This window comes from Streptomyces sp. NPDC029138, assembly GCF_055564375.1.
Genome location: NZ_JBVHWM010000051.1, coordinates 1 through 55192, shown reverse-complemented (window position 1 = coordinate 55192; position 55192 = coordinate 1). Strand labels below are relative to the sequence as shown.

Here is a 55192-nt window from a genome sequence, read left to right as displayed (position 1 = left end):
CGTGGACGCCGCGTGGACCGCCTTCCACGGCTGGTCACGCACGTCCTACACCGAGCGCCGGCGCGTTCTGCTGCGCGCCGCGGACCTGCTCGAAGCCCGGATGCCGGAGCACTGTGACGCGCTCGCCCTGGAGACCGGCGCGGTACGCCGGTGGGGCGAGATGAACATCATCGAGGCGGCGGCCAACCTGCGCGAGGCGGCCTCGCTGGCCAGCACGCCCACGGGCTCACTCCTGCCCTCCCACGACCCGGACACCACCAACGTCGACCTGCGCGGCCCCGCCGGACCCGTCCTGGCCATGGTGCCCTGGAACGCGCCCGTCGTGCTCGCCGCGCGTGCCACCGCCGTCGCACTCGCCGCGGGCAACACCGTCATCCTGCGCCCCAGCGAGGCGGCGCCCCACGCCGCCGGACACCTGCTGGCCGACACGCTCACCGAGGCCGGGCTGCCCGACGGGGTGGTCAACGTGCTCACCTGCGCCCCCGCCGACAGCCCGGCACTGGTGACCGCACTCGTCCAGCGGCCCGAACTGCGCCGGGTCGTGTTCATCGGATCCACACCCGTCGGCCGCTCCATCGCCCGGCTCGCGGGGTCCCACCTGACACCGGCGGTGATGGAACTGGGCGGCAAGAACGTCACCGTCGTCCTGGACGACGCGGACCCGGACCGGGCCGCCGACCTCATCGCCGTGTCGGCGTTCGCCAACGCCGGGCAGGTGTGCATGAGCACCGACCGGGTCCTGGTCGCCGAAAGCCTCCACGCGGACCTCGCCGAGCGGCTGGCCGCCCGTGCCGAGGCCCTGACGGCGGGCGACCCGCGGTCACCCGGGACCGACATCGGTCCCCTCATCGACCGGCGCGCCGCGGACCGGTTCCGGGACCTCGTCACCGACGCCCGCGCGCACGGCGCGCAGGTCCTCGCCGGAGGCGGCGACCCCGAAGGACTGCTGGCACGCCCCACGGTGCTCGGCACCGTGAACCCCGCTGCCCGGCTGCACCAGGAGGAGGCGTTCTCCCCCCTGGTGACCGTGCAGCCGTGCGCCTCCGAGGAGGAACTGGCCGACCAGGCGAACAACACACCCTACGGCCTCATCGCCTCGGTCCTCTCCGGCGACACCGCCCGTGCCGTCCGCCTCGCCCGCGGGCTGCGCGTCGGCGCCGTCCACGTCAACGGACCGTCGGTCGGGGACGAACCCCACGTGCCCTTCGGCGGGGTCGCCCTCTCCGGATTCGGCCGGCTCGGCGGCCGTGAGGCCTGGCACTTCTTCACCGAACAGAAGACGCTCTACGTGCACGGGGACACCTGACCGCGGCCGGTTCACCGCGCCCGGGCGCGACCGCACACCGACGCGACGCGGGGCCGGCCCCTCGCGGACTCGCGACCAGGTCGGCGGGGAGGCCTCCGCACTTCACCGCCGCCGCTCCCGACGTGGCGGTCACCGAGCTGATCCAGGAACGCGAGCGACAGCTCGACGCGGCCCGCTCGCTGGTGCGTTGACTGGCCGAGACCCACCGGGAAGCCCTCCGGATCGCCGATCCCAGCATCGCGGTGGAACTGCTCAGCGGGTACGAGGACATCAGCGCCGCCGTCCGCCGGCTCACCGCCGGTGCCCGCCGGCATATCCGCGCGTTCGACCGGCCGCCCTACGTGAACCGCCCCGGCAGCGACCTGGAGCACCAGCGCGGCCGACAGCGCACCGGCGTCACCCACCGCGTGGTCTACGACCGGGCCGCGGTGGACTGGCCGGGTCGCCTGCGCGACGACATCCTGCCCAGCATACGGTCCGTTGAACAGGCGCGTGTGCCGGCCCGGTTGCCGATGAAACTGGTGATCGCCGACGACGCGCCGGCGGTCATTCCCTTCAGCCTCGCGCCGGGCGGGCACCTGGCCGCCTGTCTGATCCACCGCTCCCCGATGCTCACCGCGCTGGAGGCACTCTTCGAGGCGGAGTGGCAGCGTGCCGCACCGCTGGAGGACACCGGGCCGCGAAGCGGCCCGCCCGAGGGCCCGGCCCCGGCACCCTCGCGCTCGTCAGGCTGTTGGCCTCGGGGTGCTCGGACACGGCGATCGCCCGCGCCCAGGGCTGGAGCCGGCGCACCACCCAGCGCCGCATCCACGGGCTGGTGACCGAACTGGGCGCGGCCACCCGCTTCCAGGCCGCGGCACAGGCCGCGCGCCGGGGATGGCTGCCGTAACCTTCGAGTCGGGACTCGGCCCCCCGGCGATGACCGATCATGGTCGGCATGTCACTCATAGCATCCGTCGTGGTGTGGGCCATCGCATGCCTGCATGCCTGCATCCTCGTCCTGGAGATGTTCCTGTGGACGAGCCCGAAAGCCCGGGCGGCCTTCGGGACCAGTGCCGAGTTCGCCGCCCGGACGAAGGCGCTCGCGGCCAATCAGGGCCTGTACAACGGCTTTCTCGCCGCCGGCCTGGTGTGGGGCGCGGTGGCCTCCGACCCGGTGGGTTTCCAGGCGAAGGTGTTCTTCCTGGTGTGCGTCGCGGTGGCGGGCCTGTACGGAGCCGCCACCTCCAGCCGGCGCATCCTGTACGTCCAGACGTTGCCGGCGGCCGTGGGCCTCGCGCTCGTGTTCCTGGCCCACTGACCGACTCCCCTTCCCGGAGCCGGCACGAAGTGCGGCGGGCGTCAGTTGACTCCCGTTTGGGGTTCCGTTCCCTGAGCGTTCAACCGGTGATCCCTGTCAGCGTCGTGTGTGCTTCCTAGGGTCCAGGAGGCTTTCCGAAAGAAGGGGCTCATGGACTCACAGCTCGCCATCCGGGCTCGCGGCATCACCAAGTGCTTCGGTGATGTCGTCGCGCTCGACGGCGTCGACCTGGATGTGACACAGGGACAGATCCACGGTCTGGTCGGTCCGAACGGCGCCGGCAAGACGACACTGCTCGGCCTCCTTCTCGGCCTGGCCGTGGCCGACAGCGGAAGTCTGGAGATCCTCGGTACGCCGGTGGGCCGGGCGTTCGAGGCGCCCGGCCGTGTCGCCGGGTTCGTGGACGGGCCGGGGCTGTACCCCTCGCTCACCGCCCGGCAGAACCTCGCCGCGCTCGCCGCTCTGCGGGGCGACGACACACGGTCGGCGGGGATCGACGACGCACTCGAACAGGTCGGGCTCAGGGACGTCGCCGACGACCGCACCCGCGGCTTCTCCCTGGGCATGCGCCAACGGCTCGGCCTCGCCGCGGCCCTGCTCACCAAGCCGCGGCTGCTCGTCCTGGACGAGCCCTCCAACGGGCTGGACCCGGCCGGAAAGAAGCACGTCCACGGTGTTCTCACCCGGCTCGCGCGGGAGGGAACGAGCGTCGTGCTCTCCAGCCACCGCATGGACGACCTGGAAGCCCTGTGTTCCGAGGTCACCATCCTCGCGACCGGGCGGATCGTCTTCTCCGGGCCGCTGGGCGAACTGGCCGCCGAGCACCGCGAACTCGACTACCGGCTGATCACGTCCGACCCGGAGCGCGCACACCGGCTGGCCGCCGACGCGCCGGGAATCCGCCTGGCCGAGGACACCGTGGGACGCCAGGGCGGCGAGGTGCTCGTGGTGCGGGCATTGGTGCCCGCCCTCGACGACCTGGTGGTGCGGCTCGTCCACGAGGGCATCGCACTGCGCGAACTCGCCCCCGTCGTCTCCTCGTTGGAGGCGGCGTTCCTGGCCCTGACCGAACAGCAGAAGACCGACGCCGGGCAGCACAAGACCGACGCCGGGCAGCACAAGACCGACGCCGAGCCGCAGGAGGTCGGTCGATGACCGCGACCGCAAGCCCCACCCCGACCGCAACCCCCACCCCCACCGCCGTACCCCCTGCGCACACCACCGCATCAGGCCGCGTCACAGTTGCCCGGAGCTACCGCTTCGAAGTCGTCAAGCTCCTCTCCCAGTGGCGTATCCGCCTGCTGCTCCTGGCCTGCTGGATCGCGCCCGCTCTTTTCGTGGCCGGGGTGAGCGCGCAGAGCACGCTGCCCACGGACACCCTCTTCGGCCGCTGGATGCACGCCACCGGGTGGGCCGGCCCGCTGGTGACGCTCGGTTTCGCCGGCACCTGGGCGCTCCCGCTGCTCACCTCCGTCGTCGCCGGCGATGTGTTCGCCTCCGAGGACCGGCTCGGCACCTGGCGCCACCTGCTCGTCGCCGTCCGCTCGCCCCGGCGGATCTTCGCGGCGAAGGCACTGGCCGGCCTCACCGTCATCGTGCTGCTCGTGGCCGGGCTGGCCGTCTCCAGCACGGCCGGCGGGCTGGTGGCCGTCGGCAACCAGCCGCTGGTCGGCCTCGACGGCCATCTGCTCGCGCCGGGGGACGCCGCCGGCACGGTCCTGCTCGCCTGGGCCTGTGTGCTCGCCCCGACACTGGCCCTCGCCGGAATCGGGCTCCTCGGTTCGGTCGTGCTGGGGCGCTCCCCGATGGGGCTGCTGCTGCCCGCGCTCGTCGCGCTGGCGATGCAGCTCGCCCAGATGCTGCCGCTCCCCGTCGCCGTACGCCTCGCTCTGCCCGGCGACGCCTTCCTCACCTGGAACGGCCTGTTCACCGGCCCGGCGCAGCTCACCCCGCTCCTCATCGGCATCGTTGTCAGTCTGCTGTGGGCCGTCGCGGCGACGGCGCTGGCCCACGCCCTCTTCCTGCGGCGCGACTTCACCAACCCCACCGACGACGGCTCGGCGCGCCGCGCGGTCACCACGGCCGCCCTGCCGCTCGCGGTGCTGCTCGGGGCGACGGTCGCGGTCGTCGCGGCGACGACCACGGCGACGGGCTCGGGCATCGAACAGGCCAAGGTGCAGCGCTCGCTCGCCACCGAGTTCGCCCACCTGTACCGCATGCAGACCGAGCAGCTCCACCGGCCCGCCGTCACCGAGGCGCAGTTGAAGACCTCTGCGGCGTGCACCAAGGCTGGTGTCCAGGACGGCGCCCAGGGTCCGGGCAACGACTGGCGGTGCGTCGTCTCCTGGCATCTGCCGGGCGTCGCGGCCACCGGGTCGGCCGTCTACCAGCTCGACATCACGGCGGACGGGCGGTTCGTCGCCGACGGCGACGGACCGAAGGAAGTGAACGGCTACTTCGTGGTGCGGACTCCGACCGGAGACGCACCGAACCCGCTGTGGCAGTTCGACGGCAACGTCGACCTGCTCGCCACGTCCCCGGACTCCCCGACCCCCTGAACTTCCTCTCCGGCCACCCCCCGAACTCTCCGGATTCCCTAAGGAATGACATGCAGATAGCACGCCGCCGCAGGCAGGCCGAGAAGAAGTACTACGACCTGCTGGGCAGACGTGTCAGCCGCCGGGCCACGCTGGTCACGGCATGCATCACCACGGCCGCCCTGGCCACCGGCACCGCCGTCGCCGAGACCCGCCAGTTCGGCACCGAACAGGTCGGCCAGGTCACCGACAAGGGCCAGGTCGTCTCCGCCGACCAGTACATCGCCCCGTACGGCGACCGCCTCGTCATCAACGACGGCAAGATCATGTCGTCGACGGTCAGCCCGGACGGCAGCCACCTCGCCGCCGCGGTCACCGACGGCGACGCCGCGCTGGTCGTCGTGGACCTCGCGAGCGGGCAGATCAAGCAGCGCGTCGGCACCAACGCCGCCGACGACCTGCGCATCAGCAGCGGCTCGGTCGGCCAGGAAGGCCCGACGTACTCACCCGACGGCAAGCAGCTGTGGCTGGGCCAGCTCGACGGCTACACCAAGTTCACGGTGAATGCGGACGGCACCCTCGCCAACCCGGTGACCGTCAAGATCCCCGCCGACGGCAGCAAGCAGGCCCTGGTCGCCGCGGCGGTGTTCTCCGCCGACGGTTCCACCGTGTACGGCGCGGTCAACGGCCAGAACCGGGTGGTCGCGATCGACGCGGCGACCGGGGCCGTCAAGCAGAGCTGGGCGGTGGGCAACGCCCCGCGCGGCATGGCCCGCGTCGGCGACAAGCTCTACGTGAGCAACGAGGGCGGCCGGCCCGCCAAGGCCGGCGACTCCACGCTCAACTCCTACGGCACCCAGGTGCCGGCCGACCCGAAGACCGGCGCCACCACCACCGGCACGGTCAGCGTCATCGACCTGGCCGACCCCTCCGCCGCCGTCGGCACCATCGACGTCGGCCTGCACCCGACCGCCGTGTACGCCCAGCGCGGCGCGGTGTTCGTCACCAACACCGCCGACAACAACGTGTCGGTCATCAACACCGCCAACGACAAGGTCGTACAGACCATCTCCACCCAGCCGTGGCCGGAGGCCTCGGTCGGCTACGAGCCCGACGCCGTCACCCTCACCGAGGACGGCCGCCTGCTGGTGACGCTCGGCCGCGCCAACGCCGTCGCCGTCTACCGCTACACCTCCCCGCAGGAGCCGGTCAGCTACGTCGGCCTCCTCCCGACGGACTACTTCCCCGCCGAGATCACCACCGTGGGCAAGAAGGTCGTCGTCTCCAACACCCGCGGCATCGACGCGCGCCGCCCCGACAGCGCCGGCCACGGCACCCACGACACGACCTCCAGCCTGACGCAGTTCACCCTGCCCAGCGACCGTGTCATCCGCTCCCAGACCGCCAAGGTCTTCCAGCAGAACGGCTGGAGCGCCGGCTCGGTCAAGCTGGCCAAGGACCACGGCCACGCCAAGCCGCAGCCGGTCCCGACGCGGATCGGCGACCCGTCGACGATCAAGCACGTCTTCCTGATCGTCAAGGAGAACCGCACCTACGACCAGGTCCTCGGCGACATCCCCAAGGGCAACGGCGACCCGGCGCTGACGCAGTTCGGTGAGAACGTCACACCCAACCAGCACGCGCTGGCCGAGCAGTTCGGGCTGTACGACAACACCTACGACATCGGCACCAACTCCGCCGAGGGCCACAACTGGCTCATGCAGGCCGACAACCCCGAGTACACCGAGTCCTCGGCCGGTGAGTACAAGCGCAGCTACGACACCGAGGACGACGCCCTCGGCCACCAGAAGACCGGCTTCCTGTGGACCGGCGCGCAATCGGCCGGCAAGTCGGTGCGGAACTTCGGCGAGTTCCAGCAGTTCCTGACCAAGCCGTCCGGCGCCAGCTGGCAGAACCTGTACTGCGACGCCAAGACCATGGACGCGACCGGCCAGAACACCGCCTACCCCCTGAACTCCTCCTCGCCGATCCCGTCGCTCAACAGCGTCTCGGTGCCCGGCTACCCGAAGTTCGACACCAGCGTCCCGGACCTGTACCGGTACGAGATCTGGAAGCAGGACTTCGAGAAGAACGGCCCGGCGAACCTGAACATGTTCTGGCTCTCCAGCGACCACACCGGTGGCCCGGCGAGCCCGGCCGCCCAGGTCGCCGACAACGACCTCGCCACCGGCAAGATCATCGACAAGATCTCGCACAGCAAGTACTGGAAGGACTCGGCGATCTTCGTCGTCGAGGACGACTCCCAGGCCGGCCTGGACCACGTCGACGGCCACCGCGCCCCGGTCCAGATCATCAGCCCCTGGGCCCAGCACGGCACCGTGGACAGCCGCTACTACTCGCAGATCACCATGGTCCGCACCATCGAGCAGATCCTCGGGATCCACCCGATGAACCAGAAGGACAGCGCGGCCACCCCCATGCGGGGCGTGTTCACCCGGCACCCCGACTACACGCCGTTCACCGCGCTGCCCAACCGCACCTCGCTGACCGACGGTGTGAAGACGCCGCCGTCCTGCGGCGTGGACACCCCCGCCGCCCAGGACCCCAAGGCCGCGGCCGTGCCGTCGGCGAAGGTGCCGGCGGACAAGAAGTCCCTCGCCGCCGAGTGGGACGCCTGGAAGTCCAAGCAGCACCTGACCGGCTCCCACGCCATCCCCGACTACGCCAACCCCGCCCAGATGAACCACCTCACCTGGTACCAGACCCACAACTGGACGCGTGCGTACCCCGGCGAGAAGAAGATCTACGCCCCGAACGACGTGCCCGGCGCGTACATCCCGTCGCCGGAGTCCGACGGCTGACAGTCCGGCGGCTGACACGCGCTGAACCGGCAAGGACCCCTGCCAGGCCGACCGCCTGGCAGGGGTCCTTCCCCTTACGGGGCCTTCCCTCAGAAGTCGTCCTGCGGGAGGTCCGGGAAGTCCTGGTCGAGACCGCTCGTGTCGAACTCGGCGTCACCCATCGGCGGCCCGCCGAGGAAGCCGTTCATGAGGTCGCCCAGGTCGAGCTTCGTGGCACCGGCCGGAGCGGTGGGCCTGGTGCCCTCGCCCACCCGCAGCGTCAGGCCCAGCTTCTTGACCTTGGCGCTGTCGGCCAGCTTGGCGAGGTCCACGTCCACCTGGGACAGCTCGCCGTTCTTGAGGGTGAAGTCCGCCGTCACCTTGGCGTTGGGCGCGTCCTTCAGGTCCTTGTCCGTCGGCAGCTCCATGCCCGGCGGCAGGTCCTTCGCCAGCGGCCGCAGCTCGCCGAACAGCTCGGTGACCAGCGTGCGGAAGGGGGCCGTCGCGGTGACGTGCTCGGTGCCGTCCCCGCCGCCGGCCGTCTTGAAGCGCACCTCACGGGCGACGACCTCGCGGAGCGCCTTCACCAGCTTCTTCTGCGTCTTGGCGTCGAGGGACGGCGCGGGCGCGGGACCGCCCTCGGCCTCCTGGCCCTCGGCGGCGGCCTTGTCCATCTCCTTGGTGCTGAACTTCACCCACTTGCCCTCCAGGACGTCCTTGAACGCCCCGGCCTCCGGGGGCAGGTCGTCAGCGGACGGCACGGGGCTGCCCGACATCCTGCCCATGGCGTCCATGTCGGCACGGATGTAGATGTAGTCGCCGATCATCCGGTACTCGGCGAGGTCGCCGTCCGGGGTGCTGACCTTCATGGCCGTCCCGACGAGGTCCTTCTCGCCGGACTCGGCGAGCGGCTTCTTCGACTCCACGGTCACAGTGATCTTCGCGTCGCTGATCAGCTCGGCGGCCTCGTCCGGGATCTCCTCGCCGGGCGCGGGGTCGGACTCGGCGTCCAGCGCCTTCAGGGACGCGGCGTCGGTGTCCACGTCGAGCTCGAAGGAGAGCCTGTTCTTCTCGCCGAGCTTCTCGAAGGCCCGGTCGAGCTTCTTGCCGGCGGACAGTTGCTCCACCGTTCCGCAGGCGGCGGAGCCCGCGAGGACGGCACCGACGACGGCGGTGGCGGTCAGGGTCTTACGTATGGCGTTGATGATGGTCTCCTCGTGGCTCCGATCACCATGTGATCGGTCAGTAGACTCACAACCCGCCCACAGGGTTGCCCTGGCCGTCTCAGAACCCGGCGACGGCCCGCACCCGAAGATCTGGTACAGGTGGGTGCTCACCGTCCGGGGCGAGACGAACAACCGCGCGGCGATCTCCTTGTTCGTCATGCCGGACGCCGCCGGCCGCGCGATCTCCAGTTCCAGGGGCGTCAGGGCCGCCGCGACGCCCCGGGCGTGGGGTGCGCGTGGCCTGTCCCGCCGCGTTCAGTTCCCGCTTCGCGCGGGCCGCCCACGGAGCGGCGCCCAGCTTCCGGAAGGCGGCGAGCGCCGGCTCGAGCCGGGCCCTCGCATCGGTCTTCGCACGGGAGCGGCGCAGCCGTTCGCCCCGCCCGTGTCCCGCAGGCCCTGGCGCAGGGGCCGGCCGTTGTGGCTCATGTCGGACCAGTGGTCGACGGCCCGGGCGGACACCGCGCTGGAGGGTGTCCTCGCCTGCGCGGACCCGACGACACCGACGCTTCGGCAGGCGGCCCGCGTAGGCTACACTCGATCTTGAGCTGGTCGCCCGAACACGCGGCGCCCGGTGATGCGTTGGTGGTCCAAGGAAAGACGTCCCGCTTCCTGCGGGGAGATGCAGGTGCTAGGCCTGCCCGGCGCTCGAACGGAAAGGTCCCCGGCCTCGAACAGGCCGGGGACCTTTCCCGTATCCGACGTCCCCCCGGTCCTGCGCCCGGCACCGGGCCTCCGGCCGCGTCGGCTTCCCCCACCTCCATGGCCCCGTGCGACACCACCAGAAGCCCTTTCACCGGGATTCGTCAGATCTCCGTCTCACCGGCGGTCTACTGTACGGACACGCCGCGTTGCCCACCGTGGTCACCCGAGGAGGATTCCTGTGTCGTCGCCCTGTGGCCCCGAGCACGCTCCCGCCGGCGATGTGGGCGTGGCGCTCATGATGATCGACTCCCGGCTCAAAGGCATCTACGACGGCAGAACCGGAACCGACCCCGAACAGCAGGCGCTGATCGACCACTTCACCGCCTCCCTCGGCCCCACCGGAGCCAATGACGTGCTGGACGGCGCGTGCACGCTCATCTTCATGTTCATGAAGTGGCTGCGGATGGCCTACGAGGAGCACGGCAAGGACGTCATCGCGTGCGTGGTGCCCAACCTCGTGGCCTCGATGCGCATGATGCCCAAGAGCGTCCGCCCCGAGACCATCCCGACCATGGCCGGCCTGCTCGTCGCCGCGGGCACGGACCTGAGCCCCAGCCTGTGGCGCAAACAGTACGGATACTGGACCAAGGCCGAGATGACTCCCCTGGAAGTCACCGCCTTCCTGCTCGCGGAACACATCAACCGCCTCACCGACGACCCCGACTTCGCCACCCGCCTGATCACCGAAGCCCTGTCCAGCGCGGACGAAGCCCGATGAGATCGTCCCCCTGCCACCGGCGACAACGGTGTGCCTGGGGAGGCAGCTTCCCGGGGGCCGGATCGGTGTGGCCTACCGCACGTCGACGTAGTCACCCGAGGAGCTGACGTCCGGGCTGATCCAGTTGCCCGGGTAGGTGAGGCGGTAGTAGCCGTCGTACGTCGCGGTGGTCGTCGTCTTGACGTGGCCGCCGTCGACCTGACTGGTGAACTTCAGCGTGGTGTAGGAGTTCGCCTTCTTCTCGCGGTATTGCAGCTTCGCGTGCGTGCCGGAGGAGAAGCCGTGGTACTTGCCGTCGTCCCAACTGGCGCGGGTGATCAGCCCGGTGACCGTGACGGTCCCGCCCTTCTTCACCGGCTCGGGCGCGGCGTCGGCGGTCAGCCTGGTGAAGCGCTGGAGCAGGAAGTCCTTGGCGCTGTCCCGCATCGCGAGCCCGATCTCGCTCGGGTCGTACGGGGCGTCAGGGTCCTGGCCGTTGAAGGCGATGGCGTGGATCCCGGTCTTCCACCCACCGGCCATCTCGTTGCGCAGTTCGGCCGGGTCGGCGGTGACGGTGGCCGTGCATGTCGCGAGGGTCGCGGGGGAGGTGGGGGAGTCCGTGCAGGTCGGTTCGGCGTCATCGAGGAGTGCGACCGCCTCGTCGGGCGTGCTTCAGCGTGAACGTGACGGTCGCCTTCTTCGCGGTGCTCGTGCCGACGACGATGTTCTTTCCGCCGTTGAGCCTGGTGTCGGAGAAGGTGACGTCCAGGGCGGAGGGAGTGCCCTTGGCGGCGCCGGTCGGGGCGGATGCCGTCGTGCCGAGCACGTCGACGAGATCGCCCGCTCCGCCGACCGGGGAACTGGTCGAAGCACCCTTGAAGTGGAAGCGGAAGTAGCCGTCGAGCGAGGCGAGGGTGGTGGCCTTCAGGTGGCCCTGGGAGTCCGCCCTGACGGACTTCAGCGCGGAGTAGGCGGTGGCGCCCTTCCTGCGGAACTGGAGTGTCACGTCCGGCGACTGGTAGCCGCCGTACTTCAGCGTTTCCCAGTCGGCGCGGGTGATGGTGCCCGTGACCGTGAGGGTCCTGCCCTTCTTCACCGGTTCCGGGGCGGCGTCGGTGGCGGTGAGCCTTGTGGCGCGCTGGAAGGAGAAGGAGCCGGCGTTGTCCTTCTGGATGTGGTTGCCGTCATGGGCGTCGACCCGCGCGTCCACGTACCAGATACCGGCGTTGGTGTTGGTGAGGTGGTCCGTCCTCGGGTCGATCGTCACCGAGGCGGTGCAGGTGGAGGTGGTGGCGTCGACCTGCGTGCAGGTGGGCTTGCCGGTCGACGCATGCCCGTTGCCGGGGCCGTGCAGGTCGAACGCGTCGGCACCCTTGATCCCCGAGTCGTCCGTGGCGGTCACGCTGACGTCGAAGGTGACCGCGGAGGTGCCGATGGCGACCATGTTGTCACCGTCCACGACCACCTTGCTGATCTGGGTGTCGCCCTCGCTGCCGGAGGCCTGTGCGGCCGGAACGGCGAGAGCGGACAGGGCCAGAGCGCCGCCCACGACGGCGCTTGAGGCACGGATGCGCATGTGTTGTCCCCACGTGTCGATCTGGGGAGTCGAACGACTCCGCAGAGGTGACACGAACAGGAAATGAAAAGTTGTACGACTGGTGAACTTCTCCCGCAGGAGTTGCTGACGATCGATCACAGGGCCGGGTGTGCACACCGCACGCGCCCAACTCACCGGAACCCGGCGGGACGCGGCCGTACGACGGCACGCCCGGCCGCTGCCGGCCGGCCATCACCATCGGGCACGTCATCAGCTCCGCCGAGCGCGTACGGGGCCGACTGACTAGAGTGGGCCGGGTGGGGCCCCGCGTCTGAGTACTGGTCACACGACTGGTGGCAGGTCGGAGAAGACGGCCCGGTCGTGCGGAACAGCGGTGATACACCGCTGTTCAACGGTTGAAGACAGCACTAACTCCGATACTCGAAGGAGGCGGAGTCATGGTGAGCGGTCTCAAGCGCCGCGGCGCCACAGCCGTCGCAGCGGCCCTGCTGGCAGCAGGAACCATCGTTGGACCGACCGCAGCGGAGGCGGCGCCTGCGCCGTCGTCCGGCACCGCGGCCCTCGCGCCCGGGAGTCCCGCCATCCTGCCGACGCAGGTCATCCTCGGCAAGAACGTGACCTTCGGCGGTGGTGTCCCGGTGGGCGGCTGGTACTCGCTGAGCGTCTACCCCAGCGGGTCCTACAGTTACTCCGGCCACATGCACGACTCCGGCGCGCCCAGCTACAACTTCGCGGGTGTGTGCGTCGTGCGCTTCTCCAACGGCACGGCCTTCGTGTTCGAAACGTCAGGCCGGATGCACGGGACTTTCGAGTCGGGGTCCCGTGACTACAACTGGAGCAGAAGCGCGTCACGGCAGTCCATCCGTGACGCCTGGCGGGCCTCGGGCGGCGGCTGGAGTGCGCGCTGCACCAACAGGGTGAACGCAGACATCGGCGCTCTGGTCGACTCGACGATCCAGGCGGTCGGACACGCCGCGAAGGTCATCGCGATCGTGGCCTGAGCCGAGTGAACGGTCACCACTGTCACTGATCAAACCCCGGGCCGGCCCGGCGATCCTCGCGGGACCGGCCCGGCCGACCGCCGCGCGGCCACCCCGGACGCGGCCCCGGTTCCCTGAGCAGATTCGCGACGATCAGCACAAGAGGGAGCAGCACCAACCCGTGGGTGGAGCGCCACTGCGGCCGTGTCAAGGCGAAGTTCCGCCCGAGGCGCATACGTCCACCGTGCCCCTTTCGCCCGCGAGGCACCGCAGGCGGAAGGAGTGTGGCCGGTCGGCCTCCTGTATCCACCCTGCGTAGCCCTCGAACGGTGAGTGACCGTGTCCGCCGCGGCCGAGGTCATGCCGAAAGGCTCCCCGCGAGGCGTCAGCGCAGGGCGACCTCGTCCGCATGGACGGCACGCATGGCACGCTCGACGGTCTCCCGATTCTCGCCGACCGGAGCCACGTAGTCGATGACGTCGCGTGCGGCCTCTTCACCGAGCGTCCGGGTGATCACCCAGGTGGCGAGGTACTGGGACGCCAGGCAACCACCCGCCGTGGCGATGTTGCCCTCGGCGTGGAACGGCGTGTCCAGCACGGTGACGCCGCAGGCTTCGACAAAGGGCCGGCTCTTCCTGTCCGTGCACGCCGGCATGCTCTCCAGCAACCCCAGTCGGGCGAGCACCAGCGCGCCGGAGCACTGCGCGCCGATCAGCTGTCGCGAAGGATCGAGCCGAAGCCGGGAGATCAGCTGATCGTCGGCGACCACGTCTCGCGTCTTCACACCACTGCCGATCAGTACGACGTCGGCCTCGGCCAGGAACTCCATGGGGCGCTGTCCTGTCACCTCGACGCCGTTCATCGACGTGACCACCGGCGTCGGCGTCGTGACGAAGGCTTCCAGGCCGTCCTTACGGCATCGGTTGATCAGCGCGGAAGCGATGAAACTGTCGAGCTCGTTGAACCCGTCGAAGGTGACCACGGCGACCTGCATCACAACCCCCTGAAGGAACGGCATCGACTCCGCAGTCTCCCCGGTGCGCCGGTCCGACACGAGAGCCAATCACCACCTGGTGGCATGCCCACCCCGCGAGGTCCCCGATGCGGAGTCCGGCCCCCGGTCGACGTTGGCCTGGTTGAAGGCCGTACCGGATCAGCCAGTCCGGGCAACTCCGGGCGGTCCTTGTACGGCAAGCCGCTGTCGAAGAACTTCCGGGCGCGGCGAGCGGTGACCCCCTTCGGCGTACGCCTACTCGTGTCGCGCGAGCACTTCCGTGTAGGCGCCCTCCGCCTTCCGGCCGGCGACCGTGCCGTCAGGGGCGAGAGCCAGGAAAGTGTCCGTGGTACCCGAGTGCAGAATCCGGCCACCGGCCAGGACCGTGACGTGATCCGCGTCCTCGGCCAGATCGGCGACGTCGTGCGTGGACATGAGCACGCTCACTTCACCGCTGAGGTCACGCAGGAGATCGCGGAAGATCCGGCGCTGCCGAGGGTCCATTCCGGCGGTCGGTTCGTCGAGCAGGAGGACGCGGGCACCGTGCACGAGGGCGGACGCCACACCGACTCGGCGCAGTTGTCCTCCGGACAGGGCGGTCGTCCTGACGTCGTTCTGCTCCGTCAGCTCCACGCGGGCCAGGACACGGCGTGCCGCCTTCCAGGCGTCACCGCGGCTCATGCCCTTCAACCAGCCCGCATAGGCAACGTATTCGCGCGCGGTCAGGCCGGACAGGGGAACGATGTCCTGCGGCATCCGGGCGACGTTCCGCCGGAACTCCTTCGACGTACTGGGAATGCCGCCGAACACGACCCTGCCGCTGTCGGGACGCACCACGGATGCGGCTACTTTGAGCAGGGTGGACTTTCCGGCGCCGTTGGGGCCCAGCAGGATCGTGAGCCCCGACGGCAACCGGTAGCCGAAGTCGCTGAGCACCGTTCTTTTGCGCCGTGTGATGCCGTGGCTGTAGCCGTAGGTGCAGGAGATCAGCTCAAGGGTCATGGGGAGTTCCTCGCGTATCGGATCTGAACGGTGACTCCGGCACCGAACATCAGTAGGGCCCCGGCCGCGGCGTGCGGCGCGCTGAGAGGTTCCGGAAGGACGGTCCAGGGATAGGCGTCGTTGCCGGGCCGGAAACCGCAGAGGCAGACCGTAAGGATCCAGGCAGTGGGCAGCAGTACACCGGGCCGGCCGAACAGCGCACGCGCGATCAGCATCAGCCCGATCAGGAACAGCGTGTTCCTTCCGACCGCCCCGGTCACCGGGTCTGCCCAGGCCGCGCCTGCCACCGCACTCGTGATCGTCGCGACGAGGGCTACGGCGACCACCAGAGCGCCGTCCAGGTACCGCACCGGGCGCACGGCCGTGCTCTCGGCGGCGGGCAGGCGTGTGTCCAGGCACAGCGCCAGGCCGGACACCAGAGGAACCGGAATGAAAAGCGCGAGCACCACCTGGGTCGCTCCGCCCGTGAGGGAGGGAAGTGCCACCGAATCGCCCTGGAACACTGCCAGGAGCAGCACGAAGAGAGCCAGAGAGGCCGGCAGAACAGTGTGGGCGCGGTGCGCCTTCACCCACCACATCATGCGTTCCGCCGGCAGCCGGCGAGGAGAGTCTGGCGGTACCACTTCCCCTGTTCGTGAGGCTCGGATGCCAGGACTCGGCGCACGGTCCGGCGAATCTCCTTCTCTGCCGCGAAGGTTGGCCCCTTTCTTCTCATGTGGGCGTTGTAGGCGGCCTCTTCGCCCGTCACGGTGGCCGCCCACAGCATGACCTCGTTGCCGTGCACGGAATCGACCCTCAGACAGGGGAACCGCACGGCGGCCTGGACGATCCGGTAGCGCAGCTCACCTTGCCGTACGCCGCTGGTGACGCCCACCCGCCAGGTGTCCGCCGTCGACGACAGCGGATACCGTCCGTCGCCGAGGCGGTCGACTATCAGATCCGGTGTTCCCCTGAACCCCGCGGCGTGCAGATCGGCCAGGACCGATGTCGCCTCTTTTCTGACAGCGGCGACGTGAGCCGGACTGGCTTTTGGCACGCAGACCCTCGGCGCCTCTCCGGCGCAGTCCATGGGTGCCTGGCCGGTCAACAGGGGCGGGTTCGCCTCCCATCCCCGTACCGCCTGGACAGCGAACACGGGGCAGGTGACGGCCACCGCAGCGGCGAGCACCCCGCGAACCGGCCAGGGCCGAAGCGGCAGCCACAGCAGGGCGACTCCCAACGCGATCCCCCCGGTGAGCAGCAGGTGCGGCAGCAGGGAACTGTAGGTGGCGGCTTCACCGAACATCAGAGTCGTGGGGTACTGACCCGACACGTGCCGCATCCAGAAGGCGTCGGTCGACCATGAGAAGGCGACGAGCACCCAGACCAGTACGGCCATCAACGGAGCGGCTATGACCGGTGGCGCGACGAGACCGACACCGAACCCGATCACCGCGTGCGCCACACACAGCAGCATCGCCATCACCAAGGGGCCGAGACTGGCCGGAGAGGGAACAACACCCGCGCTTCCCAGAGCGAGAGCGACCGGCAGAACCAGCATGATCCATGCCGATGTCAGGGCGGGAGCGATGCCGTCCCACGCCACCCGGTAACGAGAGCGGACCGGGCCCATCGCCCAGATTCCGGCCCTCCTCAGGTGGGCGCTTTCCCATACCCCCAGAGCGGAAGCGAAGGCGTACGCCGCCGCGTACATAGTGCCCAGAGCGGACGAGACCAGCGTCGGCGAATATCCGAACGCCTCCCGTGACACCCCGCTCCCGTAATAGTAGAAAATCGACAGCAGTACGGCGATGGGGGCCGCCCATTTCGCGCTGCTGCCGAACAGTATGGTTCGTATGCGCACAAGATTCTTTCTGGGGGATGACGAGGGGTGCGTCGACGCGAAGCACCCCTCACTTCATGTATGTGCTACCTGTGGCTAATCGGCCTGGGTGGTGTCGATCGCGACCACTCTCACGTTCAGAAGGCCACCGTCGGTGTCCTGTAGGCGGAAGTAGTAGCCGTCGAGAGGAAGCCCTGTCCACTCTCCGGCGCTGACGGCCTCGTCACCGTTGAAGCAATTCGTGAAGGTCTTGGTGCCGTGATTAGTGTCGGGTGAAAGAGCGTTATCCTCCCAGAGGGCGACCTTTACCCACTTCCCCGTGGCATTCTGCTGCGTGCAGTCCTTGAAGCGAACCTCGCTGTAGCTCTCATCTTCCCAGCGGCTCGACTCGAATCCGGCACCAGCACTTGTGATATAGCTCTGCCAGTTCGCAGACGCGCTGGGTGCCAGGGCGAGAAGAAGTGCGGAAGCCATGCCGGCGGTGGTGGCTATTCGATGTACATTGAACATGAGGTCCCCTCCTGATGCAGCACAAAGCGTGCACACCATGGCCGGGGTGCACGGCATACTTTGGCAACGATCAAGTAAACGGTATGGGGTTGATGATCATACGTCAATCACAAGTTGTTTACCGTTTGCAGGAACGCGAAAACGGACTTTCAGGACTTCCTGATTCGCATACGCCCGTAATGCCCTGGACGAGTCGCTTGTGCAGGCAGGCTACTCCAGCGAGTCCGAGAATGGCCAGGCATTTACCGGGCGTACGCCTTGTCGGCTTGCCAGTGGCCCGTAGGCACCGCCGACGACGGACAGCTGGCACTGGTCGCGATCGCCGCAGCGCCCCGGACGCGGTCCTGATGGACCCGAGGATGCCCCGGAGGGACGGTATCGAGGCCACCCGCGTCATCACCGCCCAATACCCGGACACGCACGTCGTCGTGCTCACCGTCTACAGCAACGACGAGTCCGGCGATGTCGCCGAGCGCACCGGAGCCGGGGCCGCCCTTGGACCGGCACCGGTAGCGGCCGCTGAACAGGTCAGTCACCCCAGTTCCCCACGGACGACCTGGTCGCGGATCGCGGCCACAACTCCGCCATGACGCGGGCGCCTTCGAGTGATCCGGCGAGCGGGTCCTCGCGCCTTTCCAGAGGCCGGTGACGGGGTGCCCCGAGCGGGTCGGTCGGGCGACAGGTGCTCACGCCTGCTTCGCGTCGAGGACGGTTGGCCGGACGTCCCAGGGCGGAGTCACGACGTGACCCTTGGAGCTGTCCGGGACATGTCCGGGACAGGCCGGGCCCGGGTCGAACGTGGCGTTCCGCCCTACGGTCCTTGGCCATGGACACCACACGGAGAACAATCCTGCGCGGAATGGCGGCGGCCCCGGTGGCAGCGGCGGTGGGCGGCCTGGCCGTCCCCGGCGAGGCCGCGGCGGCGGAACGGTACAGGCTCACGGGACGCGCCGCTCCCACGTGGGGGTCGGCGTACAGCTACCGGAGAGCCGTCAACGGCCTCAGCTCCTTACTCGGCGGGCCGGTCTCCCTCGGCGAGGTCCTGACGAGGACCCCGGCCCTGAAGGCGGACCGAGTCACCCGGTGGCCGGAGGACCAGGACGACGGGACCAAGCCCCGGCCCGACAAGGAACCGGAAGAACTGCTGTACGCGTTCCGCTGGGCGAATGCCGACTTCGTCGACAAGAACTGGCGGCCCCAGGGCATCACCACCAACTACGACGCGAACGGCTCGGCGCCCGCGACGCTGCTGGTGTCCTGGTACGGCAGGCTCGCCGCCAAGAGACAGGGCGCGCGGATCAGCGTCGTCAACTGGAACGCCGCGGGCGACCCGACGTGCCAGCACGTGCTGCTCGTGGAGCCGTACGGGCTCCGCGACGACGGGGGAGAGCGGTACGACTTCCGCGAGTCGGACCTGCACGCGGGCGGCATCGCCTGGTACGGCAACAAGCTGTACGTCGCGGACAGCACGGTCGGGACGACCGGCTTACGGGTCTAAGACCTCGACCGGATCTTCAAGGTGACCAAGGGCCCCGGGCTCGGCCGCCAGGCGGACGGTACGTTTCACGCGCACGAGTACGACTACGTCCTGCCTCAGTGCTACCCCTACGACGCCACCGGCAGCGCGACGCGAGGGTTCACGTTCTCGCAGGTCTCGCTGGACCGCACGAGGCGTCGGCCCGCGCTGCTGGTGAGCGAGTACCGGGCGGGCGGGAGCTGCCGGCTGGCGCGATGGGAACTCAGGAGCGAGAACAGTGGCTACCTGAACAGCACCCGATCCTCCTGGCAAGCCGCCGCGAACCGAGAAGTCCGGGTGCAGGGCGCGGTCAGGGCGGCCAACGGCAGGTACTACTTCTCGTCGAGCCGCGGTACGAAGCAGCCGGGACAGCTCAGGTCGTGGCGAGAGGGGGCGGCCAGGGGAAGGCGCGAGTCGTACCTCAACATCGGCTGCGAAGACCTGAGTTACAGCCGGATCAACGGCCGGGCTGCACTGTGGACCCTTGGCGAATACGCGAACGACCACGAGAGCGACAGCCCTGTTGACCTCGACCGCAGGGCTCCGTTCAGCCGCTATGTGTACGTCGTGAAGCCGTAGGAGGTGCCGGCTCGTCCTCTTCTCTCCTCCCATCGACCTTGGACACGACCGACTTCCTGCGCGCCGCGTCCCCTGGTGGTCAGCGCGCGGCCGTGGAAGTCAGGGCGCGCGGCCGCAGCGTCGGCTGGGAGGAGTCCGGTCGCGCCAGACGGCCAGGGCACGGGGCGAGCCGGACACACTGTGCCGCGACCGTCCCCGCCGCCGCTGAATGCACAGCGGTGAGATCCGGTGTTGTGCCGCGCGGCGCCAGCCGCGGCGTCGAGGTGATGTCCACGCTCGTGGGCCTGTACGCCGAGCGGCGCGATCTCCACGCGGCGGAGCGCCTTGCTCAGCAGGCCATTGACACGGCCGGCCGGTTGAACGACCGCCGAGCCGTCGGCGCGGCGTACTGGAACGCGGGCCTTGTCGCCCACCGCAACGGCCACTACGAGGAGGCCGCGCCGCTGGTGGAGCGCGCGTTGGCCATGTACGCGGAAGGCGACAACGAACGCGCCGTCGCACGTCTTCAGACCGCTTACGCGGCCGTACGTCCTCAAGGACCGAGCCAACGCGGACCTGAACCTTGGGGACTTGAAGGGCGTCGAGGTCTGTGGGCGTATCGGCAAAACCTGATGAAATCGGGGCACAGGCATCTTCCCGTTGCGGAGACAATGCCGGATCGACCACGGCATTGACATTTCCGTATCGCGGTCAGCGGCAGGCAGGGAACTCCGGCGTTATTTGGAAGATGGTCAAAGCATTTCGTCTTGACTGGCTCTTGTCAATGCGCTGAGTCATGGACGGGTTCGCGGGGCGGTCCGGGATGGCGGCGCCGCCGGAAAACCCTGCGGTTCCGGTGGGCCGCGGCCCGTAAGATGCCCGCATGGCTAAGGCACCTGTTCTCACTCCCCAGGCGGAGGATTTCCCGCGCTGGTACCAGGATCTGCTCAACAAGGCAGAGCTGGCCGACAACGGTCCTGTGCGCGGCACCATGGTCATCAGGCCCTATGGCTTCAGCCTCTGGGAGCACATGCAGCAGGAGATGGACGCCCGGATCAAGCGAGCCGGCGCCCAGAACGCCTACTTCCCCATGTTCATCCCGCAGTCGTACCTGACGCGGGAGGCGGAACACGTCGAGGGCTTCGCTCCCGAGCTGGCGGTGGTCACACACGGCGGCGGCAAGCAGTTGGAGGAGCCGGTCGTCGTCCGGCCCACGTCCGAGACCATCGTCAACGAGTACTTCTCCAAGTGGATCCAGAGCTACCGGGACCTCCCGTTGCTCATCAACCAGTGGGCGAACGTGGTCCGCTGGGAGAAGCGGCCGAGGGCCTTCCTGCGTACCACCGAGTTCCTCTGGCAGGAAGGGCACACCGCCCACGCCACCTACGAGGAGGCGCGCGACTACGCTGCGATGATCCAGCGCGACGTCTACCAGAGCTTCCTGGAAGACGTGCTCGCCATCTCCGCACTGCCCGGGCGGAAGACTCCGAGCGAGCGGTTCGCCGGAGCCGTCAACACCCTGACGCTCGAAGGCATGATGGGTGACGGCAAGGCGCTTCAGCTCACCACCAGCCATGAGCTGGGTCAGAACTTCGCCAAGGCGTTCAACACCGATTATCTGACGGACGCCGGCGGTCGTGAGCACGTCTGGCAGACGTCATGGGGCAGCACCACCAGGCTGGTCGGTGGCCTCATCATGGTGCACGGAGACGACAACGGCATGCGGGTGCCCCCACGCCTCGCCCCCCTCCAGATCGTCGTCATGGCGGTCAAGGACGACGAGACCACTGTGGCCAGGGTGCGGGAGATCGGCAGGGAGCTGGAGGCCGCCGGAGTGCGCGTCCAGACGGACGACCGCGTCGACGTGGCCTTCGGGCGCCGTGCCGTGGACTGGGAGCTCAAGGGCGTGCCGCTGCGCCTGGAGATCGGACCTCGCGATCTCGCGGCCGGCACCGGCATGCTGGTCCGCCGGATCGCCGGCGGCAAGTCCCCGATCGCGTTGAACACGCTGGTCTCCGAGGTGCCGAAGCTTCTCGAAGAGGACCAGGCGCTGTTGCTGCGTCAGTCCCAGGAGCGCCGCGAGTCCCGCACCGTGGACGTCAACTCCCTCGACGAAGCGGTGGAGGTGGCGGCTGACGGATGGGCCCGGATGCCGTGGGTCAAGCTCGGCCCCGAAGGCGAGACCGCTCTCGGCGAGCGGGGCGTCACCGTCAGGTGCCTCATCGCGGAGGATGGTTCGGTCCCGGCCTCGGACGACGCTCCCGGCACCCTCGCCGTCATGGCCCGCGCCTACTGACCGCCCGGTTCCGGTACACGCCGCAGCGGCTGCCACGGACGGAAGTCCCCTGCACCACCTGCACGGAGGTGTCCGCTCGCCACCGTGGTGATCACCCGCCTGGAACCCGCGTCGCGCCGTCCTGTGCTCCTTACCGACGGAGGGCTTCTCGCATGACCACTTCGTTCGTCCGCCCGGAACCGCCGTACTACGCAGTGATCATCACCACCCGGCCGACTGCGGATCTCGAAGGCTACGCGGCGATGAGCGAGCGCATGGCCGAACTCGGTGAAGCGCAGCCCGGCTATCTCGGCCGCGAGTCGCTGACGGACGAGGACGGCCGGGACCTCGTCGTCATCTACTACGCGGACGAGGCATCGATAGCGGCATGGAAGGCCCAGCCCGAACACCTGGAAGCGCAGCGGCTCGGACGTGAACGCTGGTACTCCTCGTACAGCGTGGAAGTCGCGCGGGTGGAACGCGCCTACACCTTCAGCCGCGACTGAGGGAGGGAATCCCGGGGAGGGATCCCCTCCCTCGCCTCCGCTGTCAATCGGGGTGATTTCTAGTTGGCTTCCGGTTCGGCGTACGTGAAGTCGTACGGGGCCCAGTCGGTGACCCGGCGGTACCCGAGGCGCTGGTAGAGGGCGTTGCTGGTGGGATTGGCCGCGTTCGTGTACAGCACGACCTCCGTGGCGCCCGCGGCGAGCGCGGCCCGGCTCACCTCGGCGGTCACGGCAGCCGCGTAGCCGCGGCCGCGGAGAGGGGCCGGGGTGTAGACGGGGTCCACCCGGACCATCCCGGCGACCAGTGGGTTCACGCCCGCCATGGAGACGGGGGTGCCGTCCGGGGTCTCCCAGAAGGTGTAGCGCTTCTCGGCGAAGCGGGTGCCGGCCCAGGAGTCGGCGTCGATGGTGACGGTCTCCCCGAGGTCCACGGCGAGTTCACGGCACCAGCGCATGAGGTGCTCGTGGTCCTGCTCGCCCACGATCCGGCCGTGGCCCTCCGGGTACGGCTCGGGCGGGGTGAGCGTGTCGAGGCGGTACAGGTGCATCCGCACGCGGAGTGCGGGCGTCGCGCCGGTGTGCCGCTGCCAGGCCTCGGCGAACGCGGTGGCGGTGTCGTGGTCCGCGGTGACGCCGGAGAGCGTGTGGCCGAGACCGGTCAGACGGGCGGCGAGGGCGTCGGCCCGCTCGGGGGAGAGCGGGGTGAGGGTCAGTCGGCGGGTCGGAGGGCGGTAGAAGATCGCCTGGGTCTCGCCCTCCGACTCCAGCCGGCCGAAGAGGACGCTTCCGGGGTCGTACGTACCCGGACGGGTTCGCCACTTCTCCATCACGGTGAGCGGCGTGTTGTGCAGCACGGGCCGCGAGCGGAGGAAGTCTCCGGCCTGGGTGAGAAAGTCATCGATGTCTTCGGTGAGGTGCCAGGCATCCGAGCGCATGCTTCATGATCCCGCATGCACGCCAAGCCTGGGAGCCGATTCCCGAAGAGCGCAGGCGATGCCGGTGAAGGTGAGGAAGTGTTCCCTCGCGGGCGACCCGGTGCCGAACGCCGCGTGCCGATAACGATCGCCGCAGGTGGGCGCGGGACCGGCGCTAGGCTCGACTTCCCGGACTCTCACGAAACCAGTGGGCGCGGCCGTGCCCCGGAGCAGATCTGATAGCCGAGGGAGGAACCTCGGCCGAGGAGACCCTCGGCGCGAGAGCGCCGAACTGGAGCGCCTCGATCGGACCGCAAGTGAACGGGAGCGCCTCGATCGGACCGCAAGTGAACTGGAGACGGCCGGGCCGACCGAGGTGGAGCGGTTGCGCATTCGTCAGGAGGCGTGGTGGCAGGCCTCGTATCGAGGCTGTGGGAGGCCGCTCTCCTCCTCCGGGAACTCCTCGGCAACGGGCTGGGACCTCATCGCTTCCCGTGCGCCGTTCTGACCCGCTCAACCGCCGAGGCCAGGCCAGTCGCCACGATGGAGGCGAGGTGACGCGCTTCCTTCCTGGAGCCGACCGAGTTGTACAGGCCGCCGGCGTCAACGGTTCCGCCGGCCTTCGCCGACTGAGTGTCCCGGAAATCGGGGAACACGCTGCACGGCCGCGGACATTCGGGAATCCTAGGTGGCCGTGACCGAAAATTTGAGCGAAACAACTCCGGACAGTGAGGTCAGGGCACTTCTCCGGGTCCTGGACGGACAGCGGCGCCACGTCCTAGGCATCCTCGACGGGCTGGACGCGAAGGATCTGCGCCGGCCCGTGCTGCCATCCGGATGGCACTGCCTGGGACTGGTTCAGCACCTCGCGCTGGATGTGGAGCGGTTCTGGTTTCGCGCCGTCGTCGCCGGGGACGAGGAGGTCATCCGCGGTCTGACGAGCGGTGACGAAGCGTGGAGGGTGGCCCCGGAGGTGTCGGCCATCGACGTGCTCGACCGATACCGGCAGGAGACAGAACTCGCCGATGCCGTGATCACCGGTACACCTGCCGACGCCGCGTTGGCCTGGTGGCCCCACGACCTGTTCGGTGAACCACACCTGCACACCCTGCGCGACGTCCTGCTGCACGTCATCACCGAGACCGCCTGCCACGCCGGCCACCTCGACGCAGCCCGAGAGCTCATCGACGGCCGCCGCTGGCTGGTCCTGACCTAGCACTGCGGCCGACTTCGCGATCCTCGCGCCGATTCCGCCTGCGAAACAACAATGGCCGCCGCGTGACTCATCAAGGGTTGTGTGGACTCATGCAGATCGCTCGGCGGCCGCGAGCTGTGGCAGGGGCCCCGGCCGCCGGCACGTGCTGTTCGACCAAGCCACGGCCCGGATCGCCGGCCGCTTCCGCAGGGTGGAGTCCCGAGCCATACAGCGACTGCTGCGAAGTGCCCGCTGGGGCACACCCAGGTCGGCGTTCTTCTCGCCTACGGCTCCAGCAAGGTGCGGGCACTGATCGACCGCCGGTCCGGCGCCCACGGCCCGCTGCCGCTCCGCTGCCCGGACCCTCCCTCGGCGTGGCGTCGCCCGTGCCAGGCCGGACCCACCCCGGAGACGAGTTCAGCGATCACCCCGGCCGGCGTAGCGGTGAGGTCCGGCCTTTCACGGACGTCCAGTCGACAGAATTCGAGTTGGCTGCTGAGCGTCAACCGATCCCGGTGCGGCTCAGTTGGCCACGTCCATGCGTTGTGTGCCGATGACCGACAGCAGCCGCAGCGCCTGCTCGGAGGGCGATCCCGGTGCCGCGGTGTAGATCACGACCTGCTGGTCCCGGTCGGTGACGTCGAGGACGTCACAGTTGACGGTGACCGGACCGACCAGTGGGTGCTGAAAGGTCTTGCAGAGGGTGGGCTCGGCGCACACGTCGTGGGAGGTCCAGAGCCGGGTGAACTCCTCGCTGCCGGCGAGAAGGTCACCCACCAGCTCGTTCATCTCGGGATCGTCGGGATAACGGGCGGCGGCGGCGCGCAGGCGCTGCGCCGAGTTGCGGGCGAAGGCGTCCGCGTCCGACACCCCGTACAACCGCCTCCCTTGCGGGTGCGGCCCGAGGAACACACGGCGCACCAGGTTGCGGTCACGCCGCGGCAGGGCTGAGAAGTCCTCCATCAGGGCGGCCGCCAGATCGTTCCAGGCGAGCACCTCGAACATCGCGGACGTCACCATCGCGGCGGCCTGGGGCAGTCGGCGCAGCAGATCGACAATGCTCGTGCGCACCTCGCGCGAGGGGCCACGCGGCGGGCCCAGCGGTGCGCCGGCGAGGTGGTGGAGATGGGTGCGCTCGGCGTCCGACAGGCGCAGGGCCCGTGCCAGCTGGGCCAGCACCTCACGTGACGGGCGCGGGCCGCGGGACTGTTCCAGCCGCGTGTAGTACTCGGTCGAGATGAACGCCAGCTGCGCCACCTCCTCGCGGCGCAACCCCGGGGTGCGGCGGCGCGGCCCGGTGGGCAGGCCCACGTCGGCCGGGGCGATCCGCTCACGCCGGCTGCGCAGGAAGGCCGCCAGTTCTCGTCTGTCCACACCCACAGTGTGCGCCGGGGCCGCGACACCGATCCAGGTACCGACGGTGCCTGGATCGGCGTCGCGAACGGTCGCAGGCTCGCTGCCATGGACAACACACCCATCACCGACCCCTCCGCTCCCACCGCCGGGGGCCTGCTGGCCGGCAAGGTCGCCTTCATCACCGGTGCCGGACGCGGTATCGGCGCCGCCGCGGCGCGACTGTTCGCCCGGGAGGGCGCCCGTGTTCTGCTCGCAGCCCGGACAGAGGCACAGTTGAAGGCGGTGACCGAGGAAGTCCGGGCGGCGGGCGGCGCGGCGGACTACGTGGTTTGCGATCTGGCCGACGCGGTCAGCGTGCGCGCCGCCGTCGACCGGACCGTGGACCTGTACGGCCGGCTCGACGTCGCGTTCAACAACGGCGCGACGATCCAGACCCCGGGCCCTATGGATCAGCTGTCGGACACTGACTTCGACCACCTCTACACCGTGAACCTCAAGAGCGTCTGGCTGGCCATGGTCGCCCAGATCGCCGCCATCCGCGCCACCGCCGGGACGGGCGCCATCGTCAACAACTCGTCCGTCGGCAGCCTGAGGGGCAACCCCGAACTCCCCGCGTACGGCGCCATGAAGCGAGCCGTCAACAGCCTCACCGAATCAGCCGCGGTCACCTACGGCCCCGAAGGCATCCGCGTCAACGCCATCGCCCCTGGCCACACAGCTACCGAGATGATCCGCACCTGGGAGGCGGACTCGCCCGGTCTCGTCGAGCGGCTCAAGGCACTCACCCCACTGCGCCGCGCGGCCGACCCCGAGGAAATCGCCCAGGCCGCCGCCTGGCTGCTCAGCGACCGCTCCTCCTACGTGACCGGCACGATCCTGCGAGTCGACGGCGGCGCCCGAGCCTGAGCCGACGACGCCACCGCACCCTCGTCAGCCCTGACTCCGACGCTCGAAGGCGTTCTTCTACGGCTAACAAGATGACCGCGTCCTGGCCGTCCGTCCCGGCGCACCGCGCGCCGCCCGCTTGCCCCGCGGGTGGGCGGCCACGCCCAGCGAACCGGTCGACCACGCCCGCATCGGTCGCCGCGTCGTGCGCCGCCGCGCGAAGGGCATGGCTACGCCGGCGCCCTACGCGCAAGCCCAGAAAGTCGCGGAAGCGCACCCGGGAGATCCGAGAGCAGAGCCGGGCCACCGGCACGCGGTACACCGAGGCGATGCGGACGAACGACCGCACCCGAGCCGGCGGCCAGCAGTTGCCGCCGCGACTCACCCCACCCGTACGCTGCTGTTGCCCCTGTTCCAGGAAGCCTTGGTCGGCTGTACGAACTGGACGGGCTGCTGCTGAGCCTCCGAAGGGACATGGTCCTGGACCATGAGGGGGTGCTGATGGGTTACCGGGGCAGCGGGGCTGTGCCGATCCCCGGCGCGCCGATCGAGGACGTCGAAGAGGCGTACTGGCGGGTGCGCGACGCGATGCCCGAGGGGACGGAGGAGTTCGCGGACGGGATGGTGGAGGAGCACCCGCCCCACGCCCAACGTGCTGCTGCTAATCGGGCCCGACGGTGGGAAGGTGGTGTACCTGACCACCATTGAGGTGGCCGTAGCGGACCTCGCGCTGCTCGCCGAATTCGCCGACGCACTCGACCGCGCGGCCGGCCCCCGTCCCGGCGCGGAGTTCGAGGCCGCTCACGGACGAGCCACCGTCGCCCGCTGGGTGCGGCAGGCGCTTTCGCCGGTACTGCAGTCTCCCTTCGAGGGCCCGCGCGGTGCCGCCGACCACGAGACGCTGTCCAACGTGCTCCGGTACGCCGAGGGCTGGGAGAGCTTCGAGGTGGACCAGGACGAGGAGCAGGCGGCCGACCGCGTGTTGGTGAGCATGATGCGCGCGGCAGGGTGGGTCTGACGGGTCGCCCATGCCGGGGCAGTCGTGAAGTCCTCCCCGCCGGGCCCGGCGGGGAGGACTGCCGTCCGTTCGTCGGCGCCGCGCCGAGCTGGACTTCGGGCTCGCCGGCATCGCGGGCGGCTCCGGCCCCTGCCGCGCCGTCTCCGATTCGGCTGCCGGGCTGTCTGGTTCCGGGCCGGGCACCCGCCCGGGAGTTCTACGGTGCTCCGATGAGCAACGAGGTGCCCCCCGAACGAATTTCAGTGACCGGGACCGCGACCCGCGATCAGTGTGCAGAACGTACCCGGCCAAGGGTCTCACGCTTGGCAACGGCGCTGTGTGAACGTGACGGCACCCGCCGATGCCGCGGTGATGAGGCCGATGGCCAGCCACTGGAGCGTTGAGAGCTGTTCGTGGAGAAGCAGGAGGCCGGCAAGGCCAGCCGCGACGGGCTCCAGACTTTGCAACACGCCTACCACTCGAACCGGCAACCGGCGAAGTGCGGTCAGCTCCAGGGAGTAGGGCAGGGCCGCTGACAAGAGGGCCACCAGGAGCCCGACCTTCAGGGCGTGGGGTTGCACCAGTCGGTCGCCGCTCTGGCCCACCGCGAAGGGCAGCGTCAGAAGCGCCGCCCAGAGCACAGCCAGCGCCAACGGTTGGCCTCCGGACATGCGGGCGCCGGCTCCCTGACTCAGTAATAGATATCCGCCCATAGACACCGCCGATGCCAGGGCGAAGGCCAGACCTGTCATGGATAGGGGGTCCGAGGAGGATGATCCGGGGAGCATGAAGCATGCGATCCCCGTCGCCGCAAGCAGGCCCCAGACGGCGTCACGCGCACGGTGAGAGGTCACCAGGGACACTGCCAGCGGACCTGTCAGCTGAATCGTCATGGCTACGCCCAGTGGCATGCGCTCCAGTGCCAGGTAGACGAGGTTCATACCGGCGATCGCCGTGCCGAAGGCGAGGATCAGCAGGCGACTGTGTCGGTCAGCGGGCAGACGACGCGGGCGCCACAGCATCAGGAGGAGTCCAGCAGCGAGCAACAGCCGCAGTCCGACAGCTCCCATGGGACCCCCGACGGTGCCGATCAGTTGCTTGCCGAGCGCCTGGCCGGTTTGAACGCTGATGACGCTGCCCAGTACCAGGAACGGTGCCGGGAGGGGAGGACGGCGTCGGCGGCCTGCCGCGGTGATCTCCTGCTCAGCAGTCGGTTTCCCAGGCAGGGAACGTGTCCTGCTCACACCTGATGCCCCTTCGCGTCGGCGAACACGCCGCAATGCGTGCCTGAAGTCTGATCGGGTCCCGCGACGACCAGCCGTGGCATGGATGCCCGGATGGGCTTGTGCCATACCCGCAGCAGACCGCGGACGCAGCGCGTGTACAGATGGTTCCGTCGGAGACGGAATGGCGGCGGGAGATCACGTCTTCGGACGGCCCCACAGGCCAGCCGCACGCAGGGCACGCCGATTCTGGTGACAGCGGCAGCTCAGGCCCTGAATCTGTCGCCGTCCGCCGTCTCGCAACAGCTCAGGCAACTTGCGCGTCAGGCCGGCCAGAGCCTGGTCGCGGACGGATTGAGGGCGCTCAGGGCGCGGGCGGCGCAGGAAGCCCTGGCGCGCCCGCGTTGAGCAGGGGCTACTGGGCCGAGAGGTTGTCCATGCCCGCCATGTCGGCCGCTGAGGGGTACGCGCCGCTCGCGTCGTGTGTCTCCTGTCCTGTGAGGGCTGGTGTGAAGACGCATACGTTGCGTACTTCCGTGAGCGCCCGGAAGGTGTGCGGGTCGTGACGGTCGAGGACGTAGAGGGTCCCGGGGCCCAGCCGGTGGACTTCCTTCGTCTCCTCGTTGATCAACTCGGCTTGACCGGAGACGCAGTAGACGGCTTCGATGTGGTTCACGTAGTGCATGTAGGTCTCGGTGCCCGCCTCCATGACGGTGTCATGGAGGGAGTAGCCGACTCCGTCGGCGGCCAGGAGGAGGCGCCGGCTGCGCCATCCCGGCCCGCTGACGTCCCGGTCGGTTCCGTCGACGTTCTCGAGTGATGTCACTAGCAATGTTCCTCCTGATGCTGCTGAAGGCGGGGGCTGGTCACTGGGACGCTGCGTGCCGCGGCACGATGTGGAACTCCCGGTCGGCCAGATAGTGAGGCCGCTCTTTCGGTGCGTAATAGGGCGCCCTGAGTTTGTTCTCGATGCTGTTGTAGACGATGAATATGTTGGACCGCGGGAAAGGCGTTATGTTTCCGTTCGACCCGTGCAGTATGTTGCAGTCGAACAAAACGCCCGATCCGGCGAGGCCGGTCACCTGCCTTATACCTTTCTCTCGGGCCATGCTCGTCAGTATCTCGTGGTCGACCGTTCCGATGGTGAGGCGCGCGGTCTTCAGGGAGGTCCGGTGATTTTCTGCGGGTGTCTCGCCGATTGACGGAACGAACGTCTTGTGGGATCCGGGGATCACCATGAGGGGCCCGTTGAACTCGTAGTTCTCGGTGAGTGAGATGGAGATGCTGAAAGCCCGCGGCAGCGGCATCCCATCCTCTGCATGCCACGTCTCGAAGTCGGAATGCCAGTCAAACTCCGCTCCTCCGAATGCCGGCTTGTAATTGACTCGGCTCTGGTGGATGTAAACGTCCGATCCGAGGATTTGGCGCGCCATGTCGGCCAGGCGGGGTGAGCGGATGATATCCGCAAACACCTCACTGACTTGGTGCGCCCGAAATATGGACCGGATGTCCTGTGAATGCGGCTCCCGGATCATCAACTCCGAGGCGAGCAGGTCCTGGGCGTGCTTGAGGCGGTCCAGTTCTTCGTGGCAGCGTCGTACCTGGTCCGCGGTGAGGAGCGAGTCGACTTGGAGGAAGCCGTTCTGCTCGTAGAAGGCGAGGTTTTCGCTGCTGAGAGGCCCGTCCTGCGTGCCCCAGACGACTGGTTCCTCCCGCTGCCGTGAGGGAATCTTCTCCGGTACCCGAGTGAGATACCTGTCCACGGCAGGTGCCTGGATCGAGGTCATGGTGTCCTCCTGATGGGGATTCCGGTGTTTCGGTGTCGTCGGTGCGGTATCCGCCCCGGCGTCAAGCGGCCAGGCCTGAGCGTTCGAGGGTCGCGCCGACCGCTTCGTCGAGGATCGTCAACCCCCTCGCGAGTTCGTCGTCGGCGATCGTCAGCGGAGGAAGGAGTTTGACGGCCTCGTCGTGCAAGCCCGCGGTCTCCACCAACAGCCCGAGTTCGTAAGCGGTCGCGCCCACCTGGCGCGCCATCGCCGGCTCGTCGAAGGGCAGTGCCCATACCAGGCCCCTGCCCCGGGGCTCCCGCAGACCGTGCCTACGGGCGGTCTCCCGCAGACTCTGGCCGACCCACTGGGCCCTTTGTGCGGTCCGGGAGGCCTGGCTGTGATCTGACCAGAACAGTTCCAGCGTGCGGGCTGCCGTGACGAAGGCCGGGTTGCAGCCACGGAACGTCCCGTTGTGTTCGCCCGGCTTCCAGGCGTCCAATGTGGGCCTCATCAGAGTGAGCGCCATGGGAAGTCCGTAACCGCTGATCGACTTGGACAGGCAGATGATGTCCGGGAGGATGCCTGCCTCTTCGAAGGAGAAGAAGGGACCGGTGCGTCCGCAGCCCATCTGCACGTCGTCGACCACGAGCAGGACGTCGTGCTGTGCGGTCCACCGGGCCAGTTCGCGCAGCCATACGGGTCGGGCCACGTTCACCCCGCCCTCGCCCTGAACGGTTTCCACGACGACGGCCGCCGGAGGCTCGCCTTGGGCGTCCAGGGCCTGTTCGAGGCGGGCCACGGCGGAGGCGTCGTCGTCCCGTGGGTCGTCATAGGGCAGCGGCGCGGTATGGGGGAGCGGCACGCCCGCGCCGGCGCGCTTGGCCGGGTTCGCGGTGACGGCCAGCGAGCCGAGTGTCATCCCGTGGAAGGCCCGATCGAAGTAGGCCACGGTACGGCGGCCGGTGACCTTGCGGGCGAGTTTCAGCGCAGCCTCGACGGCGTTGGTGCCGCTGGGACCTGGAAACTGCACCCGGTGGTCGAGGCCGCGTGGATGCAGGATCAGTTCGCGAAACCGCTCAAGGAAGGCACCTTTGGCGGCGGTGTGCATATCCAGTCCGTGGGTGATGCCGTCTCGGCCCAGGTAGTCGAGCAGCGCCTTCTTCAGCTCAGGGTGGTTGTGGCCGTAGTTGAGGGCTCCGGCACCGGCGAAGAAGTCGAGCCAGGCGCGGCCGTTCTCGTCGTACAGGTGTGCGCCGCGCGCGGTGGTGAAGACAGCCGGCCAAGCCCGGCTGTAGCTGCGGACTTCTGATTCCATGGTCTCGAAAGTGAGCATGCTGCCCCCTGGAGGAGCCCGTGGATCGGCACGGGCGGGACGGGCGTGGACCGATCAGAGTGCGACGGCGTGCTGGCGGCGCTGGTAGAGCACCAGGGCCCGGGCGGTGGGGTCCTGCGCGGTCCACAGGACCCGGCCGATCAGCAGGGTGTGGTCGAGTGCGGTGGGCGCCTGGTCGAGCCGGCACACCACGGTGGCGGCCGTGCCCTCCAGGGCTGGGCAGCCCGCCTCGTCCCGGTAGGGAACGCCTTGGAAACGCTCCGCCGCCGGCAGCCGGGCGAAGCGGTGCATCAGGTCCCGCTGGTGCCAGCTGAGGATGTTGACCGCGAAGCCGCCGTGGGCAGAGACGTGCTGCACAGTGCGGCCGTTGCTGGCGAGCGAGACAAGCACCGAAGGCGGCTCGGTGGACAGTGAGAGCACCGCGTTGGCGGTGCAGCCGACCGGGCCGTCGGGACTGCCGGTGGTGACGACGGCGACGCCGGTGGCGAGCTGTGCCATGGCGGAGCAGAACTCCTCACGGTCGGGCAGCGCGGTGCGGGTAGGGGTGGCGGTCACGTCACCGGGTTCCTTCCGGTAGGGGCGCGGGGTGGGCGCCGGTGGCGGTCCGGTTCCCAGGGAGAGAGCAAGGCCCGGCGGGCGCGGCCGGGCGGGCCGTGTCCAGGGCGGCGAGTACAGCCGTGCGGTCCGTCTTGCCGTTGAGGTTGAGCGGCAGTTCCGGCAGGCGCAGCAGGGTGCGGGGCACCATGTAGGAGGGCAGCCGCCCGTGCAGGGCCTCGAACAGCGGCGCCGGCTCGGGAGCGTCCCCGGTGTAGACGGCCTCCAGGACGGGGGTGGACCGTTCGGTGCGGGCCACGACCACGGCGTCGGCGACACCGGGGCACGAGCGCAGGGCCTCCTCGACCTCCCCCAGTTCGACGCGGTAGCCACTGATCTTGACCTGGTTGTCAAGGCGGCCGAGGTGGACGAGGGCGCCGCCGCCGTCGCGGGCCACCCGGTCTCCGGTCCGGTACCAGTGGGAGCCGGTCAGCGGACCGCCCTCGTAGGGGCTGAGTCCCGTGTCCGGCTCGCCGGTGGCGAACCGCCCCGGGTCGTCCGCCGCGTCCAGGTAGCCGGGGAACCGCTGCGGGCCCCGTACGAGGAGTTCGCCCTGGTCGGCGGGGCGCATCCGCTCGTCGACGACGAGAGTCTCGGCGCCGGGATGGGCGGTGCCGATGGGCACGGTGCCGTTGGCGGTGTGCGGCCAGGCGGCCAGGTCGGCCGGCAGGCGGTAGCCGGTGCAGGTGACGGTCAGTTCGGTGGGGCCGTACAGATTCTCCAGACGGGCCGCGGGCGCGGCCTCGGCGAAGGCGCGGGCCTGCCGGAGGGTGAGGGGTTCGCCGGCGAAGGCCGCGTAGCGCAGCGTCGGCATGGAGTCCGGCCGCAGCCGGCGCAGCCGGGCCGCGAGCGAGACGACCGACGGCACGGAGAACCAGTGGGTCAGCCGGTGCCGCCGGACGAATCCGGCCGGGTCCATCAGGTCGTCCGCGCTGGGCACGACGAGGGCCGCGCCGGTGCTCCAGGCCACGAACATGTCGAACACGGAGGGGTCGAAGGTGAGGCCGAAGGTCTGCGAGAGACGGCTGTCCGGCCCGGCGCCGCTGCGTTCGACCGCGTGGTCGAGGTAGGCGTCGGTGTTGGCGTGCCGGATCACCACTCCCTTGGGCCGGCCGGTGGAGCCCGAGGTGAACAGGATGTAGGCGGTGTCGTGCGGGCCGGGGCCGGGCAGGCCGCGAAGGTCCGGTACTTCGTCCGGGTCCGTCGGGTCCGTCAGTGCGACCGGGAGGAGGGGCGCGGCCCGTCCCGCCGGTCCGGTGTCGCCGGTCGCGTCGGCCAGGACCAGTGCCGCGTCGGCCTGTCGTACGACGGTCTCGTTGCGGCCCGACGGAGCTGCCGGGTTGAGCGGCACCACCGCGGCACCGAGCCGTTGCACCGCCAGGTAGGCCGCGTAGGTGACGGGTGTCCGTGCCGTCAGCAGGGCGATGCGGCGGGGCGGGGGCGCGTCGGCGGTGAGCCGGGCGGCCAGGGATTCGGCGTGGGCACGCAGCCGCGCGTAGGTGAGTGTGGTGGTCCCGGCGACGAGCGCCGGGCGGTCCGGGTGGCGGGCGGCCGTGCGGGCGAAGCGGTCCCACAGGGTGAGCGTGGATGTCGGCACCGCGATCAGCTCCCCTGCCCGGCGTGTGACGAGAGGTTGGTGAGCGCCGTGGGCATGCCGTAGCCGTGGGCGGCGTGCAGCGGCGAGGCCGCCGCCTCGAGTTCCGCGAGGGCGGTGAACGCGCCGGTGACCAGGGACGGCCGGGGGCGGCCCCGGCGGGCCGAGTTGGCGGCGAAGCGGAGCAGGCGGGGCAGTTCGCGCCACTTCGCGGTGGTGGCGTCGACGGCCCGGCGTTCCTCGGGCGACAGCGCCCCGTCCGCCGCCAGCAGGTGCGCGTCGCGGAACACGTGGTGCTGCGCTGCCGCCCAGACGTCCTCCAGCACGCCCCGCTCGCCGTCGCCCCGCAGGTCGGCCAGCACCAGCCGGGCGGTCTCCTCCAGCGCGGCGGCCCCGGTCAGCCAGGGCCCGCCGGGCAGGTGCTCCGCGGTCGTCCCCTGTTCCTCGGCCAGCCACTGGTACGTCTCGTGCGCCGGCGTGGGGACGGGGAAGCCGAAGGCAAGAGCGTTGCGCGCGCGGTGCACCTCCGACAGGCCCCGGGGGAAGGCCAGCAGGGCCGTCAGCTCGGCCCCGGACAGCTCTCCGGCGAACGGCTCCTGGTGCCCGCCGCCGCTGAACAGGGCGGTGAAGCCGTCCACCACGTGCCATCCCCCGTCGGGCGTACGGCCGTCCACGAGGATCAGGTGGGGCGCGTGGGCGTCCGCCGCGCCGGACAGCCAGGGCAGCGCGCCGCTGTCGGCGACCGCCAGCACCCGGCCGTGCCCGGCCAGTTCGGCGGCGATGCCGGTGAGGGCCGCCTCGGCGTCGGAGGCGCCCCGGTACGCGAGCCTGCGCCCGCCGGGCAGGTCGTTCAGGGCGCGGTCGTGGTGCGAGAAGCGGCCGGTGGCCGGGTCGACCGCGAGCCGTACGGAGCGGGCGGTCAGATCGGCGCGGGCGGGGGCCCGCGCGGCCAGGTAGCCGGCGAGGTTCTCCGTGTAGCAGCTCAGCCCCCGGCTGGTGGGGCGGGTGACATCGGTACGCATCGGGTCCTCCGCAGGACGGGCGTGGTGGTCAGGACGTTCGCGGCGCCGGGTCCGGGCGGCCGCCGGAGACGTCCGCCGGGTGCGCGGGGTGTGCCTCGGGCGGCCCGAAGGCGCAGGCCAGGGCGACCGGTTCGGCGCCGGCCGCGTCCTGCCAGGGCGGTCGTCGCCAGTGCAGTGCCCCCCAGGTGCCGGTCCGGCCGCCCGGGCCGGCGCGCACCCGCCAGGGCGCGCCGGACAGGCCGGTGCCGCGCGCCTTCACGCACGCCTCCTGGACGGTCCAGATGCGGGCGAAGGCGAGAGCGGCCCGCTCGGGCGGCAGGTTCGCCAGACGTGCCGCCGTTCCGGGTGCGCAGCAGCGGCGCAGAAGGGCGGCCGAGGGCGGCCGGGGCACCTGGGCGTCGACGCCGACGTCCAGTCCGGTGGCCACGGCGGCGGCCGCGTACGGGCCGCTGTGCGAGATGCTCACATGGGTGTCCGGGCAACCGGACAGCCGGGGGCGGCCGGCCGGCTCGGGGACGACCGGGGCGCGGGCATCGCCCTCGCCGGCCACCCCGGCGAGCAGCAGCCGCAGCAGCGCCCGGCCGGCCAGGTGCTCGCGGGCCCGCCAGGCCGCCATGCCGGCGGCCGAGCGGTACTCCTCGGGGCGCAGCCGCCGTACGGCCGAGGGCGCCGCCAACACGGCGTCCGCGGGTGCCAGGGCGACGACGACGCCCGGAGCCGGTGCCCACAGGCGGGCCGCCGGGCCGGCCGGCCGGCACCGGGCGGAGGGCGCGGCGGCCGACGGGAGGGGGACGGTGTCAGGCAAGGGTGGTCTCCTGGTCCAGCAGGCTGAGCGAGCCGTTGGCCAGGTGCAGCCGGTCGTTGCCGTAGTTCAGCGAGGCGGACCGCAGATCGCGCAGGGCGCGCTCCAGGCCGAGCGGCTGGTGGCGCAGATAGCCGTGGCGCAGACCGACCAGCTCGATCAGTTCGTCCACGGCGGCCGGGCACTGCTCGGAGGCCGTCACCTTCAGGGCGTTGACGAGCAACTGCCAGGGGGCGCCGCCGCGTTCCCGCTCGGGCAGCGAGACGTACACGTCGGCGGCGTGGCTGAGCATGGCCTGCACGGTGTCGATGCGCTGGCGGGACCGGGACAGCCGGGTCAGCAGCAGCTCGCTCTTGAGGTCGCGGCGGCGGCGTTCCTCGGGGCTTCGCAGCAGCCGCAGGGTGCGGGAAAGGGCCCCGGCCGCGGTGCCCAGCCAGCAGGCGCTCCAGCCGAGGTGGGCCAGGGGCGCGAAGACGTCGACCATGACCCGGCGGAAGTCGCCGTGCCCGCCCACGACCTGGTCGTGCGGCACCGCTCCGGTGAAGCGCATCGGCACGCTGTGCGTTCCGCGCATGCCCAGCGGGTCCCAACCACCGAGGACCTGCGCATCCAGTTGTTCCCGCTCGGCGTAGACCAGGGACACCTGGCTGTCGGACGTGGCGCCGGGCGCGAGGACGGTGATCAGGTAGGCGTCGGCGTGGGCGCCGCCGGTGACGATCGGCGCCATCCGGTCCAGTTCGACGAGGTCGCCCGCGCGCCGGGTGTCCGTGCCGGAGCTGAGCAGGTGGCCGCCCTTGCCGGCCTCGGTGGTCACCGACCCCAGGTACAGGTCGCCCCGGGCGACGTCGGGCAGGACCCGCTCGCGCAGTTCCTCGGAGGCGTGGCGGACCAGCGCCGCGACCTGCTGGCCGTGCATGGCGAACACCATGGCGGCCGACATGTCGTGGCGGGCGATCAGCTGGGAGGCGCCCAGCAGGTCGGGCACCGTGCCGTCCAGGCCGCCGTAGCGGGCCGGGACCAGCAGCCCCAGGAATCCGGAGGTGCGCATCGCGGTCAGTGCGTCCAGCGGGAAGGCCGCCTTCTCGTCGCTCTCGGCGGCATGCCGCTCGACCGCGCGCAGCACGGGCGTCAGCCGCTCGGCGAGTGCCGCGCCGAGCGCTTTCACCGGGCGTCCTGGAGGGAGCCGGAGCGGGCGCTCTCCACGGCGGCCCACAGGCTGCCGGCGGTCTCGAAGTTGGCGTCCGTGAGCTGGTCGTCGGGGAGGGTCACCCCGCAGTTGTCCTCCAGGTCGAAGACGAGATCGATGGCCTGCATGGAGTTGAGCCCCAGGTCGCGCAGCCGGTCCTCGGGCCGCAGCTCCTGCTCGGGAGTGAGGTAGCGCAGGTGGGGGCGGAGGGTGTCGACGAAAGCCTGGTCCATGCTGGGTCTCCTGAGGGATGGGTGAGAAGTGCGTGCGGGAGGGGGCGGTCCTCGGGTGGTCCCGGGGAGCCGGCCGCTGGTCAGTCGCGGCGGACGAAGGTCAGCCGGTCGCTGCGCAACACCACGCCGTCCTCGGTGACGACCTCCAGCGGGGCCGGATGGCCGAGGAAGAGCGCGAGGCTGGCGTGCAGGCCGTAGGCGCCGGTGTTGGGTACGGCCAGCAGGTCGCCGGGGGCGACGGCGGGCAGCGGGTGCGAGCGCGCCCAGGTGTCGAGCGGGGTGCACAGCGGACCGCAGATCATGGCGGGGCCGGGGGACTCGGCGGGGTCCGCCGGGCCCGGGTCGCCGGTACCGGCGCCGGGTGCCGGGGTGCCGTCCGACCGGACCACGTCGGGGTGCAGCGGTGGCACCCGGCGCAGTCCGGCCATGCCGCCGAGGTGGTTGATGCCGGCGTCCAGCACCACGACCCGCTGTCCGTGGGAGTTCTTCACGTCCAGCACGCGGGTCAGCAGCCGCCCGCAGGTGGCCGTGAGGTAGCGGCCCGACTCGAAGGCCACCGTGGGCGCGTTCCGCCGCCAGCCGGGCAGGGCCACATCCAGCTCGCGCGTCAGGCGGTCGGCGAGCCCCGGGTAGGCGGGCAGGTCCCCGGCGCGCGCGTAGGGGGCGGCGAAACCGCCACCGAGGTCGATGGTGCGCAGCGGAACCGGGAGGACCCCGCGCAAGGTGCGGGCCACGCCGATCGCCTCCGCGAAGGAGTCAGCGAGCGCGTCCTCGTCGGCGATGTTGGTGGCCAGGTAGAGGTGGAGGCCGTCGATGCGGGCGTGTTCGCCGCCCGTGTACCGCTCGGGGTGGGCGGTGACGTCCTCGGCGTCGGCGCCGAACGCCGACGGGCCCCCGGTCATCCGCAGTCCGGCTCCGCGGCTGCCGCCGCCGGGGTTGACACGCAGCAGGTAGGTGACGTTCGTGCCGTGCCGGGCGGCGGCCCGGTCCAGCTGGGTGATGCCGTGCTCGGAGTCCACGGCGAAGTCGCGGACCCCCGCGCCCAGCGCCTTGTCCAGGTCCTCGTCGCGCTTGCCGGGGCCGGTGTAGAGGATGTCGCGGGGCGGCACCCCGGCCTCCAGCGCGGCGTCCAGCTCGCCGGGCGAGCTGACCTCGGCCCGGCAGCCCAGGGCGTACAGCGCGGACACCACGGCCGGGTGCGGGTTGGCCTTGAGCGAGTAGTACAGCTCACTCGGCCGCGGCAGCCAGGTCCGCAGCCGGGCGTGGGCGGAGCGCACCGCGGTCAGGTCGTAGTGGTACGCCGGTGTCGTGGTGCCGGGCGGGACGGGAGCGTCGGACGGGTGTGACGCCGGGGTGTCTCCGGTCACGGGCCCGCCGTGCGGCGCGATGTCAGTCACGGCCTGCCTCCGCGAGCCGCCCGGCCAGCACGGCCTTCGCGGTCTTGCCGTTGGCGTTGACAGGCAGCGCGTCGACCCCGTGGCAGATCCGGGGCACCTTGTAGTCCTCCAGGTGCTCGCGCAGCCGGGGCAGGACGGTGGCGGGGTCGGCCGTGCCGGCGACGACCAGGACCGCCTCGGGGCGGGTGCCGTCGGGCGGCAGGACGGCCGCGGTGTCCACGTCCGGCAGCCGGCGGGCGGCGGCCTCGACCTCGATGGCGCTCACCCGGAAGCCGTCCTGCTTGTAGATGTCGTCGCGCCGACCGGCGAAGTACAGCCGCCCGTCCTCGTCGGTCCAGCCGTAGTCGCCGGTGCGCAGTTCGGGTAAGAGCCCGTCGCGCCGGGGGAACCGGGCGGCGGTGAGTTCGGGGCGGCGCCAGTAGCCGGCCATCACGTTCGGTCCGCGGACGGTGATCTCGCCTACCTCGCCGGCCGGGAGCCGCCGCCCGGCCTCGTCCACCACGAACACCTCGGTGCCGGTCAGCGGCAGCCCGCAGCTGCCGGGGCGGATCGCGTCCTCGTCCGGTTCGGAGATGGTGAGCCGCTTGCACTCGGTGAGACCGAACATCAACTGCACGCGCAGTCCGGGCAGTTCCTCGCGCAGGGCGTGCGGGATGTCGGCGGGCAGCGCGGCGCCGGTGTTGGTGAGCAGCCGCAGTGGCGGACGTTCCGCGTCGGGTCGGCGGCGCAGCAGACGCACCAGTGCGGCGGAGACCGGCGGTACCGCCGGCAGCACGGTCGCCCGGCTGCGCACCAGGTTGGCCAGGAGCGCGGGGCCGGACTCGGTGGCCGATCCGAGCCATACGTGGCTGCCCGCGAGCGCGGACAGGAAGACCTGGTACAGGCCGTAGTCGAAGGAGAGCGGCAGCGGGCAGTAGACGACGTCGTCGGCGCGGTACGCCAACCGCTCGGCGATGGCGTGGACGGCGAACATCATCTGCTGGTGGGTGGAGACCACGGCCTTGGGCATCGCGGTGGTGCCCGAGGTGTAGATGAGGCACACCGGGTCGACGGGCAGCGGGCCGTCGGTGGCGGCGAGGCCGGTGCCGGAGGCGTCGGCGGTGACGTCGGCGTGGGCGGCCTCGGCCGGGCCCGTGGTGCCGGCCGCAGGTCCGGTCGGCGACAGGTCGTCCATGTCCTCGGGAGCCGCCACGGCGACGCCCGCCTCGCGCACGGCGTCCCGCGTGGCGGGTGACGCGGCGACGGCGAGGGCCGGCTCGCAGTCGGCGAGCACGTGGCGCAGGACGTCACCGCGGACCTGCTCGTGCAGGACGGAGAAGACGACGCCGAGCCGTGATGCCCCGAACAGCAGCGGCACCAGGACGGGACCGCTGTCACTGGTCACCACCAGCCGGTCGCCGCGCCGCAGTCCGCGGGCGCGCAGCGCCGCCGCGCAGCGGTGGGCGGCCTGGACCAGCTCGGCGCGGCTGAGGGTCACCTCGCCGCAGGTGACCGCCGGGGCGTCGGGACCGGCACCGGGGAGGTCGAGCAGTTCGTGCAGCACGGTGGCGTACGGGCGGGTGTTCACGCGTGCGCCACCTCCGCTCCGGCGGTGGTGCGCAGCACGAGGCCGACCAGGCCCTCGACGCTGCGCAGGACGGCCGCGTCGAGGTCTTCGGGCGCGAACTCCACGCCGTAGGCGTCCTCCAGCCGTTCCACCGTCTCCACCATCTGGAAGGAGGCGAAGCCCTCGAGTCGGCTCAGGTCGTCGGTGGCGGCGACGGCCTCGGGGGCGGCGCCCAGGACGTCGGCGACGCTGTGCACCACCGTCCGACGCACCTGTGCGGGCTCGTGGGACATGGCCTCTCCTGGGTGCTCGGTGGCCGCGCGCACGGCGGACTCGGCGTCCGCGCGCAGCAGTTCGGCGAGGGCGGGGTGGATCTGCGGAGGCACGGGACGGCCGCGCTGCACGCGGCGCGCGGCCAGGTAGCACTGGCCGGCCAGGGTGTCCCAGGCGGCGGCCCGGTCGGCGGCGGCGCTCGCGAGGGGAGATCCCGGCAGGTGGTGAGCGGCCCAGGCCGCGTGCAGCCGTCGTGACCGGCTCAGCAGCCAGGTCTCCAGCAGCAGGTCCGCGCACGCCCCCTGCTGGTCCGGGTGGTCGCGGAAGGCGGCGGCGTAACGCTCGGGGGCGTCACCGGCCAGCAGTCGCCGACCGTCCTCGGCGTTGCGGGCCAAGGTCTCGGACACCGGCGAGCGGGCGGGCGGCGCGGTGCGCACCGACACCGGCAGGGCGGGAGAGCCGTCGAACAGCGCGGCCGCCTGCGCGCGGTCGTAGGAGCACACCACCGGCTCCGCCCGGCCGTAGGGCGTCTCGTTGTCATAGGCGTCCACCGCCTCCACGCGTGCGCCCCCGTCCACGGCCCGCAGCAGCACACTGTGGTCCATGTGCTGGTGGTCGTGGTAAGGCAGCCACGGCATGCGGAACGCGTCGCCGACGACATACAGCGGGCTGCCGTCCTCGGGCAGCAGGTCCAGCAGCGCCCGTCCGTCCGTCACGGGCCGCCCGGTCTCCAGGACCAGGCCGAGCAGGTCGCCCATCCGCTCGATCCGGTCGGCCGCGGGCTCCTCGACGGTCGGCAGGGGTCCGTGGGCTCCGGCGCGCGGCGCGAAGGCCAGCCGGCCGCCGAGTTCGAGGTGGGCGCCCAGTCCGTGCTGTGCGTCGGCCAGGACGGCGGCGTTGACCTGGATGCAGTCCAGCGCCGTGGTGTCGATGCCCCGGATGGCCTCGACGAGCGGGTCGGCCACGGCGTCGGAGGCCTTCGTACAGGGGCCCGCCGGCGCGCTCATGCGACCCGCTCCGGCGCCTCGCGGGTGATCCGCACGATGTCCACCAGGTCGCCGACCGTGTAGACGCCGGCGAGCCGCTCGTCGGGGATGGTGAGGCCGAAGGTTTCCTCGATGTCTTCCAGGACCTGCACGATCGCCATCGAGTCCATCCGCAGATCCTGCTCCAGCCGGGTGCCGGCGGTCAGCGCGGACGGAGCGGCGGGGAGGTGTTCGGTGTGCGCGCGGATCAGGGGCGTCAGGGCGCGCAGGACGTCGTTCGTGGTCATCAGTGGAGGTCTCCTCCGCGTCGGCAGCGGAAAGGGGGGCGGGCGGGTGGAGCGCGGGAGCGCCATCGGCCGCGCCGGTGCGGGCTATGGGCGCCGGGCCGGCTCGGGTGAGGGGGGATTCCGGCGCCGGGTGGGCGGGCGGGCGGTACAGCTCGCGAGCACCGGAATGACCCGGGTGACGGAGTGCGGACGGCGGTGCGGACCGCCTGGTGCGGGTACCGGGGAGCGCTGCCCGAGTGCCGGTCGGCGACCGGGCGACCGGTTACCGGCCGGTGGGTCTTCCGTCCGGCTCGTACGGCAATTTACCGCGAGCCACTCAGGAGGCGGTGGTGCGGCGACGACAAGGACATGCGGGCCGAACTACCTCGGCGTCGGGGGTCCGGTACCGAGAGGTGCACTTCATATTGCTCTCGTTCCGTCGTCATTCCCGCGATGCGGGATCGTGCAGGGAGATTGCGTGAGCAACGTACGACTAGCCAGTCTGCCTCGGTCCATGCGAACGAATCGCGGAGTGTCTAAAAAGCGGCACCGGAGGGGTGCCTTCCCTTTCCGGCTGACTGGTGAAGATCACTGGGTAAATGTCTGCCGAATGCCCGGGAGCTGCTGACCAAGCCCTTGATCACCCATGTCGCACACCGCCGGCCAAGCCGCGAAGCGCTGGTCGGGACGAGCCGAAACGTGCCTGCCGCAGCAAAGAACAAGCCAGGAAGCTGAGGCTCCCACTATGGCCTTGCGTCAACAAGCTGGGGTGTGCAAGTGTTTTTTGAGGGTTCTGGCATCGCGCGGTTGCCTCACCGTCACCGGTCGTGCCCTATTCGAAGCAGCGGCAAAGCTCCGCAAAAACACGGCGCGTCTCTGCGGAATACAGCATGTCTCCGCGGAACACCGTGCGGAAAAACCCCCACCGAAGTCGGTCGACGCCTGCCCTGTTTTCTTTCGAAGGCCCCTCGAACAACTGAAAGGCGCTCATGAACGACTCCCTCACGCCGCTCGTCACCCTGCGCGCCCCTCGCCCGGCGGACGCTCCGGCGGTCTGGCGACTGGTGCGCGACTCCGACATCCTCGACACCAACAGCCTGTACTACTACCACCTCTGGTTCCGCGACTTCGCCGGGACGTCCGTGGTCGCGGAGACCGGCGACGGCCGGATCATCGGCTTCGTCACCGCCTACGTCCGCCCTTCCCGCCCTGACACCCTGATGGCCTGGCAGTCGGCTGTCGATCCTGGTCACCGCGCCCCGGGCCTGGCCGTGCGGATGATGCACGAGCTGGCCGACCGGGCCGCCGGCCACGGGGTCACCTGCGTGGAGACCACGGTCAACCCCGGCAACCGCGCGGTCGCCCTGATGCTCCGCAGGTTCGCCCACGAACGCGGCCTCGACATCCACACCGAAGTCCTCTTCGCCGCCAAGGACTTCGCCGGTGACGAGGGACGCCAGGCCCATCCCCCGGAGGTGCTGTACCGCATGACCCCCGCCGTACCGGCCCCCGTCCCGGCCGCCCCCGCGTTCGCGGCGCACGCGCGATGAGCGACGCGCCTTTCCACGTCACGCTGGAGGACGGACTCGCCTTCGTCACCGTGGTCGGCAGCGGCACGGGGAACGCACTCGGCGGCTCCTTCTGGGACGAGCTGTACTTCTTCATGGAAGGCGCCCGCCGGCGCGACGACATCCGCGCCATCGCCCTCACCGGTGCGGGCGGGACGTTCTCCGTGGGCATGGACCTGCGCTGGTACGTCGTACGACTGCGGCGGGCCCAGCGCTCGGGGGACCCCTCCTTCATGGACGAGGACGTGCGCCTCCTCCAGCGGGCGGTGAGCGCCGTCGCCGACTGCCCCAAACCCGTCGTCGCGCTCATCGAGGGCGAGTGCACCGGGGCCGCCCTCGAACTGGCGGGCGCCTGCGACATCCGCTACGCCACCGGCACCGCCCGGTTCGCCCTGCCGGAGGCCGAGCTGGGCGTCGTCGCCGACCTCGGCGGGCTGCAACGGCTGCCCCTGCTGATCAACCAAGGACACCTGCGGGAACTGGCGTTCACCGGCCGCGCCATCGACGCGGCCCGGGCGCTGCGCATCGGCCTGGTCAACGACCTGTACCCGGACGCGGCGGCCCTGCGCCGGGCGGCCCGGGAACTGACCGACGACCTGCGCCGGCATCCCGCCCACGTCATGGAGGGCATCAAGCGCACCCTCGACCTCGTCCACCAGGACGGTACGCGACGCGGTCTCGACCACTGCGCCCGCTGGAACACCGTCCACACAGGACCCGACGGCCTGGGTCAGGCCATGGCCGCCCGGCTGCGGCGCCCGGCCGTGACCGGCGATGGCACCCACCTCCGGAGCACGGCCGCCCCCTGAGCCGCGCGCCCCGCCGGCCGGCCCGGCACCCGGCGTCCCTCGGCAGGGGCCCTACGGCACCGATCCTCGAGGAGCGAGGCACATGAACGAATCCGTTGCGGTGGGGGGGGGGGGGGGCCCCGCCCTGGTCCGCGGACTGGCCCCGCGCTTCGCACTCATGATGTGCGATCCGCGCGTCGCCCCCGCCCTGCGTATGTCCTGTGTGGAAAACACGATCGAGGTGCACTACCCCGAGAGCCACATCAGCTGCCGCCTGCTGCGCCCGTCCGCCCGCGGTCTCCTGCTGTGCTCCTTCCGCGTCACCCACCTCGCCCCCGACGGCTCGCCCGAGGAGCGCCACCGTATGGACCTCGTGCTCGACGGCCCGACCGGGTCCGCCGCGCAGCGCGAAGCCGTCCTGCACAGGATCTACGCCTTCCGGTGCGCGGCCACCGCCACCCGCCTCCGGCTCGCCACCCGCGTCCCGCGGCCCGACGACTCCCTGCACCGCCCGCCCGCCCGGACCCGCATGGTCGCGGCGTGAACGAGGCCGCGGACCCCTCTCAGTTCCTCCGTCGTGGGCCGCGGGCGCCGGGTGGAGGCGTATCGACCGCACATGCGGGCCACTCTCTCTCAGCCCCCGGCCGCCCGACGAGGCGCCGGTCGCGGTGACCGAGCGTTGCCCGGGCAGCGGCAGCGACGGCAGAGACTCGTCCGGCGTCGCGAGCGGCGGACCGCCGAAGCCGGGGTGTCGGCGAGAACCGGCGTCCAGCCCTCGGCCGAGGGCTGAGCCCAGGTGGGACAGCAGCACGCGGTCCACGCGGAAGGCAGCTGCTCCGTCGGAGTGGTTGGGGCTCCGGCAGAGCACCGGCCGAACCGGGTCTTGTTATGACAACGCGGTGGCCGCGTGCCCGCCTCATCCGCCGGGCCCGGGTCAGCGGCGGTTGTTCCGGCGCGTGCCGCGGAGGAGCCGCTGTGCCACCAGGTGTCCCGAGCCGCCGCCGAGCCCGGGGCCGGGGTGGGTGGAGGCACCGATGTGCCACAGGCCGCGCACGGGCGTGGCGTGCCGGGAGGCGCCGGGCACCGGGCGCCACAGCAGGTTCTGGTCGAGTTCGGCCGAACCGCCGTAGGGGTCGCCGGCCACCGCGTTCGGGTTGTACGCGGCCAGGTCCGGCGGTGTGACGGCGTCCCAGGCGAGCACCTTGTCCGGCAGATCCGGGGCATGGCGGGCGATGCGTTCGAGAACCCGGCGGACGTATCCCTCGGTCAGCTCCCCGGTCCAGCGGCCCGCCGCGTCCAGCTCGCCCGCCGCGTCGCCGATCGGCTCGTACGGCAGTTCCTGGAGCTGGATCCACAGGGCGGCCGCGCCTTCCGGCACGCGCGGCGGGTCGAGGACGTACCGCTGGCCGACGACCACCGTGGGCCTGCGCGGCAGCAGGCCCGCCTCGGCCTCCGCGCAAGCGATCGCGGTGCTCGCCGACCCGTCGGTCAGGTGGAGCAGGGGTACGCCGGCCAGGCGCTCGTCGTGCCAGCGGAGCGGGGCGGTGAGGGCGACGTGGAGCTGCATCGCGGAGCGTCCGTAGCGGTAGTGCCGGGCCCGGTCGCGGACAGCGGGCGGGACCGGGGCGTCCGGCGGCAGCAGCCGGCCGTACAGCGCGGTCGGGGTCACGGAGGCCAGGACGGCGTGGCGGGCCCGGATGCTCCCGCCGCCGGCGACCACGCCCGTGACCCTGCCGTCGGTGAGGAGCAGCCGCTCCACCGGCTGCCCGGTGCGGATGTCCACCCCCAGTTCGCCGAGCAGCCTCTCGAAGGCGCGGACGAAGAGGTGGGCGCCGCCCGCCACGACAGGGACGCCGAAACCGTGCAGCGCGGCGGCGATGGCGGGGAGCATCAGGCCGCCCGAGGCGTGGTCCGGGGACAGTCCGGCGTGCAGCAGCCACGGCGCCCACAGCGCATCCGGCTCGTCGCCGCGGAACGCGCTGCGGCAATACGAGCGGCCGCTGGTGACGGTGGCCCGCAGCCATGCCTCGGTACCGCTGAAACGCTCGCGGCGCAGCAGTCTCACGACGTGGCGGAGCACGCGCGGCGAGCGCAGCTCGTCGCCCAGGATGCCGCCCACTGCGTCGATGTTGTCGAGGAACCGTTGCAGCATGGCGAGGTAGGCGGCCCGGTCCTCCGCGTGGCCGAACGTCTCCGCCGTGGCCGCGGGGTCGCGGTGGGCGAGGACCACGCGGCCGTCGTCGGTGACGGTGCCCGTCACGAGGCCGTCGGTGTTGCGGTACTCCAGACCGTGGCGGTGCAGGTCCTTGCCGAGCGCGGCATAGGCCCGGCCGGACACGAACAGCGGGTGCCACGAGGAGTAGGTGTCGTGCAGGTAGCCGGGCAGGGTCCGTTCCTCGGTGGCGATGAAGCCGCCCAGCCGGCGGCTCCCTTCGACGAGCGCCACCGACCAGCCGCCCTTGGCCAGCTCGGCGGCGGCGACCAGGCCGTTCACACCGGAACCGACGACGACAGCGTCGACCGCACCTGTCATCTCATCAGCCTCCTCGATCCCTGGGCCGTGGCCGCGGGAGGTCCGCAGGAGTCGTCACTCGGCCGGCGGGGGCGGGGACGCGACCCTGCCTCCCACCACCTCCCATCAACCTTCCTCCCGGGAACCGGGCACTTCCAAAGGGAGCAGCCCACCCGTAGGCGCGTGTCCGGGCCCCGGGTAGGGCGCCGCCGGGCCGACGTCGCTCAGTCGACGGCCCCGGCCCGCGAGGTGCCGAAGCGGACCTCGATCGACTGCGGGGAGCGGACCCGTCCGAGCCGCACCATGTGGTCGGAGTCGGAACGGCGCACGCCGAGGCGGGCGGCGGTCTGCTCGGGTCCGAGCGGGGTGTCGGCGGCGACCAGGTCCGCCAGGTCCTTCCGCGCGCAGATCTCCGCGACCTGTCCGGGGTGGTGCAGCGATCCCGTCCAGGTGCGCGCTCAGCTCACCCCTCGCTGGAGTCCGACGGCTGACAAGCGTTGATCTCCCGAGGACCGTGCGGCAGGCGCGGCGCCCGCCAGGGTTCCTTCGCGCGCGGTGAGGCGGTCACCGGCGAAGCTCGGTTCCCAGAACGTCCTGTGCAGCCCTATGCTAGGTAGACCGACCTACCTAACTTGGAGATGAGCGAGACCGACGTGAGTGCAACGGACAGCGCGAGGCGGCGCCCGGCCCGCGAACGCCTCCTCGCGGCGGCGGCTCGCCGCTTCTACGCCGACGGCGTCGCGGCGACCGGCATCGACACGATCACCGCCGAGGCCGGCGTGGCGAAGATGAGCCTCTACAACAACTTCTCCTCCAAGGCCGACCTGGTCAGGGCCTACCTGGACGCCCGGCACGAAGAATGGCTCGGCCTGTACCGGGCCCGGCTGGAGCACGCCCGGGGCCCGAGGGACGGCGTGCTGGCGGTGTTCGACGCCTACGCCGACCACGCGGCCTTCGCCTACGAGCGCGGCTTCCGCGGCTGCGGACTGCTCAACGCCGCCGCCGAGCTTCCGGCCGGCGACGAGGGCCGTGCCGTGGTGCGCGCCCACAAGGAGGAGGTCGAGCGGCTCATCGCCGGCCACCTGGAGGAGCTGCTGCCCGAGCGCCCCGACGAGGCCCGGGCGACGGCCGAGCACCTGGCCTTCCTCCTGGAGGGCGCGATGGCCCGCGCCGGCCTGGAAGGCGACGGCGACCGCCTCCAGCGCGCCCGCTCCATGGCGGCCACCCTGCTGGACCGGTTGTGAACCGGTCCGCCGGGACCGGCGCCCTGTGCGTGCTGGCGGCCTCCGTCCTGTGGGGTACGACGGGCACGGCCGCCACACTCGCCCCGGAGGTCGGCCCGCTCGCCATCGGCGCCGTCGCCATGGGCCTGGGCGGACTTCTCCAAGCCCTCGTCGCCGCCCCGCGGATCGCCCGCCACGCACGCCGCCTGCGTGAGCAGCGCGGCACGGTACTCCTCGGCGCCGCCTCCGTCGCGGTGTATCCCCTGGCGTTCTACAGCTCCATGCACCTGGCCGGAGTCACCGTCGGCACCGTGGTGTCCCTCGGTACCGCCCCGCTCGCCTCGGCACTGATCGAACGCGTCGTCGACGGCCGCCGGCTCACCCGCCGCTGGACGATCGCCGCCGCCCTCGGCCTGCTCGGCACCGTCCTGCTGTGCGTCGCCGAGGCCGCGCACGCGGGCGACGGCACGGACCAGGCGTCCGTGGCCGGCACGCTGCTCGGCGTGAGCCTCGGCCTGGTCGCCGCCGCCACCTACGCTCTGTACTCCTGGGCCGCGCACCGGCTCATCACCCGCCGGACACCCTCCCGCGCGGCGATGGGCGCCGTCTTCGGACTCGGCGGACTGCTCCTCCTGCCCGTCCTCCTGGCCACCGGCGCCCCGCTCGTCAGCTCCTGGTCCAACGCGGCGGTCGGCGCGTACATGGCCCTGATCCCCATGTTCACCGGTTACGTCCTGTTCGGCTGGGGCCTCGCGCACATACCCGCCAGCACCGCCACCACGCTCTCCCTGCTGGAACCGGCCGTCGCGGCCGTACTCGCCGTCCTGATCGTCGGCGAACGCCTCCCCGCCGCGGGCTGGGCAGGCATAGCCCTGGTCATCGCCTGCCTCACCGTCCTCACCGCGGCCCCGCGCCGACGGAACCACTCCGAGAACCCGGCCGGGGCGGCGGCCCCCGACGAGGCACCGCCGGTCACAGCCGTCCTCACCAGCGCCCCCGACCGGGCGACGGACTGAGCACAGGGGCATGCCGGACCTGGGCCTCGACTAGGCATGAGGGGCCCAGTAGGCGACCAGCCGGCCGACACCGTGCTCCACCGCCGGCCAGGAGCCGTCGTAGGTGATGACGGCCATCGCGGAGGTGGGGAAGCCGCTGCGGTTCATGCGGGCCAGCAGATCGCCCTCCGCCTCGCCGGTGAGGGCGTCGGCGAGGGCGTGCGTGCCCGGATTGTGGCCGACGAGCACCAGGTCGCGGACCTCGTCGGACACCTCGTTGACGACCGCGAACAGCTCACCGAGCGACGCTTCGTACAGGCGCTCGTCGTACACCGTCCTGGGCCGCTCCGGCAGCTCGGACACCGCGAGCTTCCAGGTCTCGCGACAGCGCACGGCCGTCGAGCACAGAGCCATGTCAGGGGTGACGCCGGAGCCGGCGAGCCAGCGACCGGCGACGGGCGCGTCACGGCGCCCGCGCTCGGCGAGCGGGCGCTCGTGATCGTCCCCGCCGGGCGAGTCGGCCTTGGCGTGGCGGAGGATCACCACACGGCGGACGGCGTCAGCACTCATAGCGGCCCATCCTGGCACCCGGCGAGCCTCCGGCCAGGGCGGACAGCGCCGGATTCGGCCGCACGGGTCAGTCCGACGACTGTGGCCCGCCCTCGCCGGCGTGCGACAGCCGTCCCGTGCGGCTACGGCGCCGGATCCTCCTGCGTGCGCCGGACCGCACTCTTCACGGCCTGCTCCAGCTCGTACCGCGACCCGCCCTCGCCCGCCGCATACGCGGACAGAGCGGTCTGGAAAGCCTCGGCCGCCCCTCGCCACGCCCGCCACTGGGCGTCGTACTCCTCACCGCACAGGCCGGCCAGCTTCGCGCGCTCCGCTTCACAGGAGCGTTCCAGCTCGACCAATTCATCCGGAATGTCTGTCACACAAGGATGCTATGCAGAGCATCGCCAAGGCGCCCGCCAGCACCCCGGAAGACTGGCAAGCCGAACCGGAAGGTGCCTCACCCGCCCGCTCACCTCACAGCCGCGCCGAACCACTTCGGCGGGTGGCCGAGCAGATGCCGCCGGTCTTCGCCGGCCTCTGCGACATGGCCGGCCCGGTCCGTCCAGCCGGCCACCGAGAGCCGGCCGGTCCGGTCGAGCAGCAGGCCGTGGCCGCCACGCATCAGCTGGATCAGGTCCGGGTGACCGGTGCCTGTAGTTCCGTCACCCAGTCGTCGCGGTTCTCGGGGCACTCCAGGCTGACCTCGCGGGGGTAAGCGGCCGACCGGTAGCCGCCCGCGTCGATCCAGCGGGCCAGGGTCTGTGCGGTGGGCAGCACGGTGTCCATCGAGCCGCGGTGCACGATGGTCGCCGCCTGGTCGAGGGCCGGCAGGTCGAGGACGCGGAAGGCGCCGCCGTCCTGGAGAGGAGCGCGGACCTGGACGGCGGCGTGGACGGTGATCCTGCCGCCGCCCTCCGGCGCGTCCTCGTAGAAGGCGACACCGGGGCCCGTGGGCCTGACGCCCGCCGAGTCCAGGCGGCGGAACAGCTCGTCGTAGAGCGGTCCGATGACCGGGCCGATGTCCTCGGGCTGGAAGCCGGCGGCGGTCGCGGTCAGCTCGGCCACCCGGACGCTGGGGACGCTCTTGACGACGACGTCGTTCGTGGGCATGTGCCCCTCGCTCTCGATCGCTCGGAGCCTCGCCTCGACCTGGACCAGCCGTGCTCCCGCGGCGGCCATGGCGCTCTCCAGTTCGGCCCGCCGCAGCCGCAGCATGCCGCGCAGCTCCTCGGCGCTGACCTTCTCGTCCACGATGTCCCGGACCTGCTGGAGGGTGAACCCGAGGTCCTTGAGCGCGATGATCCGGTTGAGGCGGGCGAGCTGGGCGGCGGTGTAGTGGCGATAGCCGCTGGCGGGGTCGACGTGGGCCGGGCGCAGCAGGCCGGTGGCGTCGTAGTGACGCAGCATCCGGACCGAGACGCGGCCGTGCCGGGCGAAGTCTCCGATGGTGAACATGATGTCTCCGAGCTGATCGCCTGACACGGTGTGAGGGTCAAGAAGCTACTCGGCTGCCAGGGAACGGCGAGAACGCGGATGGGCCTCGTGCACGACCCGCTGCCACTTCGAGCCGGTTGTCGCCAGGCGGCCGTTGGGGGCGGCTCTGTCCGGGGTACGGCCCGGTACCGGTCACGGCACCGCGTGACGGCGTCGTTCCCGCGGCCCGGACGCTCGGTCGCGGACCCCCGCCTACCCGCGGACCATCAGCTGGGCCAACTGCGGCGCCGTCGACGGCAGGCTCTACTGTGCGGGCGGCGTCCACGACCACGTGGAGACCGGCGCCGCCCACGTCTACGACCCGGCCTCCGACAGCTGGCAGCCCATCGCCGCCATGCCCGTCGGCCTGGCGACCGGCGCCTGCACCGCCGCCAACGGACAGCTGCTCGTCTCCGGCGGTTTCAAGCGGGTCGGCTCCAACCGGGTGCTCACCGCGGAGGGTTACGCCTGCGACCCCGGGACGGACGCCTGGAAGCGGCTGCCGGACACCCCGGCCGCCGTCCACCGGGGCGGCGGCGCACCCGGCCTGTACCGGGTGGGCGGCAGCGGCGAGCCCCGGTTCCCCGTCCCCGTGACCACCGTGGACGTCCTGCCGGGATACGACCGCACCGAGACGGACGTCCCCTGGCCGGCCGAGAACCCGCACCGCCTCACGCTCCGGCCCGGGCGGACCGCGACCTTCACGGTGACCCTCGACCCGCGCCGGCTGCCCCGGCCCGGCGACTGGACGGCGTCCCTGACCCTGACCACCGACGGCCCCTACTGGGTGCCGGACATCCCGGTCCGGCTGCGCGTACCGTCCCGAACGGCCTCGTAGCGGACCGCACGGCGGGCATACGCACGGCCCCCGCCCCGGACACATCCGGGACGGGGGCCGTGCGTATGCCCGGCCGGGCCACGCGGCCCTCGCCCGGGGCGCGTCCGGGGGGCCGGGGGCCGTCGCGTCGTGCTCCGTGGGTCCGCGTGGACCCGTCGGTGGTGCTACGAGGTGGGTTCACCCACGCGGGAGCCCGTGCTGTTCCAGTCCGTCGGGTCCGAGCCCCCGGTCGTCGTCCCGAGGCCATCGGCCACCACGTGCACCGCCGTGCCGTCCGCCGAGGCGGGGGCCGGCGCGCCGATCGCCCCGACGGCACCGGCCGCCAGCGCCAGCAGACCGATGCCCGCCGCCGTCAGACGCAGCCACCGGTCCCCGATGCGCATGCCGTTGGACTCGCCCATGAGTGGTTCCTTCCCGAGTTCCGTGGGGTGTTCTGCGTCGATGCTGGCAAGCCTCGATCAACGGCCGATCACCATGGGAGCACTCGGCGATACGCGGCCCTGGTCGGCCACGGCGGTCGTGGACGCGGCGGACATCAGCGCGGAATCACCCAGTCCGGCGCCCAGGTCCCGGCGGCGTCGCGGCCGGCCGTCGTGGCGGCGAGGTGGGCGCGGAGGGTGGCCAGCGCCGGGTGCGGGTTGTCGCGGTGCCAGAGGAGCGAGTGCGGGTAGACGGGCGTCGGGCCGGTCACCGGGATGCGGCGCAGACCGTGGCCGGCGGGCCAGACGAGGCTCGTGTGCTCACCCATGAAGGTGGCCAGGGCCGGGGTGTCGGCGATGGTGTCGAGGAGCGCGTCGGAGCCGAAGTTGGGGCCGGTCGCCTCGATGGTGAGGCCGAACTCGGCGGCGAGGTCGTCGTAGTAGGCGGCCCACTCGGTACCGGGGACGATGCCGGGCATCCAGATCCGGTGCCCGGCGAGCTGGGCGAGGGGCACCGCGCGGGCGCCCGCCAGCGCGTGGCCGGGGCCCGTGAGGAGCTGGAGCGGCTCGTCGAGCACCCGGACGGACTCGATGTCCTCGGGAAGGGGCCGACCGGGCGCGGTGACGGCGCGGAAGGACGCGTCGATCGTGCCGGAGCGGAGGGCGGCGACGGCCGTCTCGACGTCGAACAGCATCACCACGTCGAGGTCGATCTCGGGGTGCGCGCGGTGGAAGCCGCGCATCAGGCCCGACGGCGCGACGCGCGAGGCGATCACGTCGACGCGCAGCGGCCGGCGACCGCTGCGTACGGACGTGACCGCGCGCTCGGCGACGCGCAGCAGCTCGCGCGCGTGCGGAAGGAACGCCTGCCCGTCGATGGTCAGCTCGGCGCCGCGCGCGGTGCGGGTGAACAGCCGTACGCCGAGGGTGCGCTCCAGCGCGGCGATGCGCTTGGAGACGGCCTGCTGGGTGACCGCCAGCTCGGCGGCGGCCTCCTGGAACCGCCCCGCGTCGGCGGCGGCGACGAAGGTCCGGACGGCGTCGAGGTCCATACCGACACCCTAGAGGTACAACCATCAGTTGTGGCCGACGGCTCCGCGGTTGTTTGATCCCAGGCCGTGGCGCTCGCTTTGATGCTTCCGGTCGCGGATCGGTTGTACGGATGAGGGACGAGGGGGCGTCGGGCATGAGGAGCGGGCACCGGCTGGGACAGCTGCTCGGACACCGGCTGGGGCGGCGGTTCGGGTGGCTGTGGGCAGCGTACGGGACCAGCGCGCTCGGCACCTGGCTCGCCTTCGGCGCGTTCCCGCTGATCGCCATCCAGGTGCTGCACGCCGGGCCGGCTGAGGTCGCCGCGCTCTCCTCCGTGGGCGCCGCGGTGGGCGCGGCCGTGGCGGTGCCGCTCGGCCCGTGGGTGGAGTTCCGCCGCAAGCGGCCCGTGCTGATCGCGATGGACCTGGCGCGGTGCGCGGCGCTGCTGACGATCCCCGCCGCGTTCGCGTTCGGCGCGCTCACCTTCCTCCAGCTCCTGCTGGTCTCGGTCGTCGTCGCGGCGGCCGACATCACCTTCCGCGCCGCCTCCGGCGCGTACCTGAAGACGCTGCTGCCGGCCGAGGACCTGCTCGTCGCGAGCGCCCGGTTCGAGTCCACGGCCTGGACGACCACGATCATCGGACCGCCGCTGGGCGGCGCGGCGACCGGGCTCCTCGGCCCGGTGGCGACGGTGGTGGCCGACGCGGTCAGCTACCTGCTCTCGGCCCTCGGCATCCGCGCGATGGGCGGGCGGGAACCGCGGCCCGGGCGCCGCCGGACCGCGCGCATGCGGCCCGGGGATCTGCTCGACGGCTGGCGGTACATCCTCGCCGACGCGACGCTGCGCCCGCTGTTCTTCAACACCGCCCTGTTCAACGGTCTGGTGATGGCCGCCGAGCCGCTGCTGGCCGTCCTGATGCTCGGCCGGCTCGGGTTCACGCCGTGGCAGTACGGCCTCGCGTTCGCCGCGCCCTCGATCGGCGGGCTGCTCGGCTCACGGCTGGCCCGCCCCCTCGCCGCCCGGTTCGGGCAGCACCGCGTCCTGGTCGTGTCCGGGGCGCTGCGCGCGCTCTGGCCCGTCGGCCTCGCCTTCACCGGGCCGGGTACCGGGGGGCTGCTGGTGGTGATGGGCGTCGAGTTCGGCCTCATCTTCTGCTGCGGGGTCTTCAACCCCGTTTACGCCACCTACCGCCTGGAGCGCACCGCGACCGACCGGGTCACCCGCACGCTGTCCGCCTGGACGGTGACGACCAAGGCCTCGACCGCGCTCCTGACGGCCGTCTGGGGCGTCCTGGGCGCCCTGCTCGGCCCGCGCACGGCCATCGGCCTGGCCGGCGTACTCGTGCTGACGACCCCGCTGCTGCTGCCCCGCCGCGCGGCGACGCCCCTCCCCGACCCGGAACCGGCCCCGAGCCACGTCTGACGTCCCGCCACGGCGAGGAGCCGCTGTGATCGGCCGCTCATCCGGCGTCCATCGTGGCCTGCGACGGTCGACGCGTCAGCTCAGCACCGAACGGGACGTGCCCGACGTCATACCGAGCCGGAGGCAACACCGTGACCGTGAAGGACATCCTGGACGCGATCCAGTCGCCCGACTCCACGCCGGCCGACTTCGCCGCCCTGCCGCTGCCCGAGTCCTACCGCGCGATCACCGTCCACAAGGACGAGACGGACATGTTCGCGGGAATGCACACCCGCGACAAGGACCCGCGCAAGTCGCTGCACCTTCAGGAGGTGCCGCTGCCCGAACTCGGCCCCGGAGAGGCCCTGGTGGCCGTCATGGCCTCCTCGGTGAACTACAACTCGGTGTGGACCTCGATCTTCGAGCCCCTGCCGACGTTCGGGTTCCTGGAGCGCTACGGCCGCACCAACGAGCTGGCCAAGCGCCATGACCTGCCGTACCACATCATCGGCTCCGACCTCGCGGGCGT

General features: G+C 71.3%; 56 protein-coding genes and 1 pseudogene (1 of these 57 cut by a window edge). 26 read left to right on the top strand and 31 right to left on the bottom strand.

Annotated elements, in window-relative coordinates:
* From ACZ4WH_RS31125 to ACZ4WH_RS31100, 6 genes are all read left to right on the top strand, one after another.
* Window positions 1-1306, top strand: partial view of an aldehyde dehydrogenase family protein gene (locus ACZ4WH_RS31125; protein WP_468187090.1) — the 3' portion only. 140 nt of this gene lie to the left of the window's left edge; the window shows 1306 of its 1446 coding nt (coding positions 141-1446); its start codon lies off the left edge, out of view; it ends in the stop codon at window positions 1304-1306.
* A 242-nt stretch (window positions 1307-1548) separates the two neighbouring features.
* Window positions 1549-2127 (top strand): hypothetical protein, encoded by a 579-nt coding sequence (locus ACZ4WH_RS31120; protein ID WP_468187087.1) that lies wholly within the window; start codon window positions 1549-1551, stop codon window positions 2125-2127.
* A 116-nt stretch (window positions 2128-2243) separates the two neighbouring features.
* A complete protein-coding gene (locus ACZ4WH_RS31115) occupies window positions 2244-2606 on the top strand; it encodes a DUF1304 domain-containing protein (protein WP_468187084.1) in 363 nt (120 codons plus the stop codon).
* 150 nt (window positions 2607-2756) lie between these two features.
* Window positions 2757-3761, top strand: a complete 1005-nt coding sequence (locus ACZ4WH_RS31110) for an ABC transporter ATP-binding protein (protein ID WP_468187082.1) — start codon at window positions 2757-2759, stop codon at window positions 3759-3761.
* Window positions 3758-5164 carry an ABC transporter permease gene (locus ACZ4WH_RS31105; protein WP_468187079.1) on the top strand — a complete coding sequence of 469 codons (1407 nt, stop codon included), beginning with the start codon at window positions 3758-3760 and terminating at the stop codon, window positions 5162-5164. Before ACZ4WH_RS31110 ends, ACZ4WH_RS31105 begins: the two co-directional genes overlap by 4 nt.
* A 50-nt stretch (window positions 5165-5214) precedes the next feature.
* Window positions 5215-7965, top strand: a complete 2751-nt coding sequence (locus tag ACZ4WH_RS31100) for an alkaline phosphatase family protein (RefSeq protein WP_468187076.1) — start codon at window positions 5215-5217, stop codon at window positions 7963-7965.
* Window positions 7966-8054: 89 nt separating this feature from the next.
* On the opposite strand, the gene ACZ4WH_RS31095 is transcribed toward ACZ4WH_RS31100, so the two are convergent.
* Window positions 8055-9071, bottom strand: a complete 1017-nt coding sequence (locus tag ACZ4WH_RS31095) for a hypothetical protein (protein WP_468187136.1) — start codon at window positions 9069-9071, stop codon at window positions 8055-8057.
* A gap of 979 nt (window positions 9072-10050) precedes the next feature.
* On the opposite strand from ACZ4WH_RS31095, the gene ACZ4WH_RS31090 reads away from it, so the two are divergent.
* A complete protein-coding gene (locus ACZ4WH_RS31090) occupies window positions 10051-10590 on the top strand; it encodes a hypothetical protein (protein WP_468187073.1) in 540 nt (179 codons plus the stop codon).
* A gap of 72 nt (window positions 10591-10662) precedes the next feature.
* On the opposite strand, the gene ACZ4WH_RS31085 is transcribed toward ACZ4WH_RS31090, so the two are convergent.
* Window positions 10663-11109: a hypothetical protein gene (locus ACZ4WH_RS31085; RefSeq protein WP_468187070.1), complete on the bottom strand. Its 447-nt coding sequence runs from the start codon at window positions 11107-11109 to the stop codon at window positions 10663-10665.
* A gap of 97 nt (window positions 11110-11206) precedes the next feature.
* Complete coding sequence (locus ACZ4WH_RS31080; protein ID WP_468187068.1) at window positions 11207-12145, bottom strand: calcium-binding protein; 939 nt, start codon at window positions 12143-12145, stop codon at window positions 11207-11209.
* Window positions 12146-12564: 419 nt separating this feature from the next.
* Between ACZ4WH_RS31080 and ACZ4WH_RS31075 the strand changes: the two genes are divergently transcribed.
* A complete protein-coding gene (locus tag ACZ4WH_RS31075) occupies window positions 12565-13128 on the top strand; it encodes a hypothetical protein (protein ID WP_468187065.1) in 564 nt (187 codons plus the stop codon).
* A 364-nt stretch (window positions 13129-13492) separates the two neighbouring features.
* Here the strand turns inward: ACZ4WH_RS31075 and ACZ4WH_RS31070 are convergent, their stop codons facing one another.
* From ACZ4WH_RS31070 to ACZ4WH_RS31050, 5 genes are all read right to left on the bottom strand, one after another.
* On the bottom strand, window positions 13493-14101 hold the full coding sequence (locus tag ACZ4WH_RS31070) for a DJ-1/PfpI family protein (protein WP_468187134.1): 609 nt from the start codon (window positions 14099-14101) through the stop codon (window positions 13493-13495).
* Between the two features lie 255 nt (window positions 14102-14356).
* Window positions 14357-15103, bottom strand: a complete 747-nt coding sequence (locus ACZ4WH_RS31065) for an ATP-binding cassette domain-containing protein (RefSeq protein ID WP_468187062.1) — start codon at window positions 15101-15103, stop codon at window positions 14357-14359.
* Window positions 15100-15681, bottom strand: coding sequence for a hypothetical protein (locus tag ACZ4WH_RS31060; protein WP_468187132.1), 582 nt, complete (start codon window positions 15679-15681; stop codon window positions 15100-15102). Before ACZ4WH_RS31060 ends, ACZ4WH_RS31065 begins: the two co-directional genes overlap by 4 nt.
* On the bottom strand, window positions 15681-16946 hold the full coding sequence (locus ACZ4WH_RS31055) for a DUF7224 domain-containing protein (RefSeq protein WP_468187059.1): 1266 nt from the start codon (window positions 16944-16946) through the stop codon (window positions 15681-15683). Before ACZ4WH_RS31055 ends, ACZ4WH_RS31060 begins: the two co-directional genes overlap by 1 nt.
* 75 nt (window positions 16947-17021) lie before the next feature.
* On the bottom strand, window positions 17022-17435 hold the full coding sequence (locus tag ACZ4WH_RS31050) for a hypothetical protein (RefSeq protein ID WP_468187056.1): 414 nt from the start codon (window positions 17433-17435) through the stop codon (window positions 17022-17024).
* A 14-nt stretch (window positions 17436-17449) separates the two neighbouring features.
* Here ACZ4WH_RS31050 and ACZ4WH_RS31045 point away from each other — a divergent pair, with 14 nt between their 5' ends.
* The 6 genes from ACZ4WH_RS31045 to ACZ4WH_RS31020 all read left to right on the top strand — a co-directional run bounded on the left by ACZ4WH_RS31045 (window position 17450) and on the right by ACZ4WH_RS31020 (window position 22290).
* Window positions 17450-18025 carry a response regulator gene (locus ACZ4WH_RS31045; protein ID WP_468187053.1) on the top strand — a complete coding sequence of 192 codons (576 nt, stop codon included), beginning with the start codon at window positions 17450-17452 and terminating at the stop codon, window positions 18023-18025.
* A 236-nt stretch (window positions 18026-18261) separates the two neighbouring features.
* The gene (locus ACZ4WH_RS31040; RefSeq protein WP_468187051.1) at window positions 18262-18933 is read left to right on the top strand and encodes a hypothetical protein; all 672 of its coding nucleotides are present in this window, start codon (window positions 18262-18264) and stop codon (window positions 18931-18933) included.
* A gap of 21 nt (window positions 18934-18954) precedes the next feature.
* Window positions 18955-19530 (top strand): hypothetical protein, encoded by a 576-nt coding sequence (locus ACZ4WH_RS31035; RefSeq protein WP_468187048.1) that lies wholly within the window; start codon window positions 18955-18957, stop codon window positions 19528-19530.
* Between the two features lie 266 nt (window positions 19531-19796).
* Window positions 19797-20204: a tetratricopeptide repeat protein gene (locus ACZ4WH_RS31030; protein ID WP_468187045.1), complete on the top strand. Its 408-nt coding sequence runs from the start codon at window positions 19797-19799 to the stop codon at window positions 20202-20204.
* Window positions 20205-20392: 188 nt separating this feature from the next.
* Window positions 20393-21805, top strand: coding sequence for a proline--tRNA ligase (proS, locus tag ACZ4WH_RS31025; RefSeq protein ID WP_468187042.1), 1413 nt, complete (start codon window positions 20393-20395; stop codon window positions 21803-21805).
* A 152-nt stretch (window positions 21806-21957) separates the two neighbouring features.
* Entirely contained in the window at window positions 21958-22290 is a 333-nt protein-coding gene (locus tag ACZ4WH_RS31020) for an antibiotic biosynthesis monooxygenase family protein (RefSeq protein ID WP_468187039.1), read from the top strand.
* Window positions 22291-22349: 59 nt separating this feature from the next.
* Here the strand turns inward: ACZ4WH_RS31020 and ACZ4WH_RS31015 are convergent, their stop codons facing one another.
* Window positions 22350-23225 (bottom strand): GNAT family N-acetyltransferase, encoded by an 876-nt coding sequence (locus ACZ4WH_RS31015; RefSeq protein ID WP_468187036.1) that lies wholly within the window; start codon window positions 23223-23225, stop codon window positions 22350-22352.
* A gap of 667 nt (window positions 23226-23892) precedes the next feature.
* Between ACZ4WH_RS31015 and ACZ4WH_RS31010 the strand changes: the two genes are divergently transcribed.
* Entirely contained in the window at window positions 23893-24420 is a 528-nt protein-coding gene (locus ACZ4WH_RS31010) for a DinB family protein (RefSeq protein WP_468187033.1), read from the top strand.
* Between the two features lie 501 nt (window positions 24421-24921).
* On the opposite strand, the gene ACZ4WH_RS31005 is transcribed toward ACZ4WH_RS31010, so the two are convergent.
* On the bottom strand, window positions 24922-25773 hold the full coding sequence (locus ACZ4WH_RS31005; RefSeq protein WP_468187032.1) for a helix-turn-helix transcriptional regulator: 852 nt from the start codon (window positions 25771-25773) through the stop codon (window positions 24922-24924).
* An 87-nt stretch (window positions 25774-25860) separates the two neighbouring features.
* Between ACZ4WH_RS31005 and ACZ4WH_RS31000 the strand changes: the two genes are divergently transcribed.
* Both ACZ4WH_RS31000 and ACZ4WH_RS30995 read left to right on the top strand, forming a co-directional pair.
* The gene (locus ACZ4WH_RS31000) at window positions 25861-26661 is read left to right on the top strand and encodes an SDR family NAD(P)-dependent oxidoreductase (protein ID WP_468187029.1); all 801 of its coding nucleotides are present in this window, start codon (window positions 25861-25863) and stop codon (window positions 26659-26661) included.
* Window positions 26662-27325: 664 nt separating this feature from the next.
* Window positions 27326-27658 (top strand): hypothetical protein, encoded by a 333-nt coding sequence (locus tag ACZ4WH_RS30995; protein WP_468187026.1) that lies wholly within the window; start codon window positions 27326-27328, stop codon window positions 27656-27658.
* A gap of 296 nt (window positions 27659-27954) precedes the next feature.
* On the opposite strand, the gene ACZ4WH_RS30990 is transcribed toward ACZ4WH_RS30995, so the two are convergent.
* Window positions 27955-28881: an EamA family transporter gene (locus ACZ4WH_RS30990; RefSeq protein WP_468187024.1), complete on the bottom strand. Its 927-nt coding sequence runs from the start codon at window positions 28879-28881 to the stop codon at window positions 27955-27957.
* Window positions 28882-28962: 81 nt separating this feature from the next.
* Between ACZ4WH_RS30990 and ACZ4WH_RS30985 the strand changes: the two genes are divergently transcribed.
* Window positions 28963-29268 carry a LysR family transcriptional regulator gene (locus tag ACZ4WH_RS30985; protein WP_468187021.1) on the top strand — a complete coding sequence of 102 codons (306 nt, stop codon included), beginning with the start codon at window positions 28963-28965 and terminating at the stop codon, window positions 29266-29268.
* 7 nt (window positions 29269-29275) lie between these two features.
* Here the strand turns inward: ACZ4WH_RS30985 and ACZ4WH_RS30980 are convergent, their stop codons facing one another.
* The 13 genes from ACZ4WH_RS30980 to ACZ4WH_RS30920 all read right to left on the bottom strand — a co-directional run bounded on the left by ACZ4WH_RS30980 (window position 29276) and on the right by ACZ4WH_RS30920 (window position 41882).
* Window positions 29276-29686, bottom strand: coding sequence for an ectoine synthase (locus ACZ4WH_RS30980; RefSeq protein ID WP_468187018.1), 411 nt, complete (start codon window positions 29684-29686; stop codon window positions 29276-29278).
* Window positions 29687-29726: 40 nt separating this feature from the next.
* Entirely contained in the window at window positions 29727-30647 is a 921-nt protein-coding gene (gene thpD / locus ACZ4WH_RS30975; RefSeq protein WP_468187015.1) for an ectoine hydroxylase, read from the bottom strand.
* A gap of 61 nt (window positions 30648-30708) precedes the next feature.
* Window positions 30709-31944 carry a diaminobutyrate--2-oxoglutarate transaminase gene (gene ectB, locus ACZ4WH_RS30970; protein WP_468187012.1) on the bottom strand — a complete coding sequence of 412 codons (1236 nt, stop codon included), beginning with the start codon at window positions 31942-31944 and terminating at the stop codon, window positions 30709-30711.
* A 72-nt stretch (window positions 31945-32016) separates the two neighbouring features.
* Window positions 32017-32517 (bottom strand): flavin reductase family protein, encoded by a 501-nt coding sequence (locus tag ACZ4WH_RS30965; protein ID WP_468187009.1) that lies wholly within the window; start codon window positions 32515-32517, stop codon window positions 32017-32019.
* Between the two features lies 1 nt (window position 32518).
* Entirely contained in the window at window positions 32519-34153 is a 1635-nt protein-coding gene (locus tag ACZ4WH_RS30960; RefSeq protein WP_468187006.1) for an amino acid adenylation domain-containing protein, read from the bottom strand.
* A gap of 5 nt (window positions 34154-34158) precedes the next feature.
* Complete coding sequence (locus ACZ4WH_RS30955) at window positions 34159-35172, bottom strand: hypothetical protein (RefSeq protein ID WP_468187003.1); 1014 nt, start codon at window positions 35170-35172, stop codon at window positions 34159-34161.
* Between the two features lie 28 nt (window positions 35173-35200).
* Window positions 35201-35977 carry a 4'-phosphopantetheinyl transferase family protein gene (locus tag ACZ4WH_RS30950; RefSeq protein WP_468187000.1) on the bottom strand — a complete coding sequence of 259 codons (777 nt, stop codon included), beginning with the start codon at window positions 35975-35977 and terminating at the stop codon, window positions 35201-35203.
* Window positions 35970-37139, bottom strand: a complete 1170-nt coding sequence (locus ACZ4WH_RS30945) for an acyl-CoA dehydrogenase family protein (protein WP_468186998.1) — start codon at window positions 37137-37139, stop codon at window positions 35970-35972. Before ACZ4WH_RS30945 ends, ACZ4WH_RS30950 begins: the two co-directional genes overlap by 8 nt.
* A complete protein-coding gene (locus ACZ4WH_RS30940; protein ID WP_468186995.1) occupies window positions 37136-37393 on the bottom strand; it encodes an acyl carrier protein in 258 nt (85 codons plus the stop codon). Before ACZ4WH_RS30940 ends, ACZ4WH_RS30945 begins: the two co-directional genes overlap by 4 nt.
* Window positions 37394-37473: 80 nt before the next feature.
* The gene (locus ACZ4WH_RS30935; RefSeq protein WP_468186993.1) at window positions 37474-38790 is read right to left on the bottom strand and encodes a type III PLP-dependent enzyme domain-containing protein; all 1317 of its coding nucleotides are present in this window, start codon (window positions 38788-38790) and stop codon (window positions 37474-37476) included.
* Window positions 38783-40357: a class I adenylate-forming enzyme family protein gene (locus tag ACZ4WH_RS30930; RefSeq protein WP_468186990.1), complete on the bottom strand. Its 1575-nt coding sequence runs from the start codon at window positions 40355-40357 to the stop codon at window positions 38783-38785. Before ACZ4WH_RS30930 ends, ACZ4WH_RS30935 begins: the two co-directional genes overlap by 8 nt.
* Window positions 40354-41616, bottom strand: coding sequence for an acyl carrier protein (locus ACZ4WH_RS30925; RefSeq protein WP_468186987.1), 1263 nt, complete (start codon window positions 41614-41616; stop codon window positions 40354-40356). Before ACZ4WH_RS30925 ends, ACZ4WH_RS30930 begins: the two co-directional genes overlap by 4 nt.
* A complete protein-coding gene (locus ACZ4WH_RS30920) occupies window positions 41613-41882 on the bottom strand; it encodes an acyl carrier protein (RefSeq protein WP_468186984.1) in 270 nt (89 codons plus the stop codon). Before ACZ4WH_RS30920 ends, ACZ4WH_RS30925 begins: the two co-directional genes overlap by 4 nt.
* Before the next feature lie 968 nt (window positions 41883-42850).
* Here ACZ4WH_RS30920 and ectA point away from each other — a divergent pair.
* The 3 genes from ectA (at window position 42851) to ACZ4WH_RS30905 (ending at window position 44761) form a co-directional block, all read left to right on the top strand.
* Window positions 42851-43411: a diaminobutyrate acetyltransferase gene (gene ectA / locus ACZ4WH_RS30915; RefSeq protein WP_468186982.1), complete on the top strand. Its 561-nt coding sequence runs from the start codon at window positions 42851-42853 to the stop codon at window positions 43409-43411.
* On the top strand, window positions 43408-44238 hold the full coding sequence (locus tag ACZ4WH_RS30910; RefSeq protein ID WP_468186979.1) for an enoyl-CoA hydratase-related protein: 831 nt from the start codon (window positions 43408-43410) through the stop codon (window positions 44236-44238). The genes ectA and ACZ4WH_RS30910 overlap by 4 nt, the downstream gene beginning before the upstream one ends.
* A gap of 202 nt (window positions 44239-44440) precedes the next feature.
* Window positions 44441-44761, top strand: coding sequence for a hypothetical protein (locus tag ACZ4WH_RS30905; RefSeq protein WP_468186976.1), 321 nt, complete (start codon window positions 44441-44443; stop codon window positions 44759-44761).
* A gap of 390 nt (window positions 44762-45151) precedes the next feature.
* On the opposite strand, the gene ACZ4WH_RS30900 is transcribed toward ACZ4WH_RS30905, so the two are convergent.
* Window positions 45152-46750 carry a phytoene desaturase family protein gene (locus ACZ4WH_RS30900; RefSeq protein ID WP_468186973.1) on the bottom strand — a complete coding sequence of 533 codons (1599 nt, stop codon included), beginning with the start codon at window positions 46748-46750 and terminating at the stop codon, window positions 45152-45154.
* A gap of 617 nt (window positions 46751-47367) precedes the next feature.
* Between ACZ4WH_RS30900 and ACZ4WH_RS30895 the strand changes: the two genes are divergently transcribed.
* Both ACZ4WH_RS30895 and ACZ4WH_RS30890 read left to right on the top strand, forming a co-directional pair.
* Complete coding sequence (locus ACZ4WH_RS30895; protein WP_468186971.1) at window positions 47368-47973, top strand: TetR/AcrR family transcriptional regulator; 606 nt, start codon at window positions 47368-47370, stop codon at window positions 47971-47973.
* A gap of 29 nt (window positions 47974-48002) precedes the next feature.
* Window positions 48003-48968, top strand: coding sequence for a DMT family transporter (locus tag ACZ4WH_RS30890; RefSeq protein WP_468187129.1), 966 nt, complete (start codon window positions 48003-48005; stop codon window positions 48966-48968).
* 30 nt (window positions 48969-48998) lie between these two features.
* Here the strand turns inward: ACZ4WH_RS30890 and ACZ4WH_RS30885 are convergent, their stop codons facing one another.
* From ACZ4WH_RS30885 to ACZ4WH_RS30870, 4 genes are all read right to left on the bottom strand, one after another.
* Entirely contained in the window at window positions 48999-49517 is a 519-nt protein-coding gene (locus tag ACZ4WH_RS30885; RefSeq protein ID WP_468186969.1) for a SixA phosphatase family protein, read from the bottom strand.
* 122 nt (window positions 49518-49639) lie between these two features.
* A complete protein-coding gene (locus tag ACZ4WH_RS30880) occupies window positions 49640-49879 on the bottom strand; it encodes a hypothetical protein (RefSeq protein WP_468186966.1) in 240 nt (79 codons plus the stop codon).
* A gap of 89 nt (window positions 49880-49968) precedes the next feature.
* Window positions 49969-50121 carry a hypothetical protein gene (locus ACZ4WH_RS30875; protein WP_468186963.1) on the bottom strand — a complete coding sequence of 51 codons (153 nt, stop codon included), beginning with the start codon at window positions 50119-50121 and terminating at the stop codon, window positions 49969-49971.
* An 8-nt stretch (window positions 50122-50129) separates the two neighbouring features.
* Window positions 50130-50954 (bottom strand): MerR family transcriptional regulator, encoded by an 825-nt coding sequence (locus ACZ4WH_RS30870; protein ID WP_468186961.1) that lies wholly within the window; start codon window positions 50952-50954, stop codon window positions 50130-50132.
* Window positions 50955-51198: 244 nt separating this feature from the next.
* On the opposite strand from ACZ4WH_RS30870, the gene ACZ4WH_RS30865 reads away from it, so the two are divergent.
* Window positions 51199-51810 (top strand): Kelch repeat-containing protein, encoded by a 612-nt coding sequence (locus ACZ4WH_RS30865; RefSeq protein ID WP_468187126.1) that lies wholly within the window; start codon window positions 51199-51201, stop codon window positions 51808-51810.
* A gap of 164 nt (window positions 51811-51974) precedes the next feature.
* On the opposite strand, the gene ACZ4WH_RS30860 is transcribed toward ACZ4WH_RS30865, so the two are convergent.
* Window positions 51975-52211, bottom strand: coding sequence for a hypothetical protein (locus tag ACZ4WH_RS30860; protein WP_468186959.1), 237 nt, complete (start codon window positions 52209-52211; stop codon window positions 51975-51977).
* Window positions 52212-52345: 134 nt separating this feature from the next.
* Window positions 52346-53281 (bottom strand): LysR family transcriptional regulator, encoded by a 936-nt coding sequence (locus ACZ4WH_RS30855; protein WP_468186957.1) that lies wholly within the window; start codon window positions 53279-53281, stop codon window positions 52346-52348.
* A gap of 134 nt (window positions 53282-53415) precedes the next feature.
* On the opposite strand from ACZ4WH_RS30855, the gene ACZ4WH_RS30850 reads away from it, so the two are divergent.
* On the top strand, window positions 53416-54684 hold the full coding sequence (locus ACZ4WH_RS30850) for an MFS transporter (RefSeq protein WP_468186955.1): 1269 nt from the start codon (window positions 53416-53418) through the stop codon (window positions 54682-54684).
* Window positions 54685-54815: 131 nt separating this feature from the next.
* Window positions 54816-55192, top strand: a pseudogene (locus ACZ4WH_RS30845) (crotonyl-CoA carboxylase/reductase); the annotation flags it as partial.

What these genes read in the sequence shown, in the direction of transcription:
- ACZ4WH_RS31030 (WP_468187045.1), top strand. Translation starts at nt 19,797, where the DNA reads ATGTCCACGCTCGTGGGCCTGTACGCCGAGCGGCGCGATCTCCACGCG.
- ACZ4WH_RS31000 (WP_468187029.1), top strand. Translation starts at nt 25,861, where the DNA reads ATGGACAACACACCCATCACCGACCCCTCCGCTCCCACCGCCGGGGGC.
- ACZ4WH_RS30940 (WP_468186995.1), bottom strand. Translation starts at nt 37,393, where the DNA reads ATGGACCAGGCTTTCGTCGACACCCTCCGCCCCCACCTGCGCTACCTC.
- ACZ4WH_RS31110 (WP_468187082.1), top strand. Translation starts at nt 2,757, where the DNA reads ATGGACTCACAGCTCGCCATCCGGGCTCGCGGCATCACCAAGTGCTTC.
- ACZ4WH_RS31115 (WP_468187084.1), top strand. Translation starts at nt 2,244, where the DNA reads ATGTCACTCATAGCATCCGTCGTGGTGTGGGCCATCGCATGCCTGCAT.
- ACZ4WH_RS31080 (WP_468187068.1), bottom strand. Translation starts at nt 12,145, where the DNA reads ATGCGCATCCGTGCCTCAAGCGCCGTCGTGGGCGGCGCTCTGGCCCTG.
- ACZ4WH_RS30850 (WP_468186955.1), top strand. Translation starts at nt 53,416, where the DNA reads ATGAGGAGCGGGCACCGGCTGGGACAGCTGCTCGGACACCGGCTGGGG.
- ACZ4WH_RS31045 (WP_468187053.1), top strand. Translation starts at nt 17,450, where the DNA reads ATGCAGCACAAAGCGTGCACACCATGGCCGGGGTGCACGGCATACTTT.
- ACZ4WH_RS30955 (WP_468187003.1), bottom strand. Translation starts at nt 35,172, where the DNA reads ATGCGTACCGATGTCACCCGCCCCACCAGCCGGGGGCTGAGCTGCTAC.
- ectA (WP_468186982.1), top strand. Translation starts at nt 42,851, where the DNA reads ATGAACGACTCCCTCACGCCGCTCGTCACCCTGCGCGCCCCTCGCCCG.
- ACZ4WH_RS30855 (WP_468186957.1), bottom strand. Translation starts at nt 53,281, where the DNA reads ATGGACCTCGACGCCGTCCGGACCTTCGTCGCCGCCGCCGACGCGGGG.
- ACZ4WH_RS30910 (WP_468186979.1), top strand. Translation starts at nt 43,408, where the DNA reads ATGAGCGACGCGCCTTTCCACGTCACGCTGGAGGACGGACTCGCCTTC.
- ACZ4WH_RS31060 (WP_468187132.1), bottom strand. Translation starts at nt 15,681, where the DNA reads ATGTGGTGGGTGAAGGCGCACCGCGCCCACACTGTTCTGCCGGCCTCT.
- ACZ4WH_RS30875 (WP_468186963.1), bottom strand. Translation starts at nt 50,121, where the DNA reads ATGCGTGGCGGCCACGGCCTGCTGCTCGACCGGACCGGCCGGCTCTCG.
- ACZ4WH_RS31070 (WP_468187134.1), bottom strand. Translation starts at nt 14,101, where the DNA reads ATGCAGGTCGCCGTGGTCACCTTCGACGGGTTCAACGAGCTCGACAGT.
- ACZ4WH_RS30885 (WP_468186969.1), bottom strand. Translation starts at nt 49,517, where the DNA reads ATGAGTGCTGACGCCGTCCGCCGTGTGGTGATCCTCCGCCACGCCAAG.
- ACZ4WH_RS31105 (WP_468187079.1), top strand. Translation starts at nt 3,758, where the DNA reads ATGACCGCGACCGCAAGCCCCACCCCGACCGCAACCCCCACCCCCACC.
- ACZ4WH_RS30870 (WP_468186961.1), bottom strand. Translation starts at nt 50,954, where the DNA reads ATGTTCACCATCGGAGACTTCGCCCGGCACGGCCGCGTCTCGGTCCGG.
- ACZ4WH_RS30895 (WP_468186971.1), top strand. Translation starts at nt 47,368, where the DNA reads ATGAGCGAGACCGACGTGAGTGCAACGGACAGCGCGAGGCGGCGCCCG.
- ACZ4WH_RS31040 (WP_468187051.1), top strand. Translation starts at nt 18,262, where the DNA reads ATGGACACCACACGGAGAACAATCCTGCGCGGAATGGCGGCGGCCCCG.
- ACZ4WH_RS31100 (WP_468187076.1), top strand. Translation starts at nt 5,215, where the DNA reads ATGCAGATAGCACGCCGCCGCAGGCAGGCCGAGAAGAAGTACTACGAC.
- ACZ4WH_RS30860 (WP_468186959.1), bottom strand. Translation starts at nt 52,211, where the DNA reads ATGGGCGAGTCCAACGGCATGCGCATCGGGGACCGGTGGCTGCGTCTG.
- ACZ4WH_RS31075 (WP_468187065.1), top strand. Translation starts at nt 12,565, where the DNA reads ATGGTGAGCGGTCTCAAGCGCCGCGGCGCCACAGCCGTCGCAGCGGCC.
- ACZ4WH_RS31050 (WP_468187056.1), bottom strand. Translation starts at nt 17,435, where the DNA reads ATGTTCAATGTACATCGAATAGCCACCACCGCCGGCATGGCTTCCGCA.
- ACZ4WH_RS31020 (WP_468187039.1), top strand. Translation starts at nt 21,958, where the DNA reads ATGACCACTTCGTTCGTCCGCCCGGAACCGCCGTACTACGCAGTGATC.
- ACZ4WH_RS30925 (WP_468186987.1), bottom strand. Translation starts at nt 41,616, where the DNA reads ATGAGCGCGCCGGCGGGCCCCTGTACGAAGGCCTCCGACGCCGTGGCC.
- thpD (WP_468187015.1), bottom strand. Translation starts at nt 30,647, where the DNA reads ATGACCTCGATCCAGGCACCTGCCGTGGACAGGTATCTCACTCGGGTA.
- ACZ4WH_RS31015 (WP_468187036.1), bottom strand. Translation starts at nt 23,225, where the DNA reads ATGCGCTCGGATGCCTGGCACCTCACCGAAGACATCGATGACTTTCTC.
- ACZ4WH_RS30920 (WP_468186984.1), bottom strand. Translation starts at nt 41,882, where the DNA reads ATGACCACGAACGACGTCCTGCGCGCCCTGACGCCCCTGATCCGCGCG.
- proS (WP_468187042.1), top strand. Translation starts at nt 20,393, where the DNA reads ATGGCTAAGGCACCTGTTCTCACTCCCCAGGCGGAGGATTTCCCGCGC.
- ACZ4WH_RS30900 (WP_468186973.1), bottom strand. Translation starts at nt 46,750, where the DNA reads ATGACAGGTGCGGTCGACGCTGTCGTCGTCGGTTCCGGTGTGAACGGC.
- ACZ4WH_RS31085 (WP_468187070.1), bottom strand. Translation starts at nt 11,109, where the DNA reads ATGGCCGGTGGGTGGAAGACCGGGATCCACGCCATCGCCTTCAACGGC.
- ectB (WP_468187012.1), bottom strand. Translation starts at nt 31,944, where the DNA reads ATGGAATCAGAAGTCCGCAGCTACAGCCGGGCTTGGCCGGCTGTCTTC.
- ACZ4WH_RS31065 (WP_468187062.1), bottom strand. Translation starts at nt 15,103, where the DNA reads ATGACCCTTGAGCTGATCTCCTGCACCTACGGCTACAGCCACGGCATC.
- ACZ4WH_RS30985 (WP_468187021.1), top strand. Translation starts at nt 28,963, where the DNA reads ATGGATGCCCGGATGGGCTTGTGCCATACCCGCAGCAGACCGCGGACG.